The following is a 57671-nucleotide window of genomic DNA, read 5'->3' on the forward strand; positions in this document are numbered from 1 at the left end:
AACTCTCTTGAAGATTGAAGTTCTAGCTTAGCTTCATCTACTGTATATGATATATCTAATTTTGGCCTATATGTCAGTCCTCCACTAAATTTTCCATATCCAATATCCCATTGCATTAGTTGAGATGCGCGATCTAATGGCAAAGATGAAGGCCCTTCAAATTTAAAAAGAGCTTCTGAGCGAGCTAATGACTTTTGCAAAACAGATATTTCTTGTGCTGCGAAGGTGTAAGTTCTCCATATTCCCTGAGCTAATTGAGCTGAACCGGTTGGTCTATCTATGTAACTTAATGTCTTAGCATTTTTAATATCATCAAAACTACTTGTACTGTCAATAGTTCTTTCATCTATCTGTCCAACCCTCCACTCTCCATAACTCTCCACCTGAACAGAAACTCTATTCATAGGATAAAAAGATATAGATGCACTCGTTATGATTGCATTCATTGGAATTGTAGTTAGTGAAAAGCCACAAATACCAAAACATTCACCCTTACTCTCAGAAATACCAACAAACATTGAATTATTTCCAAAATGCTCTGCATTTTTCTTAGTTTTTTCTCCAACATAACCAATCTTATCAGCTAATGGGTAGAGTATTTTTGAAAACATGCTTTCTGCTGGATGTGTTCTTACACCAAGAACTTGAGCATATGGTGATTTTATATGTCTTTTTTTACATACTGCTCTTACATAATAATAGTAATTAGTAGATGATTTTAAATTTTTATCAGTATATGTATTTAGTTTAGTCATTCCAATTCTATTTGAAGTTTGAGCAAAACCTTTTTTCTTAGATGAACGATATATCTCAAAGTATACAGTTTCATGTCCAGGATATCCCCAACTAAGTTCAACTTCCTTAGACTTTACATCAGTAGCTATAAAATTATCAACTCGAGGAAGTGCATTCTCTTTTTTATAGTTATTTACTTCTGTTAGTGCGAACATAAGTGCTGGAAGATTCTCATCAATATTCTCACTCATATGCTCTTTATAATCACTGATGTTTCTAGTTCCAACTTCAACAACAAGAGATAAAGCTCCTCTAGAGTAGTAAAACTCTCTACCACTCCCAGAAATAAGATGCACAGGAGGTTTACCCATGTGAACACCATACTCACGACCAGACTCTTTTTTGATTTCTTCGGCCATATTTCCTGCTAATAAATTTAAATCGACTGCATCTATTGCATCTTCATGTATAAAGTTATGAGCTGGAAAAAAAACATTTCCTTGTGAGTGATAATCTAAAGCTATTGTAATATTTTCATGAGAAATGACAAAATCTCTTAGTGCTGCAGTTTCTGGCTCACTAAAAGCACTTGGACCAGAATAAACATTTGAAGTTGTATCTTTATTTGGAGTAAAACCTACAGAGAAGTTTCTATTTAAATCAACTCCAAAACTACCATCTGCATTATTTCGTCTGTTTTTTCTCCAAAATGAGAAATGGTTTCTTGAGTATTCAAATCCATCAGGGTTTGCACAAGGTACCATATATAGTGTTGATCTGTCTAAAATGTCATTTAACTGAGGGTCATAATCTATGTGTTCCAATATATATTTTGCAAAACTAAGACTTAGTTCAATCCCTATCCACTCCCTAGCGTGAATAGTTCCAGTAAAGAAAAGTGCTGGTTTATCTAAATGTGTATCTATATTTTTTGTAATACTTACGGCTATAATATCTCTATTTTCCCAAGTTTTACCAATCGATTCTACTTTAAAAAGATTTGGGTTTGATATTTGTGCTGATTTAAAAAAATCAACACATTCGTCATAAGAACTATATTGTTGTCTCAAATTGTTACCTTAAAATTATTAATTGTTAAAAGATTTGGCCCATTGGCTAACTTACTCTTTATAAGTAGAATCATACTCTCTTAACTCTTTAAATGTGCTAATAACGTTATTTTGACACAATGATTTAATATTAAGTACAATATTTTCTTCAATTATATGAAGAATAATAAGTTCTGTTAAAGAGACATTTTAAAGATTATATGACATCTTTAACATATCTCTACGTAGTCTTTATTTTTTAGTTTTTCTATCTATTAAATCAACTATTAAATCAATCTTTTTATCATTAAAGTTTAGTCCCATTTTTTCTTGATCTGGAGTTGCAAATGCAGGAATACCATTTACTTCAAGTACAACATATGCTTCTTTTTCTAAATCATATATAATATCTACACCACCAATATCAACTCCACATACTTTACACGCTTTTTTAGCAATTTCAATTATTTCATCGTTAGCCTCACGTAAAAATACAGATCCGCCACTAGTTATATTTGTTCTCCAATCTGTGTCACTAGCTTTTCTGCCATAACAAGAAACGAACTCTCCATCTACAATATCTACTCTAAAGTCTGTATTATCATATTTTATAAATTTTTCTACATAGAAATATCTCAAATCCATCTGATTTAAAAATGGAAGTAACATATCTAAGTTGGCTTCACTCTCAATCTTAGTTAGTCCAACTCCACCCCAGCCATCAGTTGGCTTATAGACCATTTTATCCCATTTTTTTATAATTTTTTTTAGTTGATGTCCATCATCTCTATGGCATAACTTATAGTCGGCGGTAAGTATTCCTTCATTTCTAAGTACAAAAGAAGTATGAAATTTATCTTCAGTTAAAGCAAAAGATTCGTAAGAGTTAATCATAGGAATTACACGATTAAGTGCCTGATATAGATACATCTGGTACTGAGTCTGTTCACCAGCATTGTAAGAGAAAAATAGATCTAACTTATTTAGCTTAACGTCATTATGAAGAATGTTCGCATTCTTAGCTATTGCATGTCTAAGATTAATATTATCAAGTGTATCGATATCTCTATCTTTGAGTTTTTTAATAATTTTTTTTGCAATTTTATCACCACCACTATTAGTATAAAGCCACATTCCGATTGTTCTTTTTGACATTAATTTCCCTTTTTAAAATCTAAATTTTTCACAAAATAAGTAAATAGTTTTTTACTCAACTCTATTCTAGTCTCAAAACTTTTCTTTGAAGCTCTTTCATGTATAGTATGGTCGCCATCACCAAATGGGCCAAAGCCATCGAGAGTTACAACTCCACAAGAACTTACAATATTTGCATCACTAACCCCGCCTCTCTCTTCTGACTTAAGAGTTGTAGAGGTAATATCTTCAATATATTTTATCAAAGCGAGTGAAGATTCACTAGTCTGCATAACATCTCTTTGAATTCCACCACTTAACTCAGATGTAGTTCCATTTACAAAAGATTTATTCACAATTTCATCTATAGCTCTTAAGACTCTATCTCTCTCTTGAGAATTTTTATATCGAAGTTCAAAAACCATATTTGCATATGGTGAAATTGTATTTGCTCCAATGCCGCCATTTATTTTTCCTACATTAACCGTCGTGCCCTTCTCTAAGTCTGTTAATTTTACCAGTTCCTGGAGTTTGTAAGAAGCTTCAAGATTTGCATCATGTCCATGTACATAGTTATTTCCAGCATGAGCAGCTTTACCCTTTATATCTATAAAAAAAGTACCAACACCTTTTCTGCCAGTTACAACTTCCATATTTTCTCCAGCTGCTTCATAAACAAAACAGTAGTTATAATCAGATGCAAGTTTAGCAGTTAAATGTTTAGAATCATCGCTTCCTGTTTCTTCATCGCTAACAAAAAAAACATCAATATTTTTTATATCAATATTTTGTTCTTTAAGTTCACGAAGAGCCTGAAGAGCTACTATATTTCCACCCTTCATATCACATACACCAGGTCCGTATATCCACTCTTTATCTTCAGAGTATTCTTCAAATTCATTAGGTGGAAAAACTGTATCTAGATGCCCCAGCAGTAGTAATTTTTTTGCTGTTTTATCGTGTATAGAAGTGTAATGTCTGTGATTACCGATTAGTTCTCTATCGTAAATATTTACATCAAAACCTAATTCTTCAAACCATTTATCAAAAATCTGTCCAACTCTGTCTACGCCATGTTTATTTTTAGTGTGCGAGTTAATATTCACTATTGTGCTTAAATCATTTAAGTATCTCATTCAACTCCTAATTTTAATACGAATTAGATTGATTGTACTATATGTTTATTTAAAATTTATAAAAAAAAATGGTATTTATTATTGATAGAGGAGGAAGTGTGGAAACTTAGAAGATTATTTTCTTCTAAGTTCTTTGATACGAGCTTTTTTACCAGCAAGATCACGTAGATAAAATAGTTTAGCACGACGAACACGACCGCGACGTATAACTGTTATCTCATTAATAGAGTCAGAGTAAATTGGGAAAATTCTTTCAATACCAATAGCATTAGCACCAATTTTACGTACAGTAATAGTTTTACCTGTACCTTGACCTCTTTTTGCAATACAAACACCCTCGTAATTTTGTACACGAGTTTTGTCACCTTCTTTAATTGTTACTGCTAAACGAACAGTATCACCAGCACGAAATTCTGGAATAGTTTTCTCAGCTGTTTGTGCTTTTTCAAAGTTTTCTATGTACTTATTTCTCATAAGATTTCCTTGTTCTATGCTTTAAAAGCTGCTCTGGCCTGAAGAATTTAGTCTTACATTCAGACAAGGCTAATTTAAGTGAGCGAATTTTACTATGATTTCCCTTTAAATATTCTGATGGAACAGAACAACTTTGGAAATCCTTCGGTTTAGAGAAAGATGGTGCCTCTAAAAGAGGTGTTTCAAAACTTTCAATACTTAGCGATTCACTATTGCCAAGTACACCGTCAACGTTTCTAGAGATTGCGTCACACATAACCAATGATGGAAGTTCTCCACCAGTTAATATGTAATCTCCAATAGAGAAAACTTCATCTCCGAATTCCTCTATAACTCTCTCATCAATACCCTCATATCTTCCACTCACAAAAGCTATATGGGATTTTTTTGCTAATCTTTTTGCATCATTCTGCGTAAAAGACTTTGCTACAGGAGTTAAAAAAACAATATGAACTTCTTCACTTTGTTTTTTTAGCTCACTCAAAGAGTCAAAAAGAGGCTGAGGGTTCATAACCATACCAGCACCACCACCAACGGCAGTATCATCAACTTTAGAATGCTTATTATCACTAAACTCTCTAGGATCTAAATAGTTAATATTTAAAATCTCTTTATCTATTGCTCTTTTTAAAATAGAATCTGTAAAATATCCTTCTACGATATTTTTAAATAGAGTTACAAAAGTGAAAGTCATTATGAAGCTTCTAAAATATCCATTGCACCATCAACGGTAATAATTTTTTTATCTATATCAGTATTTAAAATAAATGGTTTATGAAAAGGAATTAAGAAACTCTTCGCAGAGCCTGACTTAACTAGTTCTTCATTAGTTTTTACATTTAAATAATTACTTATTGTAATACGTTCAACTTCATTAACTACACCTAATAGCTTTCCATCTTCAAAAACTTCACAATCCTCTAAATCGAACCAAAAAAATTCACCATCATTTAAGTGGCAATTTTTTCTAGTCTCTTCACGAGTTGTATAAAGTTTTATATTTGTAAACTTTTTAGCATCTTCAATAGTATTAATACCAGCTATTTTTATAAGACTTCTCTCATGATTTACATCACTTAAAGTAATAGTGTTATTCTTATTTGTCAAAAATGTGGAGTTATCTTGAAATTGTTCTGGGAAATCACAATGGATATGAAATTTCAAATCACCTTTAATACCAACAGTTTTGCCGATAGTTGCAATATGAAGTCTTTGTTCTTTAGATTGGTTCGACATTAATTCTATAGCTTACGCCATCTTTAGCTTTACAGCCAGATATTACAGTTTTAATTGCACCAATCATTTTGCCCTCTTTGCCAATCAGCTTACCAACGTCAGCTTGATTAGCATAAAGAACTATTTCAGTAATTTCATCGCTCTCTTTTATTTGCACTCTTATATCATCTGGGTAAGTTGCTATAAGTTTTGCAAATTGTGCGACAAATTCAGAAATCATGATTAACGACCAGTTATCTTTTTAACACGATCACTCATTTTAGCGCCAACGCTTAACCAGTAATCTAATCTTTCGCTATCAACAACTAAAGTTTTCTCAGCTACCATTGGATTATAGTGACCAATTAGTTCAATCCAACCACCATCTCTACGCTTACGTGAATCTGTTACCGCGATACGGTAAAAAGGTTGCTTTTTTCTTCCCATTCTAGTTAGGCGAATTACTGTTGCCATTTTTTGTCCTTCTCTGCGCTAGTCATATTTCAACTAGCTGTATATGTTAAATTTTGCATCAAGTGCAAATATATAAACTTCTAAAAGCTTATATATTTACGCTTAAATAGATGGTATGCTATCTTGGTATAGCTCCAGGTCCGCTCATTTGACCCATCATAGATTGAAGATCTTTCATGCCATTTTTACCTGAAAATCTTTTAGCCATTTTACCAGCATTTTTAAACTGTTTAATCATACGGTTAATCTCAACAATCTCTAAACCACAACCTTTTGCAATTCTTCCTTTACGAGAGTTATTTAGTAAATCTGGATTTTCTCTCTCTTTGAGAGTCATTGATGAAACCATTGATTTGATATTTTTTAATTCACTTGAATTTTCCATATCAAAATCTTTAAGTGCTTTTGACATATTTCCCATTCCTGGAATCATACCCATAAGTGACTTCATACTACCCATTTTCTTCATACTTTCCATTTGTTCTAAAAAGTCATTGAAGTTAAATTGACCTTTTTGAATCTTTTTAGTAAGTCTTTTTGCTTGTTTCTCATCAATTGCTCCAGCAGTTTTTTCTGCTAAACCTTCAATATCTCCAAATCCCATAAGACGATTTACTATACGATCTGGTAAGAAAACTTCTAAGTCTTCCATCTTTTCACCACTACCAATGAAACGAAGAGGAACTAGTACCTGAGATGCAAGACCCAAGGCTACACCGCCTTTAGAATCACCATCATATTTAGAAAGTATTACACCGTCAATACCAATCTTTTCTTTAAAGCTAGTAGCAGTTTTTACAGCATCCTGACCTGTCATAGAATCAGCAACATAGAAAATTTCACTAGGATTTGCAGCTTTTTTAACAGCCTCTAACTCATTCATAAGTTCATCGTCAATTGCCAAACGACCAGCTGTATCTATAAGTACAACATCGTAAATACCATCATTTGCTTTTTTAAGAGCAGCAGCTACAACTTCTACAGGATTTTTAGTAGCTTCATTTTCATATAGTTCAACTCCTATTTGAGTTGTAATTTGACGAAGTTGTTCAACTGCTGCTAAACGCTGTAAATCGGCTGCAACAATTAAAACTTTTTTTTGCTTGTTTTTTAAGTAATTAGCAAGTTTACCTGTAGTTGTAGTTTTACCAGAACCTTGAAGCCCTGTCATTAGAATTACAGTTGGAGGATTTGGAACAAATGTAAAACCCTTGTTTCCACCAATTTCTAAAAGCTTATATAGAGCAGCTCTAAGTGCATCTAAGAACTGGTCTTTACCGATGCCATTTTTCTTAGTCTCTATCTGAACCTCAGCTATTAATTCTTTTACAACTTTATGGTTTACATCCGCTTTTAAAAGAGATTTTTTAAGCTCGTCAAGAGCCTTAGTTAGGGCTTTGTCATCATCATGAAAACGGATTTTTTTAATCGCTGCCGTAAACGAATCTGTTAAAGTATCAAACATAAGCTCTCCTAATTATTATTTCTTTTCAGATGTAAAAAGTTGCGAATTATATCGAACCCTTACTTTAAGTTTTCTTTTATTATTGGAAATCAATAAATACTTTAGGCTCAGGTGCAACAAATTCCATATCAAAAAGTCTAACTTTATATGCGTGAAGCATTACTCTCTTAGCACGTCTTCCACCATACTGCTCATCTCCAATAATCGGATGATCAATATAACGAAGGTGTGTTCTAATCTGGTGTGTTCTTCCATGGTGAATAATACACTTGATTTTTGTTTTATTAGCACTTACTAAATCTGGAAAGAACTCTGTTCTTGCTGGTTTACCTTTTCCAGAAACATTTGAGTAAGCTTTGTTATTTTTCTTCTGAGTTAAAATCGGTTTATCAACCTCTACAGGCTCACTTATGATTCCCTCAACCCATGCAATATACTCTTTGTATACATTATCTTTTTTAAACTCTTTGATAGCTTTTTGTCTAAACTCTTCATCTTTAACAAGCATTAGTACTCCACTTGTTTCACGATCCAGTCTATGCAATAATACAGCAGGCTTAAGCTGTCTTTCTATCTCATCTGAGTTAACAAAAGCTGGTTTGTCTACTACAATTATCTCATCATTTTCAAAAATAGGTTTGATTTTTTCTATCTTTTGAACTTTGAATACTGTTTTAGTATCAAGCTCTCCACGAGCAATCATTACTTTTTTATTTCCAACATAAGCTAAGCCTCTATCAATCATAGATTTAGCTTCGTTGTTTGAGACACCCTGTTGCAGAGCTAATATTTTATATGCTTTTTCTGTAGCCACTTCGGACTCCTTAATTTTCTAATATATTTTTTACTATTGGTTCTAAGTTTATCTTCTCTTCAACCATAGATGCAGGTAGATCTTTGCTAGCCAAAAGTGCTTTGTGTATCTCTTCACGTTCAACATATTGTACGTGATGTACATACTTAAAAAGCTCTTTTTGGTCATGAAAATGTTTACCTGTTATTATCTTGCATCCAAAAAAAGCTGGTTCTAGCGGATTATGTCCACCAACATCTTCTTTAAATGCACCACCAACAATAGCTATGTCACTAATAGCATACATGTTGTTTAATTCGCCCATTGCGTCTACTAAGATCAAATCTGCATCAAAATCTTGTCTCTCAGAGAATCTTGAGAGTATTAAAGAGTGTTTATCAGCATAATTCTTCATAAGCTCATAAACACTCTCAAATCTCTCTGGATGTCTTGGAACTATTATAAGTTTTGCATCTGCCTGTTTTTTGTATTGTACAAATGATTTTAATATTGACTCTTCTTCAGTCTCATGTGTACTCCCAGCTACTATAGTCTCTTGAACTGGCTTTTCATACTCTTTAGTCTTAGAAATAGTACCCGCCAACTTTATATTTCCAATAACCTTGATGTTTTTAGCGCCAAGTGCTAAAAAACGATTTTTATCAACTTCACTCTGAGCATATATTACTTCCACATTAGATAATAGTTTTTTATAAAACCAAGCAAACTGAAGATATTTCTTTACACTCTTATCCGAGATACGAGCATTTAAAAGTACAACTTTCGCACCTTTTGCATTTGCAACTGCAAAAAGCAAGTACCAAAATTCAGCCTCTAAGACTATAAGCATTTTTTGTTTTTTAATCCAAAACGGAAGCAGCATCTCATAGGGCAAATATCTAACTTCAGCATCATACTTTCTAGCTTCTAATTGCCCCGTATGAGTAACTGTAGTTATCTTTACATCTTTGCCACGGACTAGTTCTAAAATAGGTTTTAATGCTTTTGCTTCACCAAGTGAACATACATGGAACCATATTCCATCTTCACTACTAAATTTAGGATTTTTAAAAAGAAAAAAACGGGCTGGGATAGATTCTTTGTATTTTTGCTTAAACGAGAGGTATATTAAAAGTGGTAGTGCTACTAAATATAGCACAACACTTAAAATATAATAGAGTAGTGAAAAAGGCTTCAAGCCCTACTCGTTAGTTGCTTCCACATGGAGAATACGACCACAGTGTGGACATGTTGTAATCTCTTCAGCTTTTATAACATCTGCTAAGATTTTATCGCTGATTAACATGTTACAACCCATACAAGCTTGGTCTTCAACAACTACAACAGTAGTGTTTTTAGCCCAACGACGGATTTTTTGGTAAAAAGCCAAACCTTTTTGATTTGTAGTCCCAAGTAGTTTTTCTTTTTCAACAAATACTTTTTGTCTCTCGTTGTTGATTACTTCTAATTTTTTATCAACTTCAGCTTTTACTGATTCTAAGTTTGCATCTATCTCAGAAAGCGAAACTTTTGCAGCTTCTACTTGCTCTTTTTTAGACTCTATAATTCTCTCAAGTCTCTCGATTTCTTCATTTGCAAAAGTAACTTGTTCTTTAGCAATCTCTTCTTCAAGCTGAAGAGATTTCATCTCACGCTCAGTCTTAACTTCACCACTTTTTCTAGAGTTGTCATCTAATTTTTGAGATAGTTCAGCTAAATGAAGTTCATTTTTATGCTTTTTAAGTTGCTCATCTTTGATTTCATTGCTTAAATTTTCAATATCTGTATCGATACTTTGTTTTTTTGCTAATGCTGCTTCAAATTTAGAGTTAGCCTCATCGATTTGAGGCTCAAATGCATCAATCTCTTTATCTACACGAGAAAGGTCTATTAATTGTTTGAGATGCTGATTCATCAGTCTCCTTTTGGATTAGATATATGTGAACGGGTTCTTTGATGATGAAATTATAGCTTCTAAACCTAAAAATTTCAAATGCTGATGTAAAATTTCTGCAAAAAAGCATTCACTCTCAAAATGTCCAATGTCAATTAATGAAAGTTTTATGCTTTTAGCCTCCATGGCATCGTGGTATTTCACATCTCCGGTTAAAAAACAATCTGCATCTATAGATTTGATTAAAGAGCATCCAGAACCTGTTGTTAAAGCTACTCTTTTTACACGATTTGAGCTTTTTACACATTTTGCATGAGGAAGTCCAAAAGCGGAAGCAACTTTTTTTGCAAATGCATCGAACTCTTCGTCAACATCCAAATAAGCAACAAATCCATCTTTTTGTGCAATTTTATAACCTAAAATTTTTGTAGCTACAAACTCATTTAAATGTGTCTGATCAAAGTTGGTATGCATAGCAATATTTGAGATATTTTTTTTAATCATTTTCTGAATTAAATTTGCTGGGTACTTATTAAACTCCAACTGCTTTAATCCACCAAAAATAATTGGATGGTGCGTAATTAAGAGTGCATCGCGCGGCATCTCTTCTATGAGAGACTCATCAACATCTACACTCAAGACTATCTTAGTAATCTCTTGATTAAAATCGCCAAGTAAAAGACCTGAGTTATCCCAAGACTCTTGCAGCTCAAAAGGTGATAGTTCATCAAGAAATTTATATATGTCTGCGATTTTCATTTTATTTAAACCTTGTAATTGTATTTTACTTAACGTATTACTATTTTGACAATTTTCTTTTTTATATGCTTTTCTTTATCTACAGGAAACTGCTTTATACTTTTGTCTCGTTCAATATAATATGCTATGCCAGCATGTTCTGACCACCAATAATCACTACCTCGTGATGCCAACCAACTAATTTTTCCATAAAAATTGTAAACATCCTGCATTGTGCTTTGATTTAGCACTATACCAGCATTTGTCTTTAACATATATGGTGAAGTGATATGTATAGATATTATTTTTTTTCTATTATCGTTATATTTATAATAAAATGACAATCCAAGTTCTTTATACTTAATTTCCCAAGAATATTGATTGTGGTCTATTAACTCATAATCATTTCCAAATTTTTTCACAACACCATCAAAGGTCAAATTATTAAGGTACTTACCTCCTATATTATAACTATCTGGAATACTGTCTTTAATCTCTTTTTTGACTACTTTTGGTTGAATTTCACTTTTTTGCTTTTTTAATGTTTCTTCTTGTATGACTTTTTTTGGTTCTTCTATTTTTTGTTCATTTAAGAATATATCAGTTCTTGTATTTACATTTGAATCTGGCAATTTAAAAAAGAAATCCCCTATAATATCATCATATGTCCAAGGTCTTTGTGTCTCATTTGTTTTAGTATAAACACCTCTTTTTACCTTTTTAAACATTCTACCAATTGGAACGCCTTCTGAATCTATATGATTTAAAATCTCTTCAGTAAAAACACCATGTTTTCCACTACCGTCACTAGCAACATCTCCTGGACTTGTAGCATACGCTATAAACATTCCCTTTGCATTATCAACTTTAGCAAGTCCACCACCGCCAGAACGAGAGAAAGGATCATTTCTGCATGCATCAAGCAATACTATGCTTAGACGATTACCTGAGTTTTTCATAGCTTCAATGACTTTATCTAGTTCGAGAGATTCATAGGCAATATCAAGCTTATCGACGAGATTAGAATCTTTACCCATTAGGTAATTTTTTCCTTGAGACTCTACACCATGACCTGCAAAGAAAAAAAGACCGACTCCGCCATTTCTCAGCTTTGAGCTAAAAGAGCGAAGTTCTTTATCCATATCTCTAACTTTAAGATTTTCTCCATAGTAAACTTGAAAGCCTAATGTCTTAAGTTTATCCCTCATAGCTTTTGCATCATTTATTGGATTTTTAAGTTTCGACAATCTATCACTATCATAGTTATTATTGCCAATTACCAAAGCTACTCTCTGCTCTATCTTCATCATTTTTAAAGCGCGGTCACTGTTTGCACTTAGCACAACAGTAAAAATCAGTATTAAAATGACTATATTTTTCATCTTAAAGTTTCTCTAATTCCTCTTTGGCTTCACTGAAATCAGGATTTATCTCTAAGGCTTTCTCGTACATATCTTTAGCCTCTTGTAGATGCTTCATATCTACTAAAAGGTTTCCAAAGTTATAGTAAGTAATAGCATTTGAATCATCAATATCTATAGACGCATGAAAATGCATCTTAGCCGATATAAACTCACCGTTAGCTCTGTATATAGAGGCTATAGAGTTATGAATAAACTCATTATCTTTATCTACCTCAAGTGCTTGTTTGTAGTATTTTAAGGCTTCATCATTATCATTTGTCTGCTGTAAAATATAGCCTATTTTAAATAGTATCTCTGAGTTTTGTTGGTCTTTAGCATCTGCTTCACTGAGTAGTGCTAAAGCTCTTTGAAAATCTTTTTCCTCAAATGCCACATCCGCTTTTTCTACTAAAGTTTCTGGATCGAATGGAGAGAAAGCTTCTGCACTTTTTGTCTCATTTTGATTTGAGTCATCAATTTGTTCTTCTGGATTTTGAAGTGTTTGAATATGCTCAAAAATTTTATATGCAAAGAAAGCCGAAGCTCCAAGCATTAGTAATTGAAAAACTGTCATTATTGATATACCTTTAAAATAATTTTTTATTTAGTAACTCTATTAATTGAAGTGGATCAACTTGCTCCCCACCTACTCTGGCACTAAAGTGTAAATGCGGCCCTGTAACTCTGCCGCTCTCACCTGATAAACCAATCACGTCAGATTTATTTACTCTATCACCATTTTTTACACTAAAGTCACTCATATGATAGTAACATGTATAGATGCCATGACCATGGTCTAATATGACTGTGCCACCAGAGTAAAACCTATCCTTTGCTAAAACAACTGTACCATCATTTGTTGCTTTTATAGGTGTACCAACTTTTGCTCTATAATCAGTTCCACTATGATAACCATTTAAAGTATCATTGTAAACTCTTGCTTTTCCGAATGAGCTTGTAATTTTACTATCCATCGGAGCGATAAACTTTGATGACATCTGAGCTTTATCTGTAGATGCAGCATAAATTTTCATGGCCTCTGCATACTCCATGGATGCTCTTTCTTTATCTTTTTTATTCAGTGTAACCTTTGATTTTTGTACTTCAATTTTCTCTTTTTTATATTTACCATCTTCTATATGAAAAAAAAGAGTCTTGCTTTTTTGTTTGCCATTTTCTTTGTATATAACCTCAACTTTTTTATCATTTGGTTTTTCATAGTAACTAATTGGAACTAAAACGTACATTTTACTCGCATCTATCGGATGATCATATATCTTATATGATTTTTTCTCTATTAGAATCTTTTTATACTCTGTATTTTTCTCTTTATAAAATTCTATAATAGAGGTTCTGCCATTTACAATAGTGGAGTCTGATATATCTATGTTAAAAGAAAAAAGAGTTGAAAAAAGAAATGCTAAAGAGATAATAAACTTCATTAATAATCCTTCATCGCCCTAGCAATATCACGCTTCATATCTTTTTGTTTTAAATCTTCTCTTTTATCGTGAAGCTGTTTTCCTTTTGCAATTGCAATTTGGATTTTCACTAAGTTTCTATCATTGAAATATATTTGCAGAGGTACTATTGTGTAACCATCTCTATCAACAGCTTTTTTCATACTAACTAACTGTTTTTTATGTAAAAGAAGTTTTCTACTACCTCTCTCTTCATGTGTGTAGTAATGATGAGTAGTTTCTAATCTTCCAATATGAGCATTAAATAAAAATGCTTCACCCTGCACAAAACGTATAAAACTATCTTTTATGTTTACTCGTTTTGCTCTTATGCCTTTTACTTCACTACCTTGCAGAACGAGTCCCGCTTCAAACTTCTCTTCTAAAAAGTAATCAAAATAGGCTTTTTTATTTTTAGCTATTGTTTCGCCCATAATTTACTTTCCTTCTTGACTCTACAGTCTAAATTATTTTTTTATTATTTTACCATGGATTCACTAAGGTTTGGATTTTTAATGTTACTTGAATTGTAATTAGGAAAGTTTTTTTTATGAGATATTTAAATATCTCTTTATTAAAAAGAGATATTTGTAGTTTTAGTTTTCGTCGCGAACTATGTTATGACAACGAAAACAAGCATGTTCTATATATGTGTAAGCTCTTTGAGACTCTTCTCTACGAAGTTTTCCAGACTGGTTATATTTATTCTCAACAGCGTCTAATATAATCTGAACATTATGCGCAATAATTTGTGCACTCATTACCGCTTCGTTTGATTTGTTCTGTTTATCTTTTGGAAGCATCTGTTCAAACTTCTTCTGGTTTCCAAGTAAATCATTTGCATGTTTTGCAAATCTTTGGATTGAATCTTTTACACCCTTTTTGTCACTGGATATAAAACTTTGCTGAACCTCTCTCAGCTCTGCATTTAAAAGTAGCATATTTGACTTAAGGTCATATGCCGACAAAGAGCTAACCGATAATGCCAATGACATCACACCCGTGAGTAATACTTTTTTCATCATGTCTCCATCTATTATATTAGACTTTGTAATATTCCTTGATGATTTATTGTAGCATAATATTAATTGATTTATTAAAAAAAATTATATTTACTCTTAATAGATGCTTTAAAATAAAAAAATAATTGGATTAAATATTTATATGGCTAATCTAAAAAAACTACTTCCACTTCCACTAAAGTAATATCCATGTTTGTAATGATTCTTTAACTCACTATATTCTTGTAATGCAGGCTTAAAAAGATCGTTCGCTTCATCTGCGCTCATACTCTCTAAAACTTCTAACGAAGTTTTGTTTTTTAACTCTTGAATTTCAAAACCATCAATAGGTGAGTAGAAGTTTTCTCTATAGCTAATATATACTTTAGGTGTAGAGATCTCTACTTTTGGCGTGTATACTTCAAAGTCTAATATATCTTCTTTAAATTCTTCAACTATCTCACCTATACCGCTAACATTTGCACTGTCATATCCATATATAAAAAATGGTACATCAGCACCCACTTTTAAGCCTATTTGAGCAAGCTCATTTTTACTAAGCCCTAGATGCAGAACTTCGTTACACATTTTTAGATATGTTGCAGCATCACTACTACCACCACCAAGTCCAGCAAAAGCCGGTATAGACTTTTTCACTTCTATGGCATATGAATCCATTAGTTTATCTAAGGATTCAGACTCTACTGCTTCTCTTAAAGCTACGTAGGCTTTATATATAGTATTTTGTTGTGTCTCGCAAGAAAATTCTCCAATAATTTCAAAACCATCTTTAGTTTTTGGAGAAAAGCACAGCTCATCATATAAAGAATCTACCCTCATAAAACGTGAGATTATTTCGTGGTAATTATCTCTTTTACCTGTTATTTTTAAAAAAACATTTACCTTAGCATACGCTCTGTAAATTTTCATATTTGTCTCTATTTTTTAATAATCTTACTAAGTAGGCTCAAGTCATCATGACTATGCTTTTTTGAAGCAGCAATATTTAAATCTTTTACATCTTCTAGTAGTTCATTTCTTATGATAGAAACATCTCTTGGAGCATCTATACCTAATTTAACTACACCCTTGTCTATAGATATAATTTTTATATTTATATTGTCACCAATAATAATTGATTCATCTAATTTTCTAGCTAATACTAACATGTATATATCCTACCTAGTTCATATTTTACAGTTTGATTTTCTATATTTATTATTGAAATATTATCGCCATTATCTAACCAATAATATCCGTCTTCTTGTATCTCTAAATCTTCTAAAGCAAGAACCCTTCCATATTTAAGATTCTCGCTATCACCAAGATAGAAATTTATAGGAATATTAAGAGATTTTTTAATATCTAGAGCTTTTTCCTCATCAAATCTAAACTGTCCTTCACAAAGTCTCTCCAAGGCGCTCAGACTTCCATACTCTAAACCTAGCCTATGAGTTATAATACGGCCAAGTGAACGAATATATGTACCTTCTGACACAGTTGCTTCAAAAGTAACAAAAGGATGGCAATAACTTATAAGTTTTGTCTCATAGATGCTAGAGTTAATTTTATTAAGTGTGAACTCTTTACCAGCTCTTGCTAAATCATAAGCTCTCTGCCCATTTATACGTTTGGCACTAAATATAGGCGGCTCATATTCCAACTCACCTTCTAAAGACTTTACAACTTCTTCTATCTTCTCTAAGCTAAACTCTTCTAGAATCTCTACTTTTTCTATCATCTCAGTGTCAAGAGAATCAGATGCAGCACCAAGCCATAGAGTTGCACGGTAAGTCTTTGGGGTTTTATCTAAAAAACGAAATAATTTTGTATGAGAGCCAAAACCAATAAGTAAAACACCTTTTGCAAAAGGATCAAGTGTTCCTGAAAAACCGGCTTTTTTATCATTATATTTTCTTTTTAATCTTGATAGAAAAAAATTCGAGCTGATCCCTGTAGGTTTATATGCTACAAAGAGTCGATTCATAGGCGCTCAACAAAAGATGCAAGGATATCTCTTTTAGTACCTGCAAAGTTGATGTTTAGCTTGAACTCTCGTCCACTTTTACTAATACCTGTAACTCTGCCTGTTCCAAAGATTTTATGACGTACTAAGTCACCTTTTTTAAAGGCTGTATTTTTTTCTACTTTTAAAGAGCCTTCACAAAGTCCAGCTTCATTAAAAAATCGACTCTTTTGAAGATCACTTCTTCGTCCTTTGTAAAATCTACTTCCGGCATGAGAAAGTGTAAGCGTCTCTTTGGCTCTGGTAAAAGAAACATAACCTAGACGTCTCTCTTCTTCCAAATCACTTCCATCACCTATAAGAGGTAAAAAGCCTTCTTCAAGCCCTATGATAAAGATATGCTCAAACTCCAGACCTTTTGAAGCGTGAATACTCATCATGTAGATGCTCTCACCCTCAACCTGGTCTTGTTCACTTTGAAGAGTCAACTCATTTAAAAACTCATCAAGTCCTGACTCAGGAGATTTTTTTACAAAGTCGCGAAAGAGTCCATAGAACTCATCCATGTTTAAAATTCTTTCTGCTTCATCTTGCATACCTGCATAGATGTTTTTTAAGTGAAAAGTCTCTTCTAAAACATCTATAAAGTTATATGTAGACTCAGTAGCTACCTTTGATACTTTTTCAATATCTTTAATAAATGTCTTTAATGTACTTGCATTCTTCTTTCTAACAAGCGTTTCTAAATCAGCTAAAGATGTTTTCTTTATATACTCATATATAGATGATGATGAAGCATGAGCGGCTAGTTCAATCTTTTCTATACTAGCTTTTCCTAGACCTCTTTTTGGCTTATTTACTACTCTTTTAAATGAGAAGTCGTCATGAAAGTTTGTAATTATACGTATATAACTTATAAGATCTTTAATCTCAGCTCTATCATAAAATCTAAGTCCGCCGACAAGTTTATAAGCAATTCCGGTACGATTTAAACCCTCTTCAATAGAACGACTTAAAACATTAACGCGATAAAGAATAGCAATATCATTGGCTCTAACCCCAGAGTCCAAAAGTTTTTTTATTTTTTGTGCTATTTTTCTTGACTCTTCATTTTCATCATGAGAGTTAATAATACTAACATCTTCACCGGCACCACGAGTAGCAATGAGCTTCTTGCCCAATCGAGAACGGTTGTGTTCAATAAGCGCATTTGCAACTTTTAAAATAGGCTCTTTTGAGCGATAGTTATTTTCTAGCTTAAAAGTGGATGTACCTTTAAAATCCTGATCAAACTCAATGATATTTCTTATGTGTGCTCCACGCCAACCGTAGATGCTCTGATCATCATCACCGACAACACATAAATTGTTATGAGAAGTACATAGTTTTTGTAGAAGTTTTAACTGTAATTCGTTTGTATCTTGATACTCATCAATCATAATATACTGATACTTTTGAGATGTTGTTTCTGCAAGTTTCGGGTTTTCATCTAGAAGTTTATATGTTAAAGCTATAAGGTCATCAAAATCTACTAAATTATTTTCTCTTAAATAAGCTTCATACTCTTCATAAACTTTCGCAATTTGCTGATAGTTAAAAAGCTCTGCTTGTTTATAAGCATCATCTGGAGTTAAAAGTGAGTTTTTATATCTTGATATTTCACTAGCTATTAGTGGTGTTGGAATCTCAGAATTTATTTTTTTGATGATTCTTTTTTTATCATCTGTATCAATTACAACAAAGTTGTTTTGTCTGTTTAAAAGATGAATATTAAACTTTAAAAATAGCAGACCAAACTTATGAAATGTACAAAGAAGTGGCGGATAAGAGATATCTTTAATCATATCTAGCGCCCGTTCACGCATCTCTTTTGCCGCTTTATTTGTAAAAGTTAGCGTTAAAGTGTTGGATGCAGGAATACCAAGAACCTCAACAAGATACGCCAGACGAGAGACTATAGTAGTTGTTTTTCCACTCCCAGCCCCCGCTAAAATCAGAACCGGACCCTCTGATTGTTTTACAGCTTGACTCTGAGATTCATTAAGTTTTTCAAATATTTTTTCCATCTTTTTCCATTACTTGTCACTAATCTATGATTATTTACTCTATTATATCAAAATAGTTATAAATTATTACAAAACTATTGCAATAATTATAATATTGAGTTATAATTTTAAATATTCATTAAACTTATAGGAATTATTATGTTAAAAGATTTTGCCAAATTACAGACTTTTCTAATGGTTATTAAAGAGAAGAGTTTCTCGAAGGCATCTGCGAAATTAGGTATCTCTCAACCAGCAGTTACTCAACAGATAAAATTCATCGAAGATTATCTTGATACAAGAATTGTCGAGAGAAAAAAGAACGGTATCTTACTTACGAAAGAAGGTGAAGATCTTTATAGAATTGCTGTAAAACTTGATAAAGCAATAGCAAGCAGTGAAAAAGAACTTCTTAAAATTATCAACAAAGAATTTACATTTATCATGGGTAGTTCAAATGCTATTGGTAACTACATTCTTCCTAACTACCTTGGTGAGATCAAGCAAAGAATTGGAAATGAAGTTTACATGCATGTTGGTCTATCTTCTGAGATAATTGATCAACTTGAAGAGAAAAAAATAGATGTTGCACTTATTGAATCTCCAATATTTAGAGATGGAATCATCTATAGAGAATGGGTTCAAGATGAACTTGTACTTTTCTCAAACCAACCAATAAAAAAGCAACTAGCCGCTGAAGACTTATTTGAATTTGACTGGATTTGTCGTAACGAGGATTCACACACAAGAAAACTTACTTCTGAAGTATTTGAAGAGATGGGTGTACAGTGTACAAACTTTAATGTACTAGCTGTTCTTGCTTCTCCTACAGCTATTAAAGAAACAATCATGCATGCTGATAAAAATGCTGAAAAGCCTCTAGTTTCAATTATGTCTCGTCACGTTATACAGGCTGAACTAGACTCTGGAAGACTTTTTGAGGCTAGACTTAAAAACTACAAAATTGAAAGAAATTTCTATATTGCGTACCTAAAAGAGAGAAAGCATGATGCATTCGTTGACAATGTAGTCAGCTTCCTACTATCTCTAAATAAAATATAATCTAGTTTTTATCTTTTACAAACCTAGAATTCTCTGGGTTTGAAAGAAAAGATGCCATCGAATCTTTAACACCTTTAGGATTTGATATTTTATTAGATTTTTCTTGTGACTTATGAGTTGCAAGATTTATCATTACAGGTGTTTCATCTACAATTATTTGCATAATACTAACAAGTGGCACACGAACTAAACTACCAAAATTTTCAGCTCCAAAACCAGCTTCAAATATCAAGCAATTGTCTTGTATATGTGCTGTCTCAAATGTGTAACCTGCCAAGAAGAAGAGTGTTAAAGGACGAAATTCAGACACAATTTCCTTTGGTAAAGCTGGTTCGAAAAGAGCATCTTCTATTTTACAAAGAATTCCGAAATTTTGTTCTTTTGAAAAAAAATGAACTATCAATTCCTGCATATGCTTTTGCATTAGTTGAGTAAACTCTTTGTTGTTTATGACGCTATCTAACAAATTATATCCTTTAAATTATATTTCGTAATTATATCAAAATCTATCATAGCATTCATTAGTGCTATTTTTGAATAATTTTTTAAGTCCTCTACTCTTATATCTTTTTCTATAATTTTTCCTTCATCTAGAAGTCTTTGCCTTGTAGTTCCTTCTAAAAGTGGCTTTTTTGGGGTGAACCATAAGCCAGATTTATAAAAGGCGATATTAGTGATACTTGTGTCACTCACCAAAGAATTTTTTACTATTAAGATATCATCACAATTTTCTCTTTTTTCAAATAGTCTATTTAGCTCATCTCTATTGGTAGATTTTTTAGAGTAATAAATATCATCATCAAAGACTAACTTCAAGGTTTTAATCTCTCTTTTATTGTACTCATGATAAGCAACATCGATTTTATTTGTATTATAAGTCAGTCGGCATCTATAGAGACCTGAAATTGGAGGTTTTAAATACTCTTTAAGGTTTTTTAAATCACTACAACCTAATGATCTTAAAACACTCTCATAACGTTTTTGATGGTATAAGAGGTTAAATATTTCTCCATCAAATGCTTTGATGGTCTCTAAATAGATTTCACTCACTAAATAGTTCTGTACTTAAATATCTCTCTCCAGTATCACAAAGAATCGTTAAAAGTGTTTTACCTTTAAACTCTTCTCTAGATGCCACCTGCATAGTTGCATATACATTTGCACCTGCTGATATGCCGACAAGCAGGCCTTCCTCTTTTGCCAACATTTTGGCAGTAGCCATTGCGTCTTCATTACTTACTTGTATGACTTCACTATAGATTGCTGTATCTAATATGCCAGGTATAAATCCTGCCCCAATGCCTTGAATCTTATGAGGTCCCGGTTTTCCACCTGAAAGTACTGCAGAAGCTTCAGGCTCAACTGCAATAACAGTGATTCCAGGTATTTTTTCTTTTAAGACTCTTGAAGTTCCAGTAAGCGTTCCACCAGTTCCTACAGCTGCGACAAAAACATCTAAAATAGCATCTGTATCTCTTAGTATCTCAACAGCAGTAGTCAACATATGAATCTCAGGATTTGATTCATTCTGAAACTGTTGTAGGATTATGCTATCTTCTATTTCCCTTTGCAGCTCCTCAGCTTTAGAGATTGCTCCATTCATACCTTTTGCAGCAGGAGTTAAAACAAGCTCTGCTCCCAGTGCTTTAAGTAAGTTTCTTCTTTCAATACTCATAGACTCAGGCATAGTCAAAATAAGTTTTAGATTTTGTGCGGCACAATTAGCTGCTAATGCTATACCCGTATTTCCACTTGTAGGTTCTATGATAGTTGTAGAGCTTGTTATTTTACCTGCTTCTTGTGCTCTCCTGATCATATTGAAACCTATTCTATCTTTTACAGAACTAGTCGGATTCATAAACTCACACTTACCTAAAATTGTAGCTCCTGTAAGTTTTGATGGCGTATTTAGCTTCACTAATGGCGTATTACCTATTAGCTCTGTTATATTGTTAGCGATGTTCATAAGAATCCTCTATAAATTAATTAAATTGATTTTACACTAAAAAGGTTATTAACACAAACTTCAATCATTTTGTATACCTCTTGGAAACCTTCAAAGCCATCGTAAAAGTATGGATCAGGAACATCTGCACCATCATATCCATAGTCACCAAGCTTTGTAATATTATTTGCACCTAAAGATTTTAGATCACTAAAGTTACTATCATCTAGAGCAATTACAAGATCAAACTCTTGCAAGTCTCTTTTAGTCACCTGCCTTGACCTCTGTGATGATATATCTACGCCGTTATTTCTGGCAACAGTTATAGAATTGTTGCAAGGTGGTTCACCGACATGCCAATCGCCGGTTCCGGCTGAATCAACAACTATCTTCATCTTATTTTCTTCTAAAATCTTTCTTGCATACCCCTCTGCAATAGGAGAACGACATATATTTCCCAAACAAACAAAAATAACTGATTTCATATATTTTCCAAAGCTTAATAATAATAAAATAATTGTATCGTAATTTTATAAAGAGGTAATCATGGCAATATATGTAAGCAATGGTAAAAAACTAGTAGATGTTGAGTATGATGATATTCCAGGTGTAAATGACACTATTGATGGAATGAGAGTCCTGTCTACGTACAAAAGAGCAGAAGATGAGAATGCAATGTTCTTGCTAGAGCCAAATGGAAATGTAAGCTGTTATGTCTTTGATGAAATTTTTATAGTCGGAAAAGTTAGCGGATTTGAAAATCTTGTAGATGCAGTAGAAGCTTGGAACAATAACGAGATATAAGCTAATTATATTAAGCTATTGTAATTACCTCTAACACACCTGACGTAACCCTTACCTTTTCTAGTATTATTGTAGGTTTGACCACTTTTAAAGTCAACATTTAATGCAATTACAATATCTGAGAGGTTTGGTGATGATGACCAGTAGTGACCGGATGCAACATTTTTAAATCCATATCTTATAGCTGGATTATATTTGCTTTCATCTATTATAGATTTTAGTTCTCTGAGCCTTGGTAAATACCAGTCATCATACCCAGCAAAAACAAGACTTCGACAATACTGTTTTGCATCTTTGCGATTTTTTCTTATAGTTTTAGCATCAATATTATCTTGCCACATCAAACCTGTATTCTTATCTATTACCAACTCTTTTGAATCATCTCTAACTAAAGCTATTTTTGGCTTAGACTCTGTGACTTTTTTATCTTTGTTGGATGATTTACCTAAACCTATTTCATAAGAGAAAAGTGTAGTAGTTATTAGTGTAATTTGTAGCAATATTCTTATCATTTTCGTGGTCTTTTTATATTTAAGTTGTGCAAAGTTTAACTCATGTATTATATCAAATAATATGACACAAGGGCATGATAGATGTTTGATGGACTTTATTTTGAATACCCAGGTCTGGCTTTAGTTTTTTTCTTTTTTATATTTTGTACAATCATTTGTAAAATAAAACTACCTTCTATATACTTTGCACATATAGCACAGTTTATGCAAGTATCAACTGGTTCTTCTAAACTACTTCTCTTTTTAAAATGGCTTAGTATCTCAATGCTTATCATAGCACTTATGTCACCGGTAAAAGATGAACCTTATGAGATAGAACCAAAAAAAGGCTATGAAATTGCTTTGATACTTGATGCTTCAGAGTCTATGAAAGCAAAAGGTTTTGATGAAAAAAACAGAGATTTAACTCGTTTTGATGTTGTAAAGGAAATAGTGTCCAACTTTATCTCAAGTAGAAAAAATGACAATATGGGTATTGTGGTTTTTGGAGCATACTCATTTATAGCATCTCCACTAACTTATGATTCTAATATTTTAAAAGGTGTAGTATCAAATCTTTATATTGGGATGGCTGGAAAGTTTACAGCCCTTTTTGAGTCACTTGCTCAGGGTGTCAATTTACTCAAAACATCTAAATCAAAAACAAAAATTGCTATTTTACTCACCGATGGATACAACACACCTGATAGTGAATTCCCTTTTGATGCAGCTATAGATTTTGCAAATAAACAGGGTGTAAAAGTCTATCCTATTGGCATAGGAAAATCTGATGAGTATAATCAAAAGATGCTAGAAAAAATTGCTGAACAAACTGGTGGTGTAGCTTTTGGGGCCTCAAATGCAAGTGAACTTGCTATTGTTTATGCAAAAATAAATGAGTTGGAAAAATCAGAGATAGACAATGAAACATTTAGTTTTTTAAGATATTTCTATATTTTTCCATTACTTGTTTCATTTTTCTCTTTGATTCTTTATATGTTTTTTAGAAATAAAAGAGGATATAACTAATGACTTTTTTGCATCCTGAATTTCTTTACTACCTGTTACCTCCACTAGCAGCTGTTTATCTATTTGTATTAATTAAAAAAGAGTCACATGAGCACTACTTTTCAAAAGAGATTATGGATAAGCTTAAAGTCAATTCTAATCCACTCTCACTTAAGACAAGAAATAGCCTCCTATTTTTAGCTGGTATATTGATTGTTATAGCATCTGCAGAACCTGTACTTAAAGATGGAACTGTACGAGTCAAGGCGATTGGTGGTGATATTCTAATCGCATTAGATATTTCTGACTCTATGTTGTGCGAAGATATATATCCAAATAGACTTGAATTAGCTAAGAAAAAAGCTCTTGAACTGATTAACAAGGCTACAAAGGATAGAGTAGGAGTAATAGCCTTTGCAAAAAACAGCTATCTTGTTTCTCCAATTAGTTTTGATACAAAGACAGTTTCTTTTTTACTCTCAAAGCTAGATACATCTAGTATAACTCAAAAAGGCACAAATATCTTAACTATGTTGGGTACTGTAGAAAAGACCAATACTAGTACAGATAAAAAATATTTACTGATTTTAAGCGATGGTGGCGATGAGACAGATTTTTCCGCTGAAATAGATTTTGCTAAAGAAAAAGGCATTATAGTTTTTGTTCTTGGGATTGGAACAGAAGTCGGCGCATCTATTAAAAATAAAGACGGTTCACTAATAAAGTACAATGATAAGGTCGTAATATCAAAACTTAATGAATCAATCTCTGAACTTGCAATTAAGACAGGGGGTGTCTATATTCAAAATACTACATCATCAAAAGATATTGAAGCTATGTTTATTGAAATAATAAACAACTCTGAACATAAAGAGCTAAAAAGCCAAGAAATACAGAGACATGTTCCCCTATTTTACTATCCAATAATTATAGCGATACTAATTTTACTCATTGCATTTAATTCTATCGGTAAAAAAATCACACGTGATGTACCAGCATCTGTATTTATATTATTCTATATGATCTTAGGCAGCTCACCATCTGTTGCAGATATGTTAGATTTTAGAAAGCTCTCTGATGCAAAGAGATTTTACGAAGCAAAAGAGTACAACACTTCCGCAAAAATCTATGCAGAGTATGCAAAAAAAACTGGTAATGGAGAAGCTTATTATAATGCTGGAAACTCCTATTATAAAGAAAAAGAATATTTAAAAGCTTTAAGTGCTTATTCATTCTCAAGACTTGAAGATAAAGATTCAAGAGCTAAAAAGTTATCAAATATGGGTAATACTCTTGTCCATTTAGGTACAGTAAACACTCTTGAGCGCGCAATAAAACATTATGAAGCATCTCTAAAACTAAAAGAAGACCAATTTACAAGAGAAAACTTAGAGGCTGTTAAAAAGGCTTTAGAGGATAATAAAAAGAAAGAAGAGAAAGAAGACGGACAAAAAGATAAAGACAAAAAGTATTCAGAGCAAAAGACCGATGAAAGCGGTGAAGACTCAGATGAAGCAGACGATAAAAACAATAAAAACAAGAACAAAGATCAGAATAATAAAAATGGCTCAAAAGGTAAAAAATCAGATAATAAAGTAAATCCTGATGATGATAAGAAAAATTCTGATGATGGTAAGCCTGATGAAAATGAAGGAAATAATAATGATGGCTCAAATAATAACAATAATAATAATGAAGATAGCCAAGAAAAAATAAAAGAGTTAAAAGATAAGAATAAAAAAGAAGTAAAAAATCAAGGCAACAATGGTAAGCCCGATTTAAAGCTTCAACAAATGAGTGACCTAGAAGAGGCAAAATGGGTCAAGAAATTAAACTCAAAACAAAATACTTATCTTTATAGATTAAACAAACAAATTGAAGATGATGAGAAAAATGAAAAACCTTGGTAAGAAAAAGATAATATTTAAATGGTGCGATCGGAGGGATTTGAACCCTCACACCGTTAGGCACGAGCCCCTCAAGCCCGCGTGTCTACCGTTCCACCACGATCGCATTAAAAAGAAGTAAAAAAAAAGCCTAACTCAAAAGAGCTAGGCTTTGAGGGTATACTTTTGGTTGATTAACCTAAGTACGGGTTAGCGTAAAGTGCGATAAGAGCAATTACTAGTGCATAAATAACTTGTGCTTCGATCATTGCAAGAGCGATGAACATTGTAGTCATTAGTTTAGCACCTAAACCTGGGTTACGTGCAGTACCAGCGATTGTTGCAGCAGCAGTATGACCCATACCTATAGCTCCACCAAGAGCAGCAAGACCAAGACCAAGACCAGCAGCGATCATTGAGTAAGCTTTAAGAGTTTGGTTAGCAACTTCACCATCAGATGCGAATGCAGCAGTAGCAAGAGCTAGCATTAAAAATAGAACTTTTTTCATAAGTTTCTCCATATAATTATTACAAATTCTTTCGGATAGCGTAACCTCATCGTGAAATGAAGCAACCTAAACATAAATGCCCAGATTTCCCTACTAGAAATTGATGGGCGGATTATACTAAAAAAGTAATAAATTGGAGTTTAAATTTCAGTCAGTTTCTCGCGTTAACGAGAATGACTTAAATAAAGAAGTTTTATGCACGCCCTAGAGAGATTTTGTTGCCTTTGAACTCTAAAATCTCAACCATTATTTTGTCGCCTTCACTCACAACATCAGAAACTTTTTCTACTCTTTGATCTGATATTTTAGAGATGTGTATAAGACCATCAGTACCATCTGGAAGACCAATAAATGCCCCAAAATCAACTATTTTCTTCACAACACCTTCATATTTGTCACCAACTTGATACTTAATTTTTTCAATTTTAGGTGAATTTGCAATACCTTCAATATGCTCGCGCGCGCCTAGAACAGCACTTTTGTTTTTACCGGTTACTTTAACTTTGCCATCTTTTTTATCTATATCAATTGCAACTTCAAACTTCTCAATAATCTCGCGAATTACTTTACCGGCTTGACCTATAACCTCACCGATTACACTTGGGTCTATATGAAAAAAATCTGTACTTGGTAGAACACCATCATTAAATTCAATCTTTTGCTCAGCATCTATCATAATATCTATAATGTGACTTCTTCCATCTTTTGCTTGGTAAAGTGCTTCTTTTAAAATATCTAGAGAGATTCCACCTAGTTTGATGTCCATCTGCATTGCAGTGATTCCATCTTTTGAACCTGTTACTTTAAAGTCCATATCGCCATCGTGATCTTCTAAGCCCATAATATCTGATAGAATAGCATATTTGTCACCATCTGAAACCATACCCATAGCAATTCCCGCAACAGTATCACTTGTATCAATGTCAGCAGCTCTAAGAGCCATATAACCACCACAAACGGTAGCCATAGAAGATGAGCCATTTGACTCTAGAATCTCAGATACTAAACGAACAGTCTGCCCATCTAAATCTACAATAGGTTCTAATGCTCTTTTAGCAAGATTACCGTGTCCCAACTCTCTTCTTTTTGTACCCATTATCGGAGATGCTTCACCAACGCTAAATCCAGGGAAGTTATAATGAACCATAAAGTTTTCATTTTGAGTTCCAGCATCAGTAAGACTTTCAAACATCTGTGCGTCTTTAGGCCCACCCATAGTTAGAACAACCAAAGCTTGAGTTTCTCCACGAGTAAACAGACAAGATGAATGCGCTTTTGGAAGTACATTTGTACTAATAGAAATAGGTCTAACTTCTGTTAAAGCTCTGCCATCTGCACGAACTCTTTCGTTTAATATCTGAGATCTAACCTGCTCTTTTTTTACGCTCTCTATTGCATCTTTTAAAGATACTTCTTGCTCAACATCTGACCATTCAGTTTTTGTTTTTATAATATTTTTTCTAAGTTGTCTAAGAGCAGTTGAACGCTCTGATTTTGCCATTTGATTCATTGCTGCTGCAATGTCTGACATGTGATTATCTCTAATATAAGTCTGCATCTCTGTATTGATTACATGTGCTTTGCATTCTATTGCAACCGTCTCTTTTTTATAATCTCCAAACGCTTCTTCATACTTAGTATTACTGGCAAATAGCGCATTTTGAGTCTTTTCAAAAATCTTAATCAATTCATCTTCAGCAATAGCATTTGACTTATGAACTAAGATGCTAGGCATACTTAGTGCCGGATCAATCATAGGATCTATAATATAGTTTTCTTCAATCTGTGTTTCGTTTGAACCAAATGAACGCATCTCAATCATAAGAAGGTCATCTTTTGTTCCTGAGAGATATAAATCTAAAGTAGCTTCTTTAAGCTGAGAAAGAGTTGGATTTAAAACTAGCTCTCCATCAACTTTTGCAGCTCTTACAGCAGAAACAGAAGTATTAATATCTATGTCAGAAGTATATAGAGCAGCTGAAGCAGCATTAAGTGCTAAAACTTGTAAGTCTGCATCTGAACCTGCACTAAAAACCATGATAGTTATTTGAGTTGGATGTCCAAAACCTTTAGGAAATAGCGGGCGAAGAGAGCGATCAACGATGCGTGACGTTAAAGTTTCAAAATCACTAGGTTTTGTCTCACGTTTGAAAAAACCACCTGGAATTTTACCAGCTGCATATGTTTTTTCTATATACTGTACTGTAAGAGGTAAAAAATCATCTTTTACTATCTCTGTCTCATCTATTACAACTGTTGCTAGTATTACACTATCACCTGATTTCAACCATGCAGAACCATTCGCTTGTCTTGCCACATCTCCAAATGAGTAATCTTCTACTCTATTTTCCAACTCTATATTAACATCATATGTCATTCTTATCTCCTAAATATTTTTCTAATTTTTCTTCTTCAATTTTTTCTAGTTCTTCATAATAAAGCTCAGTTTCAACATAATCATCTATATCATAAAGAAAAAATATATCATCTGCAAAAGGCTCTAATAGATCTAATGTATCACTCGGTAAAACTGCCACTGCTATATAAACCGCTTTTGGTCCCATTGCTAAAATAGTTTTTAGGGCAGTCATAAATTTCATCCCAGTTTCGCTTCCCTCATCTACTAAAAGTACCACTTGATCTTTTATAGATGTAAAAGGTCTTCCTTTTCTATACTGATATACATAACTTAAAATTTGCTCTTCATGCTTTCTGCGAGCTTCACCATAAATATAATCATATTGAATTCCAAAAGAATTTACCAACTGCTCATTAATAACTATCTCTTCTCTCTCACTTACCCTTGCTATTTCACACTCATCATTATTAGGTGCCATTATAGCTTCTGAAAATAGAAAGTCCAAAGTATTTGGAAGCTTTTTTCTTATCATATATGCTAGTTCAAGTCCACCTTTTGATACGGCTACAATTTTCCAAGACTCATCTTTAAGTCTTTGCATTGGTATTACGTCTCTTAATTTAGTTGCTGCATCTTCTCTATTTTTAAGTATGTGTTTGTACTTTTTTATCACATTAAAGTCCTTGCGTGGTCTCAGGTAATTTATATTCAAAAAGTGGTCCACTGTCTGAACTCATCATCGGTTTTAGGACTACTGTAAAATATATATACCTGTCATAAATAGATGTTGAACCAGTATCAGTCAAGACTGGTCTATTGTTTTCTAGATATTTAAGACCAAAATTCCAACATCTTTTTTGATACAAAAAACCTATTTCTGCACCTTTTTTCAGACTGCTCTCTACATCATAATTATATTTTACATTATATGAATAATGTTTGTTATAAGTATAACTAGCACTTGATGTGATATAGCTTGTATATGGTGTATAGGCTGTAGTTTTTTCTAAAAAAGTATCTTTATAAAGGTGTGAAAAAGAGACATTAAATCCATTGCCACTGAAAGTTAGTTGATTATAAAGTTTTGAGAGTTTATTCTGATCATAGTTATAAAACATGTTATTATAAAGTCTTATACCTTTTGATATTTGATAATCAAGTTCATTCTCAAGCTCGCCAAGGCTGTTTTGAGTATTTTGATATGAAATATTTTGAGCTAATCTATTATACAGTATTTGAGAACCAGCAGAATCATAAAGATATTGAGTAAAGTCCAGCTTTAATTCTTCTTCTACAGCTGTTATATTATAAAACTCACACTGGGGTGTACTTTTATTGTTAGCATCTGAACAAAAGGTTTCATAATCTGAGTAAAAACCAGTTTTTGTCTCAGCTCCTCCGATAGTATATGTAGACCCGAAGCCTACAACGTGCGTAAAGTCATCATAAGCACGACTCACTTGTGAAGAAGCAGATAAAACATGATAGTTTCTAGCAAAGTACCCATTTTCATAATCACCACTTTTAATTGTTTCTGTTCCGCTAAACTTTGAATGTTGAGCGTAAAGATAAGCTTTATATGAAACATTTAAATATTCATCAAAAATACTTGTCTGAAGTGTAATCGGAATATTTACATTTGTTTGTGTGACATGCTTGCCAACTTCTCTATAGATGTTATTGCTCTGCATATCGAGATTATAAATTAAATGGTCACCAAAAAGTGTATTCAAGTAACGGTGGTACTGAAATGTTGGAAGTTTTTGAAGTGTGGCTTCATTACTTAGCTTAGTTAAATCTTGGTAATATTTAAAATATGCACCAAAATAGTTACTATCAGTATTGTAAAAAAGATTTACTCTCGATAAAACCTGCTTTGAAGTTGCATTTTGAGTAGTATCGTTTGTTGATAGATTTATATAATCAACATCGTTCATACTATTTATATCCATGTAAAGGCCTGATTGACCTTTAAAATTTGTTCCAAGCCACTGATTAATCACATCACTATTATCATATAAAAAGTTATGTCCATAGTGCGTATCATTAGCTAGACTTTGAGAGTTGAAGTAACTGTCTTGTTCTTTAAAATATCCTGTTGTGAACTGTCCTTTAGATATTTTAGAATCAACAAACCTAAATGTAGTATATCCGCCATAACCACGATTTGTTCTCACTTGAGGTTTAAGCTCTAAGTCCCACCAGTTTTGTTCTGCAATGTAGATAGGTTGTTCAAAGTATACACCTTCTACAGCTGATGTACCAAATGCCGGGGTTAAAAGACCTGTTCTTCTTGTGGTATCTAAGGAGTATCCAAAGTAAGGAGTATAAAATACAGGTATATCATAGATGAATATTCTTGCATTATATATATTTAGCCATTTATCATCAGAGTTATATGTTGATGATGAAAAGTGTATTTTCCATAAAGGATCATTCGGGTTACATCCACTCATCATTCCAGACTGAATATCAAAGTCTTTGTTTAAAGCACATCCTTCATCTGCGCTTATCCAAACCTTTGATTCCTTTTCTAGCATAAAAAATGGTTTAAAAACACGCTCTTTTTTAGCAATATTTAGTTTTGCATAATCACCTAAGAGTTTATAATTTTGCCCTTGATTTGCACGAATATTTCCAAAAAGCTCTAACTCTCCAGTATTCTTGTCGTAAGTGGCATTTTGTGCACTCAGGAAGTAGTCTTTATAGACAACAGTAACTTCTCCTGAAGCTTTTACTATGCTGTCTTTTGAATCCATAGAAGTTGCGTATATTTCAACTTTATCTGCTGCATACAGCACTGATGTAAGGATTGCAAAAAGAGTAAGGAGTTTAAACATCTACTACTATAGTTCTTGCTGTTTTATCATGCCATGTCTGTCTCTCAGGGTTAAGCAAACCCCATAAGAAGCCTAAATACAGTATAAGTTCTGAGATAACACGAAATATAGCTCTATTTAAAGAGACTATAACGCTAGGAGTCTGAATAGTCCGAAGCTCAATTACTCTTATTCTCATAACAATTTTACCAATTGAAGCACCATACTGCATCACAAAAAAAGCTTGATAAATAATCTTCATAAGCATATACTCTAAAACAAATGTGTTAGTTATATTTATCATTTGCTCCATTGTCACGGCTTGAGCAAATGAGTCCCATAGTGCAATAACTAGCAAAAATGAAAGCAGCATCTCATCTATAAAAAAAGCCATCGCCCGTTTTTTATTACTTGCTAAAATTATTCCTTCACGATGAAGAATATTTTCTATCTCTTCGTTCAACTGATTTGTTCCTAAAGAGCTTGATAAGCTATATCTGTTCTTATCTTTTTGCCCACATAGTGAACTTGGCCACATCTTAAATAAGCTCTATCTCTTGCTTGCTTAATCGTATCACCTAAACCAACGCACACTAAAACTCTGCCACCATCTGCATATAGAACACCATCTTCTCTGCTTACACCTGCGTAAGATATATGAGTATATTTTTCAATCTCTTCATGATGAACTTCATCAACAATTATCTCCGCAGGAGTTGAACTGCCATAAGGATAGTTTCCACTAGCCATTACCACACCAACTGCATATTGCTTAGAGAATTCTACTTTTATCTCTGCAAGTCTATTTGTAGCAGCCTTGTAAAACATATCGCTAACACTTGAAGTCATAAGAGGCATAAGAATCTCACACTCAGGATCTCCAAAACGAACATTAAACTCTAGTGTAATTGGCTCACCATTTACAACCATTACTCCAATAAAGAGAACTCCTTCAAAAGGTGCTCCCTCTTTTTGCATGCCATCAAGTGTAGGACGGATAACTCTATCTCTAACTTTTTGGTATAACTCTTCATCAACTAATGGTGTTGGAGCATAAGCACCCATTCCACCAGTATTTGGTCCCTTATCATTATCTAAAAGTCTTTTGTGATCTTGTGCTGCTGGAAGAAGTATGTAGTCTTTTCCATCACAAACAGCAAACATTGATAGCTCATAACCATCAAGGAATTCTTCAACAATCACTTTCAGTCCGGCATCTCCAAAACTTTTTCCACTTAGCATCTCAGAGATTGCAATTTTTGCTTCATCATGACTTTGTGCAATAATCACACCTTTGCCACCACACAGTCCATCAGCTTTAACAACGATTGGAGCAGTTAAAGTCTCTGTAAATTTAAAAGCATCTTCTATGGAATCCGTTTCTATGTAACGGGCAGTCGGGATGTTGTACTTTGCAAGAAAGTTTTTCATATAAACTTTTGAACCTTCAAGCTGTGCAGCCTCTTTACTTGGTCCAAAAATTGTTAAATCTTTTGCTTTAAAAATATCCACCACACCATCAACCAGCGGAGCTTCTGGACCTACTATTGTTAACTCAATGCTATTTTCTTTTGCGAAATCTGCTAATTTATCATAATCTTTAATATCTAAATTTGTACCTAAATTGTTTGTAGCGCCATTACCTGGCATAAAAAAAAGTTCGTGTTCCTGTTCTTCGTTTAAAATTGCTCTAGCTATAGAGTATTCTCTACCGCCTGAACCTAAAATTAATATTTTCATTGATTGTTTTCCTAATGGATAAGTTATTAAAGCATGGCTTTGCTATGCGTGGGCTTTGTGCCGAACAAAACTTAGCGTTAGCGTAGGATAAGGGGCTTTGCTCCTTTTCCGTAAAAATAGTAAAAGCCCAAGTAGCCGTTTCGCAATTGGCTCGGTTCTAAAAGCCGAATTTGGGTGAAGAGAGTGTTCTCTAACGGCAGCATCATCTCGATAGAGTTAACATATCTCAAACGATGACACCGACACACAAGAACTCTACTTGTTCACTGTTTGAAAATGTAGAACCCTCATATATACGATATATCGAACTACCCAGACTATGAATATATTATACTAAAAAATTACTTTATTTTATTTAATGAATTAGTCTTTTTTAGGAGTTATTTTAAAAGAATTGATTTTTTATTATGCTTGAAGCGAAAAAGCCATTTCCATGCAGCTTTCTATTGATGTTTTTTCAGAGATTTTACACTCTATTCCATCAGGAAGAGATGCCGCAGTTGTCCTACCAATAACAACAACTTTAGCATCTAAACCTATAGTGTGAGTTTTTAAAAAACACTCTATTGATGATGGGGAGGTAAATATCAATATTGAATTTTCTTTAACATCTACTTCCATACCCTCATTTGAGCATTCACTTACATATAAAATCTCTTCGTCAATATCATAACCATCATTTTGGCATCTCTCAACAAAGTCAGATGCTATAAACTCTGCTCTTAAATAAAGCCATTTTTTGTCTTTAGACTTCTCTTTTATGTTTTTAACTAAATTATCGCCATAACCATCGCCGATTTCTAAAATCTTACCACCGAAGTTCTCATAAGAAGCGGCAGTTTTTACAGATACACAAAGAGCCTGTATATTTATAAATTCTTCTTTTTTATATTGTTCAAGTGCTTTTACAGTTTGTTTGGAAGTTATTATCAGGTAGTCATACTTAGTGAAATCAATCTGGGGTTTTAAAAATCTAACCTCCAAAGATCTAGAACTAATAGCATCTGGATGCTTTGAAGTTGCGAATAGGTAGATTTGTCTTTTCATGAGAAGAGAGATTTAAATCTCTACTCCCATTCTATTGTTGCAGGTGGTTTACTTGAAATATCGTAAACAACACGGTTTATACCATCAACTTCATTGATAATTCTTCTGCTTATTCTCTCTAAAAGATCATGTGGAAGATGAGCAAATGTTGCTGTCATTCCATCAACTGCTTCAACAACTCTAACACAAACAGTATTGTCATAAGTGCGGTTATCACCCATTACTCCAACAGATTTTACATTTAGTAAAACTACAAATGCCTGCCAAGTTTTTGCATAGTAACCACTAGCTTTTAACTCATCAAGTAAGATAACATCTGCTTCACGAAGTATTGTCAAATCAGGAACATTAACATCACCCATTATTCTAATTGCAAGACCTGGTCCAGGGAATGGATGACGGTTAATCATACCAGCTGGAAGACCAAGTTCTAAACCTATTTTGCGAACCTCATCTTTAAACAGTTCTCGCAATGGCTCGATTAGTTCAAAATCCATCCAATCAGGAAGACCACCAACATTGTGGTGAGATTTAATAACTTCTGATGGACCATTTACAGAGATAGACTCTATAACATCAGGATAAAGTGTACCCTGAGCTAGGAATTTTATACCATCATGCTTTTTAGCTTCTTTTTCAAACTCTTCTATAAAAGTGTGTCCGATAATTTTACGTTTCGTCTCAGGGTCTGAGATACCTGCAAGTTTTCCTAAAAAGTTATCAGCAGCATCTACAGTTATAAGGGGAGTTTTTAGATTAATTTTAAAAACCTCTTCAACTTGTTCACGCTCACCTTTACGTAAAAGACCGTTATCAACAAATACTGGAATTAGCTGGTCACCGATTGCTTCATAAAGCAGTGCTGCAACTACAGAACTGTCAACTCCACCGCTTAGCCCACAAAGAACTTTTCCAGTTCCTACTCTTTGGCGAATAGATTTAATCTGCTCTTTTAAGAAGTGCTCCATCTTCCATTTTTCAGTAACTCCACAAATATTCTTTGCAAAGTTACGAAGCATTAAGTAACCCTCTTCAGAGTGTTGAACTTCTGGGTGATACTGCATTGCATATACGCGTTTTTCTTCATTTGCAATAGCTGCATAAGGAGAGTTTGCAGAAGTGGCGATAGGAGTAAAACCCTCCGGAAGAACATCAACTTTATCAGAGTGACTCATCCAAACTACATTGCCATCATCACAATCAGTAAAAAGTGGAGAACAATTTTCACCAGTAGATTCTATTGTAAGTTCTGCTTTTCCATACTCGTGGTGATCTGAACGAATAACACTTCCACCAAAATCAACTGCAATTCTTTGCATACCATAGCAGATTCCAAGAATAGGAATTCCCATTTTATAAACACCCTGGTCAACTACATAAGCGTCTTTATTATATACAGAAGAAGGTCCACCACTCAGGATAACTCCTTTCGGGTTTTTAGCTTTAATTTCTTCTACTGACGTGTGGTAAGGAAGAATTTCACAATAAATTTTGTCTTCACGAAGACGACGAGCTATAAGTTGAGTGTACTGAGAACCGAAATCTAAAACTATGATGCTAACATTTGTCATTTGAGGGGCCTTTTAATAAATATGATAAGTAAGTTTGGAAGGATACAATAAATAAGATTAATGTTTGATTTAGTAGTTTAAAGTAGATAAAATATTATCCTCAAGTTTCTACTTGAGGATAAGTTAAGATATTTCTTAGTGACCCGTTACTGCTTTAGCAACAGGTTTAATATAAAGCCCTAAAACTTCATACTGTGTGTACCAAATAGCAACTGATACAAAGTAACCGGCAACTATCGTCCAAGAGTATTTCATATGTGCACCAAAAGTATAAACACCTTTTAGTTTACCCATAACCCCAACACCTGCAGCAGAACCGAAACTTATCATACTACCACCAACACCAGCAGTAAGCGTAACTAGCATCCATTGAGCTAATGGAATATCTGGAGAAGCTTTTAAAACTGCAGACATAACTGGTACATTATCAACAATTGCTGATAAGAAACCTACACCGATATTTACATAAGTTGGATCAAACATAGTATACAGATGAGCTGCATGAGCTAAGAAACCTGCAAAGTGAAGTGCACCAACAGCTGCTAAGATACCGAAGAAAAATAGCAGTGTGTCATTTTCAACTTTTGCAACAGATTTATAAATCTGAATATCATGGTCATGATATTTTTTAAGTGTATATGCATAAAGTTGTAAAAGTGAAAGACCAAATAACATTCCCCACATTGGAGGCAGATGCATAAGTTGTTTTCCTAAAACTGCTGAAGCAATAGTTAGTACACCAAGAAAAATTATCACTTTTCCACCCTTGTGGATATGAACTGGCTCTGCACCTTCAATCTTCGTAGGTGTTCCATCTGGGACAAAACGAGAAAGTAAGAATGCTGTAACACCCCAACCAAGAATAGAAGATGGAAAAAGAAATAAGAAATCAATAAACGTTCCCTTACCTGCAGACCATGCCATTAGTGTTGTAATATCACCAAATGGAGACCAAGCACCACCGGCATTTGCTGCCACAACTATATTAATCGCAGCAGGAACTAAAAAAGCTTTGTTCTTTCTTTCTATTGTAATAAGTACAGTAGAAAGAATAAGAGCAGTCGTTAGATTATCTGCAACAGGGGAGATAAAAAATGCTAAAAAACCAGTTACCCAGAAAAGCTTTTTATAGTCATATCCAGAACTTAGTAGCTTTTCTTTTAAAGCATCAAAAACATTTCTCTCAATTAGTGCTTCAATAAATGTCATTGCAACAAATAAGAAGAAGAAAATCTCTGCTATTTCCAATATTAGGTGCGCTATCTCAACATCAAATGATGAAAAATCCAACCCATTTACTGCATAGTAACCACCAAGCAACATAAACATAAAAGTACCTGTAAATAAAGCTGGTTTTGCCTTATTAATATGATATTTTTCCTCCGCTGCAATAAAGTAATATCCCACTATGAATATTACTAATAATAACCAACCAAATGGTTCAACGGCTAAATCAATTGCTTGAGCGCCACCTTCTACTCTTGTCATTTTTTCTCCTCTAACATTGTATGTACACCAATAGATTTATCTCTAGCTAATGCTGAGAGAACTATCTCTTTTGCTGTAAGTAATCTGAATTTCAGCAGTTTACCAATTTTTTCTTTTAAAAGAGCATTAATCTGTTCTAATGCTTCGTTTAAACCCTCTTTTGTTCTCACAATGGAGACATTTTCCCACATAATACGACGAAGCTGATTTTTTTTCTCTTTATCTTCTTTAAGACTCATCACTTCATCACTAACAGCAAACTCACACATTTCTTTAGTTTTTGTATTGCTTAAAATATCTTGAACAGCCTCTTTTGCAAAAACAAGACCTTCTAATAATGAGTTGGACGCTAATCTATTTGCTCCATGAACCCTTACAGATGCTACTTCACCGACTGCATAAAGTCCCCCGACATTAGGAACTCTTCCTTTTAAATCAGTCTTAATACCACCTATAGCGTAATGGAATGCAGGGGAGATAGGTACTCTTTGCTCCGGCACATTAAAACCTATATCTCGTAGATTTTTATATATATTTGGAAATCTCTGCATAAAATAATGGTAATCAAAATTTTTAAGATTTAGGTAGGTTTTCAATCCTGTTTTTTTAGTGTAGTCGTATATAGACTTACTAACAATATCTCTAGACGCAAGCTCTCCACGCGGATCATAATCTAACAAAAATCTTTTTCCATTTTCATCTTCTATGGTTGCGCCTTCACCTCTTAAAGCTTCAGTTAAAAGAAGTTTTTGTGCATACTCACTTTTTACGTATACAGTTGGATGAAACTGCATCATCTCCATATTCTCTAGCTCTATGCCTTTTAAGACACTAAGGCCCTGTATATCTGCACTAATGCATGGTGCATTTGTGTGATATTCAAAAAGTGAACCAACACCACCACTTGCAATAATCACGTTTTGCGCATAGATATTTCTACTCTCTCTATGGTCAAGTACCGTAACACCATAACACTCACCGTCTTTAATAAGCAAATCTACTACTCTGGCATCACTGAGCAATGGATGCTCATTTTGACTAAGTAGAAAGTAGTGCATATGTCTACCGGTTGCGTCTCCTCCTGCATGAAGGATTCTGCTTGTAGAGTGAGCGGCTTCTTTTGTATATAGCAACTCACCATTTTCATCACGATCAAATTCAAATCCACTATCTATCAAGTCATCAATAACTCCTCTTGAGTTATGACTTAAAACTTTTACAGCTTCTTCATCACACAGACCTGCTCCGGCATCCAGTGTATCTTTAATATGAAAGGGAATATCATCAGCATCTTTTGATAGCGCTATACCGCCCTGGGCATAAAAACTATTACATTTAAAAGTTTCTCTTTTATTTATAATAAGTACTTTTTTATCTTTTGGCAGATGCGAAGCTGCATATAAACCAGCTACTCCAGCTCCAATAATTATTACATCATACTGCATTATTTACTTGGCTCTTTAATAATAAACTTAACATTTTCATCCCCTGAAGGAGCTTCATCTTGATAATACGGAGCTTTTTTATATCCACATCCATTCAGACTTAATGCAAACATTGCTATAATAAGCAGATGAAAAACAGTGCTCAAATTCTTAATTCTATTCAACATAGACCTCAATTCTCTAAACTTTCGAAATACAGGTGTATTAAAAAAATACAATCTATATTTTCACCGGCACTTCAGAAGATGATTAAGTTTGCCTATTTTAAAAATGACATACTATTTTTTGTACTTAACCACCCTGGTGCCAAACAAGAGTTCGATAATAATATACAAAGTATTAAAAGTGCTTTAAAGTTTGTCTCTCCGGAGGAATGTAATGAGGTCACTGTAACCGATATAAAAGCATTTGTAACAAATAAGCCAATAAAGAAGATAGCTTTGTTTCAAACTAACTCTAAAGAAACTTATACAGAGAGAGCAACTGGGGATATAGAAGTTAATATTAAAGATGAAAAATTAAATGCACTTGTTAAATCAATTCAAGACATTATAAAAGCAAACAATGACTCTTAAACAAACCATACAACAACTCCCAGACTCTGCCGGTATCTACCAGTATTTTGATAAAAATGGTCATTTACTCTACATCGGAAAAGCTAAAAACCTGCAAAAAAGAGTAAAAAGCTACTTTAACTTTACACCGGAGCTAAAAGCAAACTCAAATCTTTCACTTAGAATAACTAAGATGATTAAGCAGACTGTCTCAATGAGCTACATAGTGGTTAACTCAGAACACGATGCTCTTATACTTGAAAACTCACTTATAAAGCAGTTAAACCCTAAGTACAACATCCTCCTGCGTGATGATAAAACATACCCGTATATCTATATAGACAACTCTCAAAAATATCCAAGATTTGATATAACAAGAAAAATCATAAAAGCTGCAGATATTAAGTACTTTGGTCCATACTCGGTTGGAGCTAGAGATATTTTAGATTCTGTTTATGAGCTGTGTAAACTTGTTCAAAAAAAAGGGTGTTTAAAGTCAAAAAAGCTATGTTTATATCATCAGATAGATAAATGCTTAGGACCATGTGAGCTTCCCATCTCAGATGCAAGATATAAACAAGAGTTAGATTTGGCATTTGAATTGATTCAAAATAAAAAACAACTAATTAAACTACTAGAAGAAAAAATGTTTTTTTATGCCCAAAATATGAGGTTTGAAGAAGCAGGTGAAATCAGAGACAGAATCCAACGAATTACTCGCTCAGAGATTAAGAGTGAAATCGATTTTGCCACCAAAGAAAACTACGATATTTTTGTTATACAAAATTCTGAGTCAAGAGCAGTGATAGTAAGAATATTTATGAGAGACGGGAAAATAATCTCATCAACTCACGACTATATACAACTTAATGAAGGTTATGATGAAGATGAGCTATATCAAAGAGTTCTTTTGGATTTTTATTCAAAAGAAAAACCACCTATTATAGCACCTATATTAGTAGCATCTGAGTTTGAAAATTTGCAAGTAATAGAGCAGCATCTAAGCACTGTTTTTGAGAAAAAAGCCAGCATAAAAATTCCAAAACAAGGAAACAAAAAACAGTTAATTGATTTAGCAATTTTAAATGCCAAAGAGCTTCTCAAAAAAGATAAAAACTCCATAGACACTAAACTTCTAGATGATTTAAAAGAACTTTTATTACTAGAGCGTCTTCCAAAAAGAGTAGAAGTTTTTGACAATTCACATATGGCAGGAGTCGCGACTGTTGGGGCGATGATAGTCTATGAGGATGGGAAATTTGATAAGAAAAGCTACAGAACCTATCATTTAGAAGCAAAGGATGAATATGCCCAGATGCGGGAAACTCTCACAAGAAGAGTTGAAAGTTTTTCTAAAAATTCTCCTCCAGATTTATGGATAATTGATGGAGGAGCAACACTTTTAAAACTGGCATCTGAAATTGTAGACTCTTGTGGTGTCTTTATAGATATTATAGCAATTTCAAAAGAAAAAATAGATGCCAAGGCTCATAGAGCTAAAGGAAAAGCTGATGATATTATTCATACAAAAGATAATATTTTTAAACTTAAACACTCAGATAAAAGACTCCAATGGACTCAAAATTTAAGAGATGAAGCACACAGAAGTGCTATAAACTTTCATAAAAAAACAAAACTTAAACTTGATAATGAGAGCAAACTTCTCACACTAAAAGGGATATCTGGAGCAAAGGTGAAGAAACTACTCAATCATTTTGGAACATTCGAAGCCCTAAAAACCTTAACCATAGAAGAAATAGGTTCTATTTTAAATACAAAAGATGCAAATGTAATTAAAAATATTTACTTCTAAGTATAGTTTTGCATCTATTATGATATATTTATACCCATAATATTTTGTAGAGTATAAGGTTTATTTATGGACAAAGTAGTACCAATGGATGAAGAGTATATCTTTGAAGGCAGTATGATAATAAGTCAAACTGATCTCAAGGGTAATATAACTTTTGCAAATAGAAAATTTTGTGAAGTTTCAGGCTATAAAGTTGATGAGCTTATAGGAAGTAACCATAACATCATCAGACATCCAGATATGCCAAAAGCTGCATTTGCTAAAATGTGGAGCACCATACAAGGTGGTCAGGCTTGGAATGGATTGGTAAAAAATCTTCGAAAAGATGGCTTATACTACTGGGTTGATTCAGAAATAATACCTGTGCGTAACGATAATGAAGAGATAATAGGTTATATCGCTGCTAGAAAAGTCGCTTCAAGAAAAGATATTGAAGAAAATAAAGAGCTTTACAGAAAAATGCTTGAAACTGAAAATTAAGGGGTACTAATGTTAATTTACAACTATAAAAAAGAGTTTGTGGGGATTGACGAATCTGATCTAAAGGCTCTTGGATTTTCAGATCTATCTCAACTAAGAAGTGAATCAGCTGATTTCGCTGACTTGTTTGTCAAAACACCTGGTTTTGTACATAACTTTAAACATGTACACTGGATAGACTTTGTTACATGTGCAGAAGGCAGTGAAGCTTCAAAAGTCATCATACATGCAAATGGTAAAAACTTTAGATGTACGCTTGATATCAAAACTGCTTATCTGGTTGATGATGCATCACAAAAAGCCTATATAATCAACCTTCTAAACTTAAGAGCACTGACTCATAGTGAGAATGAACAGGTAGCTGGAGATATACTTGAAAAACCTGCACCGAGAATCTCTAACCAAAGTACAGCTATATTTAACACTCCAGACTTTAGTTCTGACTTTAATGATGACAAACATGATAAGGTAATTACTTCAGAACCTACAGAAAAGATAGAAGTAACGCATGATCCATATGAAATCAGCCCAATTGATACTATAGACGCACTAGAATTAAATCCTAAAGTTGTAGAAGATATCTATGAAAATGCTCCTATTGATCTTGGTGATGACCTTCTAGAACCTGATTACATAGAAGAAGAAGTAGAAGAGGTTCAAGATATAGAGCCAGAACTAGAACCAGTAAAAGAGCCACTGAAACGATTATACACTCAAGTACTTCACGTAGGTAATGACTATGTTTACGATCCACATCTTGCTTCCGATGAACTTGGTTTACCAGTTGACCTAATAGAAGAATTCATTCAAGATTTCATCTCTCAGGCAAATGATTTTAAAGATGACTTATATAAATCACTCAATGATGGTAACATGGATAATGTAAAAATTCTATCACATAAACTCAAAGGTGTTGCAGCAAACCTTCGTATTGAAGATGCTTTTGAAGTCCTTAGTACAATCAACACCTCAGATAATACCGATGAAATCAAAACGAATATGGATACATTCTACCTAATCATAGAAAAATTATCTACAAAAAGCATTCAGCCTGTTGCTTCTGCCCCTATACCAGAAAGCATTGAAGAGGATATCTCAAATGAAGATGATGATTTGGTCCTTAGCTTCAAAGATGATGAATTTTCCAAAATGGATGAGATTACACTAGAAGAACCAAAAATTGAAGACTATGAAGTACCTCAAAAAATTGAGATGCCAGAGCTCGCAGATGATGATTTTTTAACATTTGATGATTCCAAAGATGAAAATGAAGGATTAGAAGAAATAACTCTAAGCAATGAACTTAATGCTTTAGATGAAATTACTTTAGATGATGAATTAGACAGCATTGAAGAAGTTGAAACAGAGAAAATAATCCCAAAAATTTCATCTATTCATTACAACAAAGCACAAGCGGCTAATGAGATTGGAATAGAAGCAGAAAACTTTGAAGCACTCTTTAATGATTACATGATTGAAGGGAACAAAGCTTGTTCTGATATCAATAATGCTATAGAACAAGGTAACCATAGCTCATGGAGACAAACTGCTATAAAATTAAAAGGGATGAGTGATAACATGAGAATTCATGATTTTACAGTAGAACTTGAATCAATTATTAACACAGAAGATTCTAATGAAGCAAAAGAAGCTGTAGATTCAATTATTACTAAATTACAGCAAATATCAAGCAGAGAGGTCTAATATAATATGCAGTTAGGTTTAAAAAACAGACTAAGACTAATCAGTTTATTCCCTATCATTATTCTATTTTCACTAACAAGTTACTATTTATATGATTCATATAAAAATTATCAAAGAGCAGAATTTCTTCATAATAAACTAGCTGAAAACAGATACTTAAATGATGTAGTTGGTAACGTTGCGAGGGAAAGAGGTATGACTGCTATGTACCTCGGTAACCCATCAAAAAATATATTTAAATCTTTACAAGAACAGAGAAAAGTTGTAGATACAAAAATTGATGCTTACCTGGAGCATACAAAAAGTGATTCAGCTCTACATGACCATTCTAAGGGAGAAGAAAATTGTTTAGCTTGTCAAAACTATAACTCTGTAGAAGCATCGTTTGCTAAAATTCATGAAGCTAGAGATCTTGTAAATGAAAATAAAATAGAGTTTAAAGATGTATTTACAAATATTTACAGTAAAGTTGAAAGAAAATTTATCGCTCAACTTGAGCAAATTACAGAAAATCAAACAGATCAAGTGATTAATGAGCTTTATTCAATCTATATTGCAATGGTTAATGCCAAAGAATTTAGTGGTATTGAGAGAGGGTATATGTCTTACGTTATCTCACGCTCAAATCAACTCCAAGAAGAAGATCTTAATAAATGGATTTCTGTAATTGGTAAAGCTGACGCTATCAGTTACAAAACTCTTCATAATAAAGCTCTTCTAAATGAACTAAATTTAATCTTTGAAAATGAAGATGCTACAGAACTTTTTCAAGATATAAATACTGAGAGAACTGCAATTATTTCTGCTAGTCAAAGTGGAAAATATGACATTACTTCTGGTGTTTGGTTTACAATGCACTCTGAGAAAATCAATATTATTTCAAATGCAGAAGATTTACTACTTAATGACATGGATAAAAGAGCTGCCCAAGTACAAGAAGCTTCTCTACAATTTCTAATTGTTACACTGACAATTTGGCTAGTATCTTTAATCCTAGCTACATTAGGTTACTTCTTATCAAATGAAATTACAAGAAATATCAAAAATCTTGAAGATGTACTAAAAAGGGTTGCTGAAGATACTAGTGATGAAGATGATGAAACAGCTGTAATTAATTTACAAACTGCAGATGGTACAGCCCAAGCATATGACTTGCTAGAGAAAATTATTGCACAGACAAGAGAAGATAAAGAGTCTGCACAAGAAGCTAGTGAAGCTAAATCTATGTTTCTTGCAAACATGTCTCATGAAATTCGTACTCCACTAAATGGAATTGTTGGATTTACTGAACTTCTTAAAGATACAGGTTTAGGCGAAGAGCAGCATGAATTCGTTGAAATTATTGAAAAATCTTCTGAGAATCTCCTTGAAATTATCAATAATATTCTTGACCTTTCAAAAATTGAGAGTAATAAACTTGAGATTGAAGATATTGTATTTAACCCAATTGACGAGTTTGAAAGTGCTGTTGAAGTTTACGCTGTACGTGCAAGTGAGAAACATATAGACCTTGGCTGTTTCATTGATCCAACTCTTGAACATCCACTAAAAGGTGATCCTACTAAGATTAAAGAAATTATCATCAACCTACTTTCAAATGCTGTTAAATTCACGAGTAGTGCTGGTTCTATCAATGTAGATATTAGACGTGTTGAATGTGATCAAGATGGTAAAACAAGAGTTAGATTTGAAGTTCAAGATAGTGGTATTGGTGTAACTAGTGAGCAAAAATCTAGAATTTTTGAAGCATTCTCTCAAGCTGACACATCAATTACTCGTAAATATGGTGGTACAGGTCTAGGTCTTACAATTTCTAGTAGATTTGTTGAGCTAATGGGTGGTGAACTTGACCTTCACAGTGAGACAGGTTCTGGAACAACATTCTTCTTTACAATAGATTTTGAAGAGGTAGAAACACTAAATGAAAGCTCTAAAGGTAGTTTTTCTAGCCTTAACGCTTTGGTGCTTGAGAACAACCATAAAACAAAGAGACAAGAGACTTATCTTCGTGAATACCTAGACTTTTACGGTGTTAGCTATACTACATTTAAAGATATAAATGAGTTGGAAACTCTTCAAAGACAAGTTAGTTATGATTTAGTCTTTGTTGATTATGATTATGCTCAGGAAAGTGAGTTAAAAAGTTATGGAGACCTTCCACTATCTCTAGTTCTTTTAACTAAATCATACTATATGAAAAAAATAGACTCTCTACATATAAATGTGTTTAAGACTATATATGAGCCTCTAAATATTTCTAAGGTTAGGCAAGCTCTAGAAAACTACAACATTGAAAACTATAATACAAAAAGAGCTAAAAAAACAAACCGTAAAAAATTCAACAAAGATACATCAAAGTTCAAAGCTAATGTTTTAGTTGCAGAAGATAATATAATCAACCAAAAGCTAATCAAAAGAACTCTTGAGGACTTAGGCTTAACAGTAAGTATCGCAAACAACGGTCTTGAAGCTTTCCAAAAAAGAAAAGATGGGAACTTTGATTTAATCTTTATGGATATACAGATGCCATACTTGGATGGTGTTGAATCAACAGCTGAGATTTTAGAGTTTGAAGAAGATTTCAATCAGCCACATGTTCCAATAATAGCACTTACAGCAAATGCTCTAAAAGGGGATAGAGAAAGATTCTTGGAAGCAGGTCTCGATGAATATACGACTAAACCTCTAGTTCGTTCAGAAATAATTTCTCTGCTAAACCATTTTCTAGCAGACTTTATAATTGAAGAGGCTCCATTGGTACCAAGAAGTGCTGGTGAAGTGATAGAGGATAAAGATATTGATACTGATGAAGATTCAGAAGAAACAAATATTGAAACTTTTGTTCTAGATGATGTTGCTGAAGAAATCGATGAGATAGAAGAGACTATATCTATTTCAGATAAACAGAAATATAAAGCTGATATTCTACTAGCTAAAAAGAGTCTTTTTGAATCAAAACTATACATTCAACTACTAGAATCACTTGGATATACCTATGAGCTTGCTCACACAGCCCAAGAATTAAAAGAGTTAACTAACAGCAATACCTACAAACTTATTCTTTTTGACAAAGAATTAGATGGTTTAGAATTAGAAAAACTATCAAATGAGATTAAAGCTTCAAATAAAGATTGTGGCTTGACTTCTTTCCTAGTTCTTATTAGTGACCCTTCACTAAAAGAAGACTCTGATGATGCTTTATATGTGCATGAACTAATTAAAAATGTAGTAAACAAAGATTTACTTCGTTTAGTATTTGAAAAATTTATTTAAGGATAAAGTATGTCAAAAGAAGACTTAGTAGTATTAGCAGTAGATGATGATATGATCAACCTAAAACTACTCAAATCAATGTTAATGAAAAGTGGTAATGTTAAAGAAGTCATAGAAGCTAAAAATGGATCAGATGCCATAGGTGTTCTAAAATCAAGAAATGATATTGATTTAATCTTACTCGATATTATTATGCCAGTTATGGGCGGGATAGAGATGCTTAAAGTTGTACGCGCAGATGATAACCTTCGTCAACTTCCTATTATTGTTTTAACAACTGATGAGACAAAAAAAAGTGAGGCTTTAGAATTTGGAGCTAATGGGTTTTTAATGAAACCAATTAGAAACAATGACTTAATTCAAAAAATTGCCACTGTTATAGTTTAGGAAGTCTTTTAAGACTCCTTAACTAAAATATGTTTTAAGACTTCTTCTACTCTACTTACACCAATAATCTCTAAAGTATCTTTTACTTCTTTAGGAATATCTTCCAAATCTCTTTCATAATTTTTAGATGGTATAAGAACCTTGCTCATGCCGGCTTTATGTGCTGCAATCAACTTCTCTCTTAGCCCGCCAATTGGTAGAACATCACCACTTAAAGAAACCTCTCCGGTCATTGCAATCTCAGAACGAATCTTCTCTCCGCTAAGAATTGACGATATAACACTAACCATTGCTATACCTGCACTTGGACCATCTTTTGGAGTTGCACCATCTGGAACGTGTATATGAAGGTCATAACGCTTGTAAACTTCACTAGAATCTACTTTAATATTTTCCTCTTTCTCTTTAAATGTAAGAGGAATATTTTCAGGTGATATCTTTAACTTTCCACTATCTATTAGTGTTTTAACAACACTCATAGCAATTCTAGCACTCTCTTTCATAACATCACCGAGACTACCAGTGAGCTGCATTGATCCTTTACCCTTGATTCTAATGCTCTCAATCTTTAAAACATCACCGCCAACTGCTGTCCAAGCAAGTCCATTTACAACACCAACAACTGGGATTTTTGTAGTTTTTTCAATCTCAAATACACTTTTATCAAAAAAGTCTTTTAAGTTTTTTAAAGATATAGAAACTTTATCTATACCACCATCTTCTAGCATCTTACGAGCTACTTTTCGACTCATGTCTGCGATACGACGACGCAGATTTCTAACTCCGGCTTCTCTTGTATAGCTGTGAATCAGTTCTTTTAACGCAGGGCTAGAAATACTAACCTCACTCTTTTTAAGTCCATGCTTTTTAAGCTCTTGAGGAAGTAAATATCTTTTTGCTATTTCAAACTTCTCTTGTGGAGTATATGAACTTATAGTAATAAATTCCATTCTATCACGAAGAGGTGTAGGAATACGGCTAACATCATTTGCGGTTGCAATAAAAATAACCTTGCTTAAATCTATGTCAAAGTTAAGATAATAATCTCTAAACTCTTTATTTTGTTCAGGATCTAATATTTCTAATAGTGCAGCTGTCGGATCTCCTCGTTGAGAGCGAGAAACTTTATCTATCTCATCTAAAACAACAACTGGATTCATCTTTTTAGCATCTATAAGACCTTGAGTAATACGACCAGGCATAGCACCAACATAAGTTCGTCTGTGTCCTCTTAGCTCGTTTACATCTTCAAGTCCACCAAGGGCAATTCTAATTAATGGTCTCTTTAGGGCTTGAGCAATAGAGTTTGCTAGAGAAGTTTTACCAACACCAGGAGGTCCTGAGAAACAAAGGATTGCTCCAGCACTGTCATTTCCTAGACCTCTTAACTCTAAGAGTTCTTTTACAGCAAAATATTCAACTATTCTCTCTTTTGGTTTTTTAAGTGAGAAATGATCTTCATTTAACTGAGCTTCAACATCTTTTATTTTAAGTGCTTTTTTTGCATTTTCACCAAATGGGATTTCTAAAGACCAGTCTAAATATGTCTGAGTCATAGATGCATCTGAAGAGTCCGGATGCATCCTAGAGAATCTCTCTATCTGCTTAGATATCTCTTTATAAGCTTCTTCACCCATCTTACTTTTTTTAGCTTCTAGTTTATTACGGTATTCTTCAATCTCTTCATCTCTTGCCGTATCTGTACCCAACTCTTTTTGAATCTGTTTTAATTGCTCTTTTAGAAAGTACTCTTTATTCACTTTTTCTATATGAGTATGAACTTTACTTCTAATCTCTTTTTGTAATTTATTTGCTTCTATTTCATCAATAAGATAATCGATTAAAAAAAGAAATCTTTTTTCTGTATCTGTTTCGACAAAAAGTTTATAAGCCTGTTCTTTTTTTAGTTTGACAGTACTACAAATCAAATCAATAATTCGGTTGTGATCATGATTCTCTTCTATAGTTCTTAACAAATCAGGTGGGAAGTAATTGCTTACACTAGATAGTGTTCTGACTTTTTCACGAACTATTTCAAGTATTGCATCTACTTTCAGTGACTCAATATTTGTAGCTTCAAGGATACTTACATTTGCAATTAAAGGTGCAGCTTGTACCTCATAAAGTGTCTTAGCACGAGCAAGACCTTGAAAAAGAACTTTTACACGACCATCAGGAAGTGCTACTTTTCTCATGATAGAGCCAACAACACCAGCATCGTATAGTGAGTCGTACGTTCTCTCACCATCACGAGAAGGTTTAGTCGGACAAACAATAACTAAAGAGCTATCTTCCATTGCTAAAGTTGCAGCATTTATGTTGTTTTCATCACTTAAAAAAAGCGGTGAAATCATAAAAGGGTATAAAAAAAGTTCATCTTCTGCTATAACAGGTATATCCGCTGGAAATTCTCCATAATTGCTTAGTTTCATATTTAATCCTAATTTATTAAAGTTCTAATATTTTATCTCTCAAAGCATTAAATTCATCATCAGTAATAATACCTTTGTCTTTTAAGCTTTGAGCTTTATTTAATTCATTTTGTTGAAATTCACTCAAAGTTTGCTTAGGTTTCTCTATCTCTTTTGCTTTAGTTTCAGTAGCAAGACTATCATCAAATATAGAGTTTCTTGAAACTACACTTCTAGTGTCTGGAACCATAAAACCATACCAACTAGCTGTTCCATCACCTTCAAACCAGGCACGATACCAAGCTGTATTCGCTCTGTCAATCTCATTCCAATCTATCCATGGCTGTGGTTTTAGTGATCTATAATACTCGGCACTTTTTGGCTTATCAAGCCTAACATAAAGGTCTGCAATAGTCTCATTTAAGGCAGCTTCTGCCATATAAAGACGAGTTTGCATAGTATCTACAACAGCGTAATACATAGAATTTGGATAGTTGTGTTTAAACTTTTGTGCTTCTTTAATAGCCTCTTCAATAAGAGCCTGATCACGTCTTGGATTTGGAAGTGCTAGATACTTAGACTTTATTTTTAAGAACTCTGCATCTTCTTTTTCATTTGCAGTTGCATATCTTTTTATGTACTCGTTTAAAAAATGCTCACTAAGCAAGTATTCTTCATAGTACATATGAGCTATTGCTAAAATCATTGTTGCTTCGGGAAGAAGAGGAGAACCAATATGTTCACCTTGAAGGGAACTGTAATAATTATCAGCTTTTTCTAAATCTCCATCAGAGATATTTTTAACTATCTTGCCATACCAATAAACGGCAGGTTTGTTATACTCTTCTAACTCTTTAGAACAGCCACTAAAGAAGATAATCACTGCAAATGCACTTAAGAAAAAACTACTTTTTAATTTCATTAAATAATATCCCAATATATAAATAAGTTGATATTCTATCCAAAAGTTATATAACACAGATTAAACTCTTACTATAGTCATGGTACATTTTATGCTTTAGGTGCTATAATAAACAAATATTTTACAAAAGGTTTTTTATGAAATTTGATATAAGTGTGCCTCTTTTAGGCTTTGAAGACACAAAGCAGGTAGAGTTACAAAAGATAGATGATGTTTTTATGAAAATGGTTTCATGTGAAGATGAGCACATATCTTTTACTCTAATTGACCCTTTTGTTTTACGAGAATATGACTTTGAAGTTCCAAATAATGTTAAAGACATAATGGAGATAGATGAAAAATCAAATCTTTTGATTTTAAATATAGTTCTTATACAAACTCCGATAGAAAGTTCAGTGGTAAATTTCATCGGACCACTGATTTTTAATACTGACAACAACAGAGCTGCTCAAATCATTCTTGGTGAATCTACTAAATATGGTGTAGCTGAAAAAATCTCTACTTTCTTAAATAAGTAATTTATATAAAACTAGGTTCTAAGCACCTAAGCTTAGGGCTTTCAAGCTATCAGCATAGAAAATAAATCCTTAAAACAATTTATCACATTTAAGCTAATTTAACAGTTTTCATACAAAATTTGGAAAAAAACAGTATAATTAATGCATAATAAATATGAAATATTACATGAGCCCATTTTTTGTGTGCTATCTTTTTTGTTATATCAAGGAGTCTGTCATGAAAACTTTTAAGAAAGCTTTTTATCTCCCGCTACTGTTTTTAATAATTCCATTTTCACTATTCTCTTGGGAAAGTATATATGGAGGTCGTGGAAATTTTTCTACTGACTCTGATTTTCATCTGCTTTATGGAGGGATAGGATATAGTGTATTTGGGGATTTAGAAGCAACCGGAAATAGTATATTAAGTAGTAACAATCCTACTAATGCTAATCTAATTACAGACATTACTACATATAAAACTATTGATGCAAATTTCAATAGCGCTACTTACTCTCTTGGTGATGCTGAAAAAATGAACTCATCTAGTGCTACCCTCACTCTTCCATCATATGTAAAAGGCTCTGATATTGTATGGGCAGGTTTATTTTGGCAAGGCCATGTACTGCGTGAAGGCGGTGCTTATACTGATGCTACTATTGATGCGGATATAGTAGGATGGAATAATGCAACAATCAAAGATGCTGCAGGTACTATGCACAAAATTACTGCACCAGTTGGGACTAATGACTTAAATCATAAAACATTTTACTATACAGTTACAGATGGAACTGGATATAGACATCACTATGGTGCTTACCATGAAGTTACAGACATAGTAAAAAACTCATATACATCAGCACAGAACACTTTTACTGTTGGTAATATTAAAACTACTGCTGGTAGAGATGATGGTGAGTATGTATATATAGCTCAAGCTCCTACATACTCTGGAAATTATCAATTTGGTTTATATGGTGGATGGAGTTTGCTAATTGTTTACAATGTAGATGGAACAACAGCTTTTGCTAATAATGTAGCGATGAAAACAGTTTCAATCTTTGATGGTTTCGATTTATACTTGACATGGGGACCTGATGGAACAGCATTTGAAACAACTATTGATGTTTCAGGATTTATTACTCCTAAAACAGGTACTGTAAATAGTAAGTTACTTTTATTTGGAGGTGCCGGAGATAGGCACTTAACTCCAGATACACTTCAAATTCAAAATCAAAAAAATGTAGGTACATATTCAAATCTTACTAATACTCCAAATCCAGTAGGAGGACAATTTAATCATACTTATACAAAATTTGGTAATCATATGACTCCAGGAGACACAAATAAGCAAGGTATGGATTTAGATATATTTGATGTATCTTCTCAAATGGACAATGAACAAACAAATACAAAACTTAAATTCGGTGTTGTTAAGAATGGTGGATGTGACCAGATATTTCCACAAGTAATAGCTTTTTCAACAGAACTATACGAACCACAATTTTGCTATGATTACGCATATAGTCAGCAAGGTATTTACTTTACAGAAAATAATGATGGTACGAAAGACCCTGATCTCATTGGAGATGTAATAACTGATTCACCAGTAGAAGTTAAAATTTTTATTAGAAACCTTGTATCAGATTTTGCCATAACTGATATGACAGTAAATATTACGGACATTAACACTACTCAAGCATCTTACGAAACTGACTCAACTAAATTGGCAAAAATTGGCAATTTAATTCCTACAAGCCTTAATGATGCAGCAGACTTAAATGTTACAACAACTGGGAATATGACTTCCATAAAAAGTATCAATATTGGAAATATGACTTCTTATGATCATTTTTATGTTTATTATTCTCTTGATCCAAAGCAAAATTTAGATATGCCTATAAATGTAGATGCAACTTATAACTTGGTTGTCAATGCCTCAACTATTATTCCTTACACTCTTAAACTTGGTGCAAATGTACCTATGTGTTCTGACGCCAACTATGCATACTCTCCAGCAAAAGGTAGATTTAATGTTGTTCATAATAGCTATTACGATTTAGACGTAGGTGGAACAAAAGATGACTATAATCTACCTACTCAAGTTACATCAAGAACTGGTAATTTTAAGGTCATTTCAGTTGATGAAAATGCTACAGATACTCTAAAAAATGTTTCAACAATTGCGGCGGTTGAGATGATTGACTCGTCTGCATTTCATGATGTAAATGCTTCATGTCAAGAACTAGCTAGTTCTATAAGTGAAAAAGTATGGGTACTTTTTGATGGTAATGTTACATCAACACAATTTAATGATGCTGCAATACAAAGTGCCATATCAAATAATATGACAAGCCTGACTACAAGCTCAGAATTTTACAAAAATGCACGACAAAATGCTGCATTTAGAGTTAGTTTTAACTTAACAAATGATGGTAATGATGATTTAGTAAAGGTAGAGCCAGGAAGTAAAGCAAATACTTATAAAATAAACTTCACAGAGTTGGTGCAAAATTTAGGTACTTGTGCTAAAGATATGGATGGTATACCAAACAATACCGATACTGTTGCGCAATGGTGCTCTAACAACAGTGACAAACTAACAAAGGAAGATATTGCAATTTGTATGGAGTGTGTGTATGGATTTAATACAAAGCTAGTTTGTTCTCGCGACAACTTTTCTATTAGACCTGAAGCTATTATGGTTCATATAGATGATCAAGACCAAACAACTCCAACATCACAGAGTAGACTAACTACGGGAGAATCAGGTGTAGTTGGAGCTGTTAGTTCAATACAAAACTTAGCGGCTGACTATGAATACAATCTTGAATTGAATGCTACAAATCATATAAACAACACTTCATCTTATGGCTATACAAGATCTTTTAATATAGCAACACTAAATGATGAAGCTCTGTACGCATGGGAACCAAGAGGTTTGAGTCCAGCTCAACTAATTACGAGAAATTTAGCTTGTAATGATGATACTAACAAATCATTAGATATTAGATTTGTTAATGGTAAAGTAGATGCGAATACTTCTATTCAGGAAGTTGGAGAATATAGCTTAAGCTTGTTAGATAGAACGTGGACAGCAGTTGATAGCGATCCTATATATATGGGGCATCACACTGGTAGCCATTTTTCGTCTAATTTAGATTGTACACTTAATTCTTCAAGAACATATCCAATAAACACAGCTATAGATTTTACAAGCACAACAACATTAGCAAATACACTAACTGGTTGTGAAATAAGTTCTAACCACACAAACCCAACAACAAATGTAAAATATAATGATTATAATGTAACATTTCATCCATATGAGTTTACACTTCTTACAACTACAACTATAGGTATGGGCAATATCACTCCACCATTATTAAAACCATTTGTCTATATGGCAGATATATCACAAGATGAAAATGTATCAGTGCACTTAAATACCTCCATTACCGCAAGAGGTAAAACTACTGCTACAGGACTTAGTAACTTTGTTACCGGATGCTATGCAAAACCACTGGACATTAACATCACCAAGTCAGCTATGATCAATACTCAACTTGAGTATAAATACAGAGTTCATGACTTAAACTCTACCAACGATATCATAACAGCAAATGACATCAATGGTTCCATACCAAAAGGCAGTACAACGCTTTCTCCAAATTTCACAACTACAAGTGGATATTTTCAGAAAAATATGAATGGTACTATAAATACTACTGCGAACCTTAACTTTAGCAGAGATGCAAATGCAACTGCAAACCCTGAGAGCATTACGTTTATAACCTATGCAGCGGGAGATCCTAACAACTCATTTAAGGCTGATTTAAATCCAAGTAAAACAGCAGATGGCAATTCTACAATAAACCAAACAATCACTCACTATTATGGACGTACAAATACACCTAAGAAGAGTGTTGTTTGTAAATCTGTACCTTGTCAAACCAATACTGATCCGAATCCAGCTAACAATCCAGATTTCACAAGAGTTTTTATGTATTTTGAAGTATTTTGTAACGGCACATTAAATGGAAATACATGTATTCCGGCACTGCTTCCTAATGCCACTTTTAATACAAATGATATAAGATGGTGGACGAATAATAGTCATGACCAAAGTGTAACAAATGGAACAGATGGAATAATGGGAATAATAAGCGAAGTTAACGGAAATACTAATGTAACAGATATAAATCAAACTGCATTATTAAAATACCAATACGAAACTATACTTAGATATAACTCTGCGGCTTCTCCAGCATTCCCATATACTGGAAATATGCAAAATGCTGCTTCAAGATGGTTAATCTATGATGAAAGTAACATTAATGCAACTACAAATAAATTTAGAGTTGATTTTATGAGACAAGCAGGTTGGAGTGGTAAACATGAAACAGATGCTACTACTCAAACAAGAGGTGCTGTAAAAGTAAATAAAAGAAGTATGTGGTAATGAAAAAGTTAACAAATAGACTCGCTTTTACAATGATAGAACTTATCTTTGCTATTGTAATAATTGCACTATCAGTTATGTCGTTACCTATGATGAGTGAAGTAACTTCAAGTGGAATTGAAAATAATCTTGTTCAAGAAGCAATATTCGCAGCAGCAACAGAGGCTAATGAAGCAACATCTCACATGTGGGATGAACACTCAATGAATGATGTCAACTTAACAGAATATTCTAGAGTTGTAAATGTAAATAACGAATGTAACGCAACTACTTTTAAAAGACTAGGACACATCAACAGAAGATGTATAAATAACTTAGCACTTGGAACATTTACAGGAACAGTCTTTAACTTTTCTATCAACTTTGCTGATCACAATGCATCTTTAATATTTATAGCACCAACTGGAAGCTCTATTACATCGGCAGAAGGCTATAAACAGAACTATAATAGCACTGCTGTTGTTAGCAATCCATCTTCATTTGGATTAGCAGCTGATAATCCAAACAGTAACATAAAAGAGATACAAGTTACTATAACAAATGTAACTACAAACGAAATAATAACTGTTCTTAGTGCATATACTGCTAATATAGGTGAACCAGATCTTGGTAGTGGTAATATATATCATAAAGGAACTTACTAATGAAAAATCGTAAAGCCTTTACTATGATAGAACTAATATTTGTTATTGTTATAATGGGAATCCTAGGTAAGTTTGGTGTTGAATTTCTAGCTCAGGCATATAATAGTTTTATATTTTCAAATATAAATAACACTCTTCAATCACAAAGTGCTACAGCTGTTGAGTTTATTTCTACAAGACTACAACATCGAATCAAAGACTCTGCTATTGTAAGAAATACAAATATCAATCAAAATAGTACTGCTGATGATATATGGAATTTGTTAACACAAAGTGAAGATGAAAATGCAACTGTATTGGAATGGATTAGTTCAGATATAGATAGTTTTCGTGGTCTCTCTGATGGTGGAGTTGGTGTGTTAAACCTTCCAAACTGGAGTGGAATTATAGATATAGATGCTGGTAATGCCAATTTTATTGTTTCTCCAGGAACAGATACAACAAAAGTAAATTCATTAATAAATATACTCTCAAATACAAACAGTAGCATCAATGACGCTGCAATTTATTTTATTGGTTCATCAACTCAAGGTAACGGTTGGGGATATGATGGAGCAGTTATAACAGACCAGAATGCTTCTATACATCCTATTAACCTTGTTATTGGTCAGCCAACTCAATTTGTGTCCAGTACGACTGCTCCTGTTAATTTTTCCGGGGTAGATGTTTATGAGTATTATAAACTATCATGGACTGCAAATGCTATTGCACATGATTTTGCAACAGGGGAATTGAGATTTTACTATGACTATCAGCCTTGGAAAGGTGAAAATTATCTTGATGACGGTAAATTTGCTGTGATAATGGAAAATGTTAGTTCTTTTCGTTTTAGATCAGTATCTTCTTTAATAAAGTTACAAGTATGTGTAAAAAGTAATCAAACAAATGAGGAGTATTCAATATGCAAAGAAAAAACAATCTTTTAAGAACTTCTCATATTGGAAAGAGAAATGGGATTGCCATGATTATGGCAATTACAGTGCTTGTTATAATTGCTACAATAATGGCACTATCTTTGTCATTAACGACGCAAACATCAAAACGAACTACTGATTTATATCTCTATGAACAATCTGTACTTCTTTCACACAGTGCAGCAGAGTATGCTCTACTTAAAATGTCGCAAACTGCACAATGCACACTTTCTAACTTAAATTTTAATCATGGTGCTGGGAATCTATATAATATTAATGTAGATATGCGCTATATATCTGTAATAGGGACTACATGTCAAATTAATGCTAATGCATTGGGTCTAGAATACACTAATGTTGTTACTAATGAAACTAGTGGAACAGTTCTAATGGATATAACCGTTACAACAACTGCCGGAAACGAACCAATCCGCTATTTTAGAAGAAGCATCCA

Annotated in this window: 55 protein-coding genes and 1 tRNA gene (2 of these 56 only partly in view); 15 read left to right on the top strand and 41 right to left on the bottom strand. The window is 33.2% G+C overall.

Translation table 11 applies throughout. From position 1 onward, the window contains the following. The 22 genes from SMGD1_RS03805 to SMGD1_RS03910 form a co-directional block, all read right to left on the bottom strand. A protein-coding gene (locus SMGD1_RS03805) for a M14 family zinc carboxypeptidase (RefSeq protein ID WP_008338700.1) crosses the window boundary here: on the bottom strand, window positions 1-1805 show its 5' portion. Its footprint begins 793 nt before the window's first position; only the first 1805 of its 2598 coding nucleotides appear in the window; it begins with the start codon at window positions 1803-1805; its stop codon lies off the left edge, out of view. Window positions 1806-2036: 231 nt separating this feature from the next. After that, window positions 2037-2939, bottom strand: coding sequence for an ATP-grasp domain-containing protein (locus SMGD1_RS03810; RefSeq protein ID WP_008339080.1), 903 nt, complete (start codon window positions 2937-2939; stop codon window positions 2037-2039). Next, window positions 2939-4054 (bottom strand): M20 family metallopeptidase, encoded by a 1116-nt coding sequence (locus tag SMGD1_RS03815; protein WP_008338934.1) that lies wholly within the window; start codon window positions 4052-4054, stop codon window positions 2939-2941. Before SMGD1_RS03815 ends, SMGD1_RS03810 begins: the two co-directional genes overlap by 1 nt. Before the next feature lie 114 nt (window positions 4055-4168). After that, window positions 4169-4528 (bottom strand): 50S ribosomal protein L19, encoded by a 360-nt coding sequence (rplS, locus tag SMGD1_RS03820; protein WP_008338722.1) that lies wholly within the window; start codon window positions 4526-4528, stop codon window positions 4169-4171. Then, the gene (gene trmD / locus SMGD1_RS03825; protein ID WP_008339176.1) at window positions 4518-5222 is read right to left on the bottom strand and encodes a tRNA (guanosine(37)-N1)-methyltransferase TrmD; all 705 of its coding nucleotides are present in this window, start codon (window positions 5220-5222) and stop codon (window positions 4518-4520) included. Before trmD ends, rplS begins: the two co-directional genes overlap by 11 nt. Beyond that, on the bottom strand, window positions 5222-5764 hold the full coding sequence (gene rimM, locus SMGD1_RS03830; RefSeq protein WP_008338968.1) for a ribosome maturation factor RimM: 543 nt from the start codon (window positions 5762-5764) through the stop codon (window positions 5222-5224). Before rimM ends, trmD begins: the two co-directional genes overlap by 1 nt. Further along, window positions 5748-5984, bottom strand: coding sequence for a KH domain-containing protein (locus SMGD1_RS03835; RefSeq protein WP_008338741.1), 237 nt, complete (start codon window positions 5982-5984; stop codon window positions 5748-5750). Before SMGD1_RS03835 ends, rimM begins: the two co-directional genes overlap by 17 nt. Before the next feature lie 2 nt (window positions 5985-5986). Then, on the bottom strand, window positions 5987-6217 hold the full coding sequence (gene rpsP, locus SMGD1_RS03840) for a 30S ribosomal protein S16 (RefSeq protein ID WP_008339150.1): 231 nt from the start codon (window positions 6215-6217) through the stop codon (window positions 5987-5989). Window positions 6218-6335: 118 nt separating this feature from the next. Next, window positions 6336-7682 (bottom strand): signal recognition particle protein, encoded by a 1347-nt coding sequence (gene ffh / locus SMGD1_RS03845; protein WP_008338877.1) that lies wholly within the window; start codon window positions 7680-7682, stop codon window positions 6336-6338. 79 nt (window positions 7683-7761) lie between these two features. Next, the gene (locus SMGD1_RS03850) at window positions 7762-8496 is read right to left on the bottom strand and encodes a pseudouridine synthase family protein (RefSeq protein WP_008339039.1); all 735 of its coding nucleotides are present in this window, start codon (window positions 8494-8496) and stop codon (window positions 7762-7764) included. Between the two features lie 10 nt (window positions 8497-8506). Next, window positions 8507-9673 (bottom strand): lipid IV(A) 3-deoxy-D-manno-octulosonic acid transferase, encoded by a 1167-nt coding sequence (gene waaA / locus SMGD1_RS03855; protein WP_008338852.1) that lies wholly within the window; start codon window positions 9671-9673, stop codon window positions 8507-8509. A gap of 3 nt (window positions 9674-9676) precedes the next feature. Then, window positions 9677-10390 (bottom strand): zinc ribbon domain-containing protein, encoded by a 714-nt coding sequence (locus SMGD1_RS03860; protein ID WP_008338946.1) that lies wholly within the window; start codon window positions 10388-10390, stop codon window positions 9677-9679. Between the two features lie 15 nt (window positions 10391-10405). Next, window positions 10406-11128, bottom strand: a complete 723-nt coding sequence (locus SMGD1_RS03865) for a Nif3-like dinuclear metal center hexameric protein (protein ID WP_008339013.1) — start codon at window positions 11126-11128, stop codon at window positions 10406-10408. A 29-nt stretch (window positions 11129-11157) separates the two neighbouring features. Beyond that, window positions 11158-12489, bottom strand: coding sequence for a caspase family protein (locus tag SMGD1_RS03870; protein WP_008339156.1), 1332 nt, complete (start codon window positions 12487-12489; stop codon window positions 11158-11160). A gap of 1 nt (window position 12490) precedes the next feature. Continuing rightward, the gene (locus tag SMGD1_RS03875) at window positions 12491-13084 is read right to left on the bottom strand and encodes a tetratricopeptide repeat protein (protein ID WP_008338919.1); all 594 of its coding nucleotides are present in this window, start codon (window positions 13082-13084) and stop codon (window positions 12491-12493) included. A gap of 13 nt (window positions 13085-13097) precedes the next feature. Next, window positions 13098-13952: a peptidoglycan metallopeptidase Pgp3 gene (gene pgp3 / locus SMGD1_RS03880; protein WP_008339012.1), complete on the bottom strand. Its 855-nt coding sequence runs from the start codon at window positions 13950-13952 to the stop codon at window positions 13098-13100. Continuing rightward, on the bottom strand, window positions 13952-14404 hold the full coding sequence (gene smpB, locus SMGD1_RS03885) for an SsrA-binding protein SmpB (RefSeq protein ID WP_008338779.1): 453 nt from the start codon (window positions 14402-14404) through the stop codon (window positions 13952-13954). Before smpB ends, pgp3 begins: the two co-directional genes overlap by 1 nt. Window positions 14405-14566: 162 nt before the next feature. After that, window positions 14567-14992 (bottom strand): hypothetical protein, encoded by a 426-nt coding sequence (locus SMGD1_RS03890; protein ID WP_008338813.1) that lies wholly within the window; start codon window positions 14990-14992, stop codon window positions 14567-14569. Window positions 14993-15130: 138 nt separating this feature from the next. Further along, on the bottom strand, window positions 15131-15901 hold the full coding sequence (locus SMGD1_RS03895; RefSeq protein WP_008338873.1) for a 4-(cytidine 5'-diphospho)-2-C-methyl-D-erythritol kinase: 771 nt from the start codon (window positions 15899-15901) through the stop codon (window positions 15131-15133). Window positions 15902-15909: 8 nt separating this feature from the next. After that, the gene (gene csrA / locus SMGD1_RS03900; RefSeq protein WP_008338798.1) at window positions 15910-16140 is read right to left on the bottom strand and encodes a carbon storage regulator CsrA; all 231 of its coding nucleotides are present in this window, start codon (window positions 16138-16140) and stop codon (window positions 15910-15912) included. Then, on the bottom strand, window positions 16134-16958 hold the full coding sequence (locus tag SMGD1_RS03905; RefSeq protein ID WP_008338874.1) for a pseudouridine synthase family protein: 825 nt from the start codon (window positions 16956-16958) through the stop codon (window positions 16134-16136). Before SMGD1_RS03905 ends, csrA begins: the two co-directional genes overlap by 7 nt. Continuing rightward, window positions 16955-19003, bottom strand: a complete 2049-nt coding sequence (locus SMGD1_RS03910) for an ATP-dependent helicase (protein ID WP_008339025.1) — start codon at window positions 19001-19003, stop codon at window positions 16955-16957. The genes SMGD1_RS03905 and SMGD1_RS03910 overlap by 4 nt, the downstream gene beginning before the upstream one ends. A 138-nt stretch (window positions 19004-19141) precedes the next feature. Between SMGD1_RS03910 and SMGD1_RS03915 the strand changes: the two genes are divergently transcribed. Next, on the top strand, window positions 19142-20044 hold the full coding sequence (locus tag SMGD1_RS03915) for a LysR family transcriptional regulator (RefSeq protein ID WP_008338960.1): 903 nt from the start codon (window positions 19142-19144) through the stop codon (window positions 20042-20044). 1 nt (window position 20045) lies between these two features. Here SMGD1_RS03915 and SMGD1_RS03920 read toward each other — a convergent pair whose 3' ends face one another. The 4 genes from SMGD1_RS03920 to SMGD1_RS03935 are packed head-to-tail and all read right to left on the bottom strand — an operon-like array spanning window position 20046 to window position 22474. After that, entirely contained in the window at window positions 20046-20510 is a 465-nt protein-coding gene (locus SMGD1_RS03920; RefSeq protein WP_008340692.1) for a hypothetical protein, read from the bottom strand. After that, window positions 20504-21094: an aminotransferase class IV family protein gene (locus tag SMGD1_RS03925; RefSeq protein WP_008338799.1), complete on the bottom strand. Its 591-nt coding sequence runs from the start codon at window positions 21092-21094 to the stop codon at window positions 20504-20506. Before SMGD1_RS03925 ends, SMGD1_RS03920 begins: the two co-directional genes overlap by 7 nt. Further along, complete coding sequence (cysK, locus tag SMGD1_RS03930) at window positions 21087-22010, bottom strand: cysteine synthase A (RefSeq protein ID WP_008339088.1); 924 nt, start codon at window positions 22008-22010, stop codon at window positions 21087-21089. The genes SMGD1_RS03925 and cysK overlap by 8 nt, the downstream gene beginning before the upstream one ends. A gap of 20 nt (window positions 22011-22030) precedes the next feature. Continuing rightward, window positions 22031-22474, bottom strand: a complete 444-nt coding sequence (locus SMGD1_RS03935; RefSeq protein WP_008338764.1) for a low molecular weight protein-tyrosine-phosphatase — start codon at window positions 22472-22474, stop codon at window positions 22031-22033. A 61-nt stretch (window positions 22475-22535) separates the two neighbouring features. On the opposite strand from SMGD1_RS03935, the gene SMGD1_RS03940 reads away from it, so the two are divergent. Further along, window positions 22536-22793, top strand: coding sequence for a hypothetical protein (locus SMGD1_RS03940; protein WP_008339027.1), 258 nt, complete (start codon window positions 22536-22538; stop codon window positions 22791-22793). A 5-nt stretch (window positions 22794-22798) separates the two neighbouring features. Here the strand turns inward: SMGD1_RS03940 and SMGD1_RS03945 are convergent, their stop codons facing one another. Then, the gene (locus tag SMGD1_RS03945) at window positions 22799-23305 is read right to left on the bottom strand and encodes an Lcl C-terminal domain-containing protein (RefSeq protein WP_008338717.1); all 507 of its coding nucleotides are present in this window, start codon (window positions 23303-23305) and stop codon (window positions 22799-22801) included. Between the two features lie 81 nt (window positions 23306-23386). On the opposite strand from SMGD1_RS03945, the gene SMGD1_RS03950 reads away from it, so the two are divergent. Next, entirely contained in the window at window positions 23387-24313 is a 927-nt protein-coding gene (locus tag SMGD1_RS03950; protein WP_008338759.1) for a vWA domain-containing protein, read from the top strand. Next, window positions 24313-26202 (top strand): vWA domain-containing protein, encoded by a 1890-nt coding sequence (locus tag SMGD1_RS03955; protein ID WP_008339114.1) that lies wholly within the window; start codon window positions 24313-24315, stop codon window positions 26200-26202. Before SMGD1_RS03950 ends, SMGD1_RS03955 begins: the two co-directional genes overlap by 1 nt. Window positions 26203-26221: 19 nt before the next feature. On the opposite strand, the gene SMGD1_RS03960 is transcribed toward SMGD1_RS03955, so the two are convergent. The 12 genes from SMGD1_RS03960 to SMGD1_RS14710 all read right to left on the bottom strand — a co-directional run bounded on the left by SMGD1_RS03960 (window position 26222) and on the right by SMGD1_RS14710 (window position 39302). After that, window positions 26222-26305 (bottom strand) — tRNA-Leu (locus tag SMGD1_RS03960). A 67-nt stretch (window positions 26306-26372) separates the two neighbouring features. Next, window positions 26373-26687 (bottom strand): F0F1 ATP synthase subunit C, encoded by a 315-nt coding sequence (locus SMGD1_RS03965; protein ID WP_008339179.1) that lies wholly within the window; start codon window positions 26685-26687, stop codon window positions 26373-26375. Window positions 26688-26880: 193 nt separating this feature from the next. Continuing rightward, on the bottom strand, window positions 26881-29064 hold the full coding sequence (locus tag SMGD1_RS03970; RefSeq protein WP_008338942.1) for a polyribonucleotide nucleotidyltransferase: 2184 nt from the start codon (window positions 29062-29064) through the stop codon (window positions 26881-26883). Further along, complete coding sequence (locus tag SMGD1_RS03975) at window positions 29054-29719, bottom strand: phosphoribosyltransferase (RefSeq protein WP_008338925.1); 666 nt, start codon at window positions 29717-29719, stop codon at window positions 29054-29056. The genes SMGD1_RS03970 and SMGD1_RS03975 overlap by 11 nt, the downstream gene beginning before the upstream one ends. Before the next feature lies 1 nt (window position 29720). Then, the gene (locus SMGD1_RS03980) at window positions 29721-31886 is read right to left on the bottom strand and encodes an LPS-assembly protein LptD (RefSeq protein ID WP_008338858.1); all 2166 of its coding nucleotides are present in this window, start codon (window positions 31884-31886) and stop codon (window positions 29721-29723) included. Then, window positions 31879-32328: an RDD family protein gene (locus SMGD1_RS03985; RefSeq protein ID WP_008338824.1), complete on the bottom strand. Its 450-nt coding sequence runs from the start codon at window positions 32326-32328 to the stop codon at window positions 31879-31881. Before SMGD1_RS03985 ends, SMGD1_RS03980 begins: the two co-directional genes overlap by 8 nt. Window positions 32329-32339: 11 nt before the next feature. Beyond that, on the bottom strand, window positions 32340-33605 hold the full coding sequence (gene purD, locus SMGD1_RS03990) for a phosphoribosylamine--glycine ligase (RefSeq protein ID WP_008338860.1): 1266 nt from the start codon (window positions 33603-33605) through the stop codon (window positions 32340-32342). Between the two features lie 405 nt (window positions 33606-34010). Beyond that, window positions 34011-34652: a uroporphyrinogen-III synthase gene (locus SMGD1_RS03995; RefSeq protein ID WP_008339044.1), complete on the bottom strand. Its 642-nt coding sequence runs from the start codon at window positions 34650-34652 to the stop codon at window positions 34011-34013. A 20-nt stretch (window positions 34653-34672) separates the two neighbouring features. Next, entirely contained in the window at window positions 34673-36223 is a 1551-nt protein-coding gene (gene guaA / locus SMGD1_RS04000; protein WP_008338706.1) for a glutamine-hydrolyzing GMP synthase, read from the bottom strand. 135 nt (window positions 36224-36358) lie between these two features. Then, the gene (gene nhaD, locus SMGD1_RS04005; RefSeq protein WP_008339052.1) at window positions 36359-37711 is read right to left on the bottom strand and encodes a sodium:proton antiporter NhaD; all 1353 of its coding nucleotides are present in this window, start codon (window positions 37709-37711) and stop codon (window positions 36359-36361) included. Next, entirely contained in the window at window positions 37708-39156 is a 1449-nt protein-coding gene (nadB, locus tag SMGD1_RS04010) for an L-aspartate oxidase (protein WP_008338768.1), read from the bottom strand. Before nadB ends, nhaD begins: the two co-directional genes overlap by 4 nt. Continuing rightward, window positions 39156-39302, bottom strand: coding sequence for a hypothetical protein (locus SMGD1_RS14710; protein WP_154645653.1), 147 nt, complete (start codon window positions 39300-39302; stop codon window positions 39156-39158). The genes nadB and SMGD1_RS14710 overlap by 1 nt, the downstream gene beginning before the upstream one ends. On the opposite strand from SMGD1_RS14710, the gene SMGD1_RS04015 reads away from it, so the two are divergent. The 6 genes from SMGD1_RS04015 to SMGD1_RS04040 all read left to right on the top strand — a co-directional run bounded on the left by SMGD1_RS04015 (window position 39285) and on the right by SMGD1_RS04040 (window position 47367). After that, the gene (locus SMGD1_RS04015; RefSeq protein ID WP_008338701.1) at window positions 39285-39731 is read left to right on the top strand and encodes a hypothetical protein; all 447 of its coding nucleotides are present in this window, start codon (window positions 39285-39287) and stop codon (window positions 39729-39731) included. The genes SMGD1_RS14710 and SMGD1_RS04015 overlap by 18 nt on opposite strands. Beyond that, window positions 39721-41523 (top strand): excinuclease ABC subunit UvrC, encoded by a 1803-nt coding sequence (gene uvrC, locus SMGD1_RS04020; protein ID WP_008338773.1) that lies wholly within the window; start codon window positions 39721-39723, stop codon window positions 41521-41523. The genes SMGD1_RS04015 and uvrC overlap by 11 nt, the downstream gene beginning before the upstream one ends. A gap of 66 nt (window positions 41524-41589) precedes the next feature. Beyond that, on the top strand, window positions 41590-42003 hold the full coding sequence (locus SMGD1_RS04025) for a PAS domain-containing protein (protein WP_008338993.1): 414 nt from the start codon (window positions 41590-41592) through the stop codon (window positions 42001-42003). Window positions 42004-42012: 9 nt separating this feature from the next. Beyond that, window positions 42013-43707, top strand: a complete 1695-nt coding sequence (locus tag SMGD1_RS04030) for an Hpt domain-containing protein (RefSeq protein ID WP_008338750.1) — start codon at window positions 42013-42015, stop codon at window positions 43705-43707. 6 nt (window positions 43708-43713) lie between these two features. Continuing rightward, window positions 43714-46980 (top strand): nitrate- and nitrite sensing domain-containing protein, encoded by a 3267-nt coding sequence (locus SMGD1_RS04035; RefSeq protein ID WP_008338760.1) that lies wholly within the window; start codon window positions 43714-43716, stop codon window positions 46978-46980. 9 nt (window positions 46981-46989) lie between these two features. After that, window positions 46990-47367 (top strand): response regulator, encoded by a 378-nt coding sequence (locus SMGD1_RS04040; RefSeq protein WP_008338800.1) that lies wholly within the window; start codon window positions 46990-46992, stop codon window positions 47365-47367. An 8-nt stretch (window positions 47368-47375) separates the two neighbouring features. Here SMGD1_RS04040 and lon read toward each other — a convergent pair whose 3' ends face one another. Together lon and bamD are read right to left on the bottom strand one after the other, a co-directional pair. Further along, a complete protein-coding gene (gene lon / locus SMGD1_RS04045) occupies window positions 47376-49799 on the bottom strand; it encodes an endopeptidase La (protein WP_008338720.1) in 2424 nt (807 codons plus the stop codon). A 16-nt stretch (window positions 49800-49815) separates the two neighbouring features. Beyond that, on the bottom strand, window positions 49816-50700 hold the full coding sequence (gene bamD, locus SMGD1_RS04050) for an outer membrane protein assembly factor BamD (protein ID WP_008338825.1): 885 nt from the start codon (window positions 50698-50700) through the stop codon (window positions 49816-49818). Window positions 50701-50837: 137 nt separating this feature from the next. Between bamD and fliW the strand changes: the two genes are divergently transcribed. The 5 genes from fliW to SMGD1_RS04075 form a co-directional block, all read left to right on the top strand. Continuing rightward, on the top strand, window positions 50838-51218 hold the full coding sequence (gene fliW / locus SMGD1_RS04055; RefSeq protein WP_008338894.1) for a flagellar assembly protein FliW: 381 nt from the start codon (window positions 50838-50840) through the stop codon (window positions 51216-51218). Window positions 51219-51435: 217 nt separating this feature from the next. Then, window positions 51436-55659, top strand: coding sequence for a hypothetical protein (locus SMGD1_RS04060; RefSeq protein ID WP_008339049.1), 4224 nt, complete (start codon window positions 51436-51438; stop codon window positions 55657-55659). After that, window positions 55659-56303, top strand: coding sequence for a type II secretion system protein (locus SMGD1_RS04065; protein WP_008340710.1), 645 nt, complete (start codon window positions 55659-55661; stop codon window positions 56301-56303). Before SMGD1_RS04060 ends, SMGD1_RS04065 begins: the two co-directional genes overlap by 1 nt. Continuing rightward, window positions 56303-57229 (top strand): prepilin-type N-terminal cleavage/methylation domain-containing protein, encoded by a 927-nt coding sequence (locus SMGD1_RS04070; protein ID WP_008340713.1) that lies wholly within the window; start codon window positions 56303-56305, stop codon window positions 57227-57229. The genes SMGD1_RS04065 and SMGD1_RS04070 overlap by 1 nt, the downstream gene beginning before the upstream one ends. Further along, window positions 57205-57671, top strand: the 5' portion of a protein-coding gene (locus SMGD1_RS04075) for a hypothetical protein (RefSeq protein ID WP_008338888.1). Its footprint extends 10 nt past the window's final position; the window shows 467 of its 477 coding nt (coding positions 1-467); it begins with the start codon at window positions 57205-57207; the stop codon falls past the right edge of the window. The genes SMGD1_RS04070 and SMGD1_RS04075 overlap by 25 nt, the downstream gene beginning before the upstream one ends.

Origin of the sequence: Sulfurimonas gotlandica GD1 (assembly GCF_000242915.1) — a bacterium.
GTDB classification, from domain to species: Bacteria; Campylobacterota; Campylobacteria; order Campylobacterales; family Sulfurimonadaceae; genus Sulfurimonas; species Sulfurimonas gotlandica.

Bases quoted from the DNA above. Each gene is read 5' to 3' on its own strand.
- lon (WP_008338720.1), bottom strand. From the start codon at position 49,799: ATGAAACTAAGCAATTATGGAGAATTTCCAGCGGATATACCTGTTATA.
- fliW (WP_008338894.1), top strand. From the start codon at position 50,838: ATGAAATTTGATATAAGTGTGCCTCTTTTAGGCTTTGAAGACACAAAG.
- SMGD1_RS03870 (WP_008339156.1), bottom strand. From the start codon at position 12,489: ATGAAAAATATAGTCATTTTAATACTGATTTTTACTGTTGTGCTAAGT.
- purD (WP_008338860.1), bottom strand. From the start codon at position 33,605: ATGAAAATATTAATTTTAGGTTCAGGCGGTAGAGAATACTCTATAGCT.
- SMGD1_RS03950 (WP_008338759.1), top strand. From the start codon at position 23,387: ATGTTTGATGGACTTTATTTTGAATACCCAGGTCTGGCTTTAGTTTTT.
- SMGD1_RS04030 (WP_008338750.1), top strand. From the start codon at position 42,013: ATGTTAATTTACAACTATAAAAAAGAGTTTGTGGGGATTGACGAATCT.
- SMGD1_RS03860 (WP_008338946.1), bottom strand. From the start codon at position 10,390: ATGAATCAGCATCTCAAACAATTAATAGACCTTTCTCGTGTAGATAAA.
- uvrC (WP_008338773.1), top strand. From the start codon at position 39,721: ATGACTCTTAAACAAACCATACAACAACTCCCAGACTCTGCCGGTATC.
- SMGD1_RS03955 (WP_008339114.1), top strand. From the start codon at position 24,313: ATGACTTTTTTGCATCCTGAATTTCTTTACTACCTGTTACCTCCACTA.
- SMGD1_RS03970 (WP_008338942.1), bottom strand. From the start codon at position 29,064: ATGACATATGATGTTAATATAGAGTTGGAAAATAGAGTAGAAGATTAC.
- smpB (WP_008338779.1), bottom strand. From the start codon at position 14,404: ATGGGCGAAACAATAGCTAAAAATAAAAAAGCCTATTTTGATTACTTT.
- SMGD1_RS03905 (WP_008338874.1), bottom strand. From the start codon at position 16,958: ATGAATCGACTCTTTGTAGCATATAAACCTACAGGGATCAGCTCGAAT.
- SMGD1_RS03890 (WP_008338813.1), bottom strand. From the start codon at position 14,992: ATGAAAAAAGTATTACTCACGGGTGTGATGTCATTGGCATTATCGGTT.
- nadB (WP_008338768.1), bottom strand. From the start codon at position 39,156: ATGCAGTATGATGTAATAATTATTGGAGCTGGAGTAGCTGGTTTATAT.
- SMGD1_RS04040 (WP_008338800.1), top strand. From the start codon at position 46,990: ATGTCAAAAGAAGACTTAGTAGTATTAGCAGTAGATGATGATATGATC.
- SMGD1_RS03995 (WP_008339044.1), bottom strand. From the start codon at position 34,652: ATGAAAAGACAAATCTACCTATTCGCAACTTCAAAGCATCCAGATGCT.
- SMGD1_RS03935 (WP_008338764.1), bottom strand. From the start codon at position 22,474: ATGAAATCAGTTATTTTTGTTTGTTTGGGAAATATATGTCGTTCTCCT.
- SMGD1_RS03835 (WP_008338741.1), bottom strand. From the start codon at position 5,984: ATGATTTCTGAATTTGTCGCACAATTTGCAAAACTTATAGCAACTTAC.
- SMGD1_RS03875 (WP_008338919.1), bottom strand. From the start codon at position 13,084: ATGACAGTTTTTCAATTACTAATGCTTGGAGCTTCGGCTTTCTTTGCA.
- cysK (WP_008339088.1), bottom strand. From the start codon at position 22,010: ATGAACATCGCTAACAATATAACAGAGCTAATAGGTAATACGCCATTA.
- csrA (WP_008338798.1), bottom strand. From the start codon at position 16,140: ATGTTAGTATTAGCTAGAAAATTAGATGAATCAATTATTATTGGTGAC.
- SMGD1_RS03815 (WP_008338934.1), bottom strand. From the start codon at position 4,054: ATGAGATACTTAAATGATTTAAGCACAATAGTGAATATTAACTCGCAC.
- rplS (WP_008338722.1), bottom strand. From the start codon at position 4,528: ATGAGAAATAAGTACATAGAAAACTTTGAAAAAGCACAAACAGCTGAG.
- SMGD1_RS04065 (WP_008340710.1), top strand. From the start codon at position 55,659: ATGAAAAAGTTAACAAATAGACTCGCTTTTACAATGATAGAACTTATC.
- SMGD1_RS03910 (WP_008339025.1), bottom strand. From the start codon at position 19,003: ATGGAAAAAATATTTGAAAAACTTAATGAATCTCAGAGTCAAGCTGTA.
- guaA (WP_008338706.1), bottom strand. From the start codon at position 36,223: ATGACAAATGTTAGCATCATAGTTTTAGATTTCGGTTCTCAGTACACT.
- SMGD1_RS04035 (WP_008338760.1), top strand. From the start codon at position 43,714: ATGCAGTTAGGTTTAAAAAACAGACTAAGACTAATCAGTTTATTCCCT.
- pgp3 (WP_008339012.1), bottom strand. From the start codon at position 13,952: ATGAAGTTTATTATCTCTTTAGCATTTCTTTTTTCAACTCTTTTTTCT.
- SMGD1_RS04015 (WP_008338701.1), top strand. From the start codon at position 39,285: ATGAAAAACAGTGCTCAAATTCTTAATTCTATTCAACATAGACCTCAA.
- SMGD1_RS03865 (WP_008339013.1), bottom strand. From the start codon at position 11,128: ATGAAAATCGCAGACATATATAAATTTCTTGATGAACTATCACCTTTT.
- nhaD (WP_008339052.1), bottom strand. From the start codon at position 37,711: ATGACAAGAGTAGAAGGTGGCGCTCAAGCAATTGATTTAGCCGTTGAA.
- SMGD1_RS03945 (WP_008338717.1), bottom strand. From the start codon at position 23,305: ATGATAAGAATATTGCTACAAATTACACTAATAACTACTACACTTTTC.
- SMGD1_RS03965 (WP_008339179.1), bottom strand. From the start codon at position 26,687: ATGAAAAAAGTTCTATTTTTAATGCTAGCTCTTGCTACTGCTGCATTC.
- SMGD1_RS04025 (WP_008338993.1), top strand. From the start codon at position 41,590: ATGGACAAAGTAGTACCAATGGATGAAGAGTATATCTTTGAAGGCAGT.
- SMGD1_RS03940 (WP_008339027.1), top strand. From the start codon at position 22,536: ATGGCAATATATGTAAGCAATGGTAAAAAACTAGTAGATGTTGAGTAT.
- SMGD1_RS04060 (WP_008339049.1), top strand. From the start codon at position 51,436: ATGAAAACTTTTAAGAAAGCTTTTTATCTCCCGCTACTGTTTTTAATA.
- SMGD1_RS03915 (WP_008338960.1), top strand. From the start codon at position 19,142: ATGTTAAAAGATTTTGCCAAATTACAGACTTTTCTAATGGTTATTAAA.
- SMGD1_RS04070 (WP_008340713.1), top strand. From the start codon at position 56,303: ATGAAAAATCGTAAAGCCTTTACTATGATAGAACTAATATTTGTTATT.
- rimM (WP_008338968.1), bottom strand. From the start codon at position 5,764: ATGTCGAACCAATCTAAAGAACAAAGACTTCATATTGCAACTATCGGC.
- rpsP (WP_008339150.1), bottom strand. From the start codon at position 6,217: ATGGCAACAGTAATTCGCCTAACTAGAATGGGAAGAAAAAAGCAACCT.
- SMGD1_RS03810 (WP_008339080.1), bottom strand. From the start codon at position 2,939: ATGTCAAAAAGAACAATCGGAATGTGGCTTTATACTAATAGTGGTGGT.
- SMGD1_RS03895 (WP_008338873.1), bottom strand. From the start codon at position 15,901: ATGAAAATTTACAGAGCGTATGCTAAGGTAAATGTTTTTTTAAAAATA.
- SMGD1_RS03980 (WP_008338858.1), bottom strand. From the start codon at position 31,886: ATGTTTAAACTCCTTACTCTTTTTGCAATCCTTACATCAGTGCTGTAT.
- ffh (WP_008338877.1), bottom strand. From the start codon at position 7,682: ATGTTTGATACTTTAACAGATTCGTTTACGGCAGCGATTAAAAAAATC.
- bamD (WP_008338825.1), bottom strand. From the start codon at position 50,700: ATGAAATTAAAAAGTAGTTTTTTCTTAAGTGCATTTGCAGTGATTATC.
- trmD (WP_008339176.1), bottom strand. From the start codon at position 5,222: ATGACTTTCACTTTTGTAACTCTATTTAAAAATATCGTAGAAGGATAT.